This window comes from Citrobacter sp. wls706, from assembly GCF_005281305.1.
GTDB classification, from domain to species: Bacteria; Pseudomonadota; Gammaproteobacteria; order Enterobacterales; family Enterobacteriaceae; genus Citrobacter; species Citrobacter werkmanii.
Map to the genome: position 1 here is coordinate 172128 of NZ_SZXG01000034.1, position 57671 is coordinate 229798.

Consider the following 57671-nt stretch of genomic DNA (forward strand, 5'->3'; position numbering starts at 1 on the left):
AGTTCGGAGAAGCTCAGCATCTCCATACGCATGGTTTCGAAGTTGAAATCCGCGGCGATTGGGTTTTGCATCCAGCCGTTCGCAACCAGAATCCACAGTGCGGACAGGTTAGAACCCAGTGCCACCAGCCAGGTGACGCACATATGCTGGACTTTACCCAAACGATCCCAACCGAAGAAGAACAGACCTACAAAGGTGGATTCGAGGAAGAAGGCCATCAAACCTTCGATAGCCAGCGGCGCACCGAAAATATCCCCTACATAATGGGAATAGTAAGACCAGTTAGTCCCGAACTGGAACTCCATGGTCAGACCGGTAGCCACACCCAGAGCGAAGTTGATACCAAACAACTTGCCCCAGAACTTGGTCATATCTTTATAAATCTGTTTGCCGGAAAGGACGTAGACCGTTTCCATAATGGCCAGCAAGAACGCCATACCGAGCGTCAGTGGCACAAACAGGAAGTGGTACATCGCGGTCAAGGCAAACTGTAAGCGCGACAGTTCGACTATATCTAACATCATGACTCCTTGCTCATCGCATGAAGACTCCGAGAGTGAACCCCGTTAGAAAGGGTCACACGCATGCCCCAATACAAATTTATCTGCTTCCTTCCGCCGCTGTTCATTCTTCTCATTTGAAGAAACGACAATGATGAAAGGTTACAAACATGTTAATAAAACACTCAAATTGATCCCGCAATTATATTACGCCGTAAAATCCTTACAATAAACAGGTTTTTATCGAGGCAAATTTGCATTTTTCGATAGTGATCAATTTATAGCTAATTTATCACTCTCAGACCAATTTGATCTGCGGCAATTTAACCTCTTTTTGTGTTGTTTTCCAAGTTTTAAACTTTGATTTAAATCAATTTTCAAATTTATTGTTAATGGTGTTTAACACTACAGTGACTAGTGAACATCATGTTAACGACATGTTTTTCAATGAGTATTTGTCGTTACTACAAATGATAGAATATTTATTTAAATCTACACGGTCTTTTAACCGCTCAGGCAGACAAAATTGATAGCAGATAAAGAGTCACTATTGCTGGGTAGCTCACAGTTTTTTGTTTGGCAAGGTGTGGAATAGTTATTTCATACAATTTATTCATTTTATTTTTACTTATAATTAACACCAAGATGTAACTATCTCAACTGGAAGCGAAAACGCGCCCCATTGACCAACGCATTGCATTAAACGTTCTGGCGCAGAAAGTCCGCCTGTCACTTTTATCATCACCGTAAGTTATCGTTCACGCTACTTCTTCGTTTCTGTGGCAAAGATTAAATATGACAAAAACAATTCATTATCATTTTTATCCTAAATTTAACAAAGAAATAATTGTGACATATAAGATTAATAAATAAAAAACCGTTAGATGGTTCACAAGTTATTTAGTGAAGAGATTTTTTGAAATTATTAAAAGCGCGACCTGAATGGCGTGCACAACAAAATAAGATTTTGATCACAAACATGGCAAGTCATTTATTACTCGATTTTCTAAAAAATTAAAATCAACACAGAAAACACAACATAAGCACATGATTAAAAACACATTTTTCCAATAAAAAATATAACAATCATTTTTATCAGGATATTTTGAAAATAGATCAATTGCTTCCTTTTTCGCTTCCACAGAAACTCCAACCCTATTAAAAGGTTGTCACAATACAAGCTCTGAATATTAGAAAAGTATTTTCACTTATTGACCATCAGCCCTACAGAGGATTACCCATGAAAAAATCTACACTTGTTATTGGCGTCATCGGTGCTGACTGCCATGCAGTAGGCAATAAAGTTCTGGATCGCGTTTTTACTGCGCATGATTTTCACGTAATCAACCTCGGGGTGATGGTGAGCCAGGATGAATATATTGATGCCGCGATTGAAACAGGCGCCGATGCCATCGTGGTGTCCTCCATCTACGGTCATGGTGACATTGACTGCCTTGGGTTACGTGAACGCTGCATCGAACGCGGACTCGGTGACATTCTGCTGTACGTCGGCGGCAACCTGGTTGTAGGCAAACATGACTTCGCCGATGTGGAAGTGAAGTTTAAAGAGATGGGATTTAACCGCGTCTTCGCCCCCAGCCACGATCTGGAGGATGTCTGCGCGCTTATCGCCAATGATATTCACCAACACAATGGCCTCGAACAGCGCTGCCTGGAAGAGGCTATCTGATGCAAACAGTTTCTGTCGATATCGGCTCGACCTGGACCAAGGCAGCCCTCTTCGCCCATGAAGGCGAGGAGTTAACCCTGGTAAACCATGTCCTGACCCCAACCACCACACATCATCTGGCAGACGGTTTTTTTGCCAGCCTGAATCAGGTGCTGAATGTTGCCGATGCTCGCCCGTTACTGAAAAGTGGTGAAGTGCAGTTGAAATACTCCTCCTCGGCCAAGGGTGGACTCGCCGTTGCAGCGATGGGGCTGGTGCCTTCCATTACGCTGGAATCGGCAAAAGTTACCGCCCATTCGGCAGGAGCGAAAATCGCGCAATATTATTCGTACAAGCTGAACCGTCATGACATACAGGAGCTGGAATCATCACCACCGGACATCCTGTTATTTACCGGCGGTACAGACGGTGGAGAAGAAAGCTATGGTCTGGCGAATGCGCGTGCATTGGCAGACTCGAAGCTGGATTGCGCCATTATCTACGCAGGAAACCGGGACATTCAGGACGAAATACAAACGATTCTCGGGCACAAGGATCTGACCACGGTAGACAACATTCTGCCTGATCTCGATCACCCGAATCCGTTTGCCGCGCGCCAGGCGATTTGTGATGTGTTTTTGTCGCGCATTGTGAAAGGCAAAGGTCTGGACGTCATTGTCGGTGAAACAGGCGAAGAGCCAATGCCGACGCCATGGACGGTATATGAGTTAGTCAAAGCCATTAGCGATTACGACAGCGCATGGAAGGAATTCATGCTGATTGATATGGGCGGAGCCACCACGGATGTCTATTCGGCCAGCGCGAATACCCTCTCCCCCGATACCGTCCTGCATGGTGTTCCAGAGCCTTTCGTCAAACGTACTGTTGAAGGCGACCTGGGGATGCGCGTTTCCGCCGTCGTGGTGGGAGAAAGCACGCAGGATATGGTGAAAGTCATCTTCGCCCAACAGCCGCAGCGCGAGGAAGCATTTTACCGCTACCTGCGTCATTTGGTTGGGCAGCCGGATTACCTGCCACTCAGCGAGGAGGAGAAATATTTCGACACTCTGCTGGCAGGTTTATGCGTGGGCTATGCCGCTGAGCGCCACGCGGGCACTAAAAAGCAGGTTTGCACCTGCGTGGGTAACGTGGATTTACAGATGGGTCGCGATCTCACCACCGTACGCAAAGTCGTCGGTTCAGGTGGATGGCTCTCTCGCGCCAGCCAGTTCGATATCCATAACTGGCTCAAATACCGAGAGCTGGACGACCAGGGTAAAAGAATTCTGTTACCGAATCAGTTTGAGTATTACCGCGATTCAAATGGCCTGCTCCCTCTACTGGCAAACGTCGCCAGGCTGTACCCGCAAGCCGCTGCTCGCACCAGCATTCAGTGTTTAACCCTACAAAACTAAAGGCAGCTACGAATGGAACTTCGAAATAAAAAATTGACCCATGACGAATTCATGACCGAAAGGCATCAGGTGTTGCAAACCTGGGAAACCGGCAAAGACGTTGAGAACTTCGAAGATGGCGTGAAATACCAGCAATCAATTCCAGACAAGAAGCGCTTTTCCCTCGCTCTGCTGAAGGCCGATCAGGAAGGTAAAACCCTGAGTCAGCCGCGCGCAGGCGTGGCATTAATGGACGAGCATATTGCACTGCTCAAAACGTTGCAGGAAGAGTGCGATCTTCTGCCAAGCACTATTGATGCCTATACCCGTCTGAACCGCTATGAAGAAGCCGCTGTCGGGATCCAGAAATCCATCGAAGCGGGGACTTCCAAGCTGAATGGTTTACCGGTCGTCAATCACGGGGTTGCTGCCTGCCGCCGTATGACTGAGTCGCTGGAAAAACCGATCCAGGTTCGCCACGGGACGCCGGATGCGCGTCTGCTGGCAGAAATCGCCATGGCCAGTGGCTTTACCAGCTACGAAGGCGGCGGTATCTCTTACAACATCCCTTACGCCAAACGCGTCACCCTGGAAAAATCCATCCGCGACTGGCAGTACTGCGATCGCCTGATGGGTCTGTACGAAGAGAACGGCATTCGCATCAACCGCGAACCGTTTGGTCCGCTGACCGGCACCCTGATCCCGCCGTTTATGTCCCACTCGGTAGCGATTATTGAAGGTCTGCTGGCGCTGGAACAGGGCGTGAAGTCAATCACCGTCGGCTACGGTCAGGTCGGTAGCCTGACGCAGGATATTGCCGCTATTCAGGCGCTGCGTGAGCTGTCCCACGAATATTTCCATAACCACGGCTTCGACGATTATGAACTGAGCACCGTTTTCCACCAGTGGATGGGCGGATTCCCGGAAGATGAAGCGAAAGCCTTCTCCGTTATCGCCTGGGGCGCAGCGGTTGCCGGTATGTCGGGCGCAACGAAAGTGATCACCAAAAGCCCGCACGAAGCGTTCGGTATCCCAACTGCGGCAGCGAACGCCCAGGGACTTAAAGCCTCACGCCAGATGCTCAACATGGTCAGTGACCAGAAATTCCCGCAGTGTGCTGCCGTGGAACAGGAAGTCGAGCTGATCAAGAGCGAAGTCCGCGCGGTGCTGAAAAAAGTCTTTGAACTCGGCAATGGCGACATTGCGCGCGGTACGGTGCTGGCCTTTGAAGCAGGCGTGCTGGATGTGCCTTTCGCCCCTGCCGCCTGTAACGCCGGGAAGATCCTGCCGGTGCGCGATAACACAGGAGCCATCCGTATTCTCGAAGCCGGTGCCGTTCCGCTGCCGAAAGACGTTCTCGCCCTGCACCACGACTACGTCGCAGAGCGCGCGCATTTCGAAGGCCGTAAACCTTCTTTCCAGATGGTCATTGATGACATCAACGCCGTATCCCACAGTAAATTAATAGGAAGACCATAATGAAAATTAAACAGGCCCTTTTCACCGCTGGCTACTCCTCATTTTATTTTGACGATCAGCAGGCCATCAAAAACGGCGCCGGTCATGATGGGTTTATCTATACCGGCTCCCCGGTAACACCTGGCTTTACCTCTGTTCGCCAGGCGGGTGAATGCGTTTCTGTGCAGTTGGTTCTGGAAAACGGCGCAGTGGCGGTAGGTGATTGTGCTGCGGTGCAATATTCAGGCGCAGGCGGTCGCGACCCGCTGTTCCTGGCTGAAAACTTTATCCCTTTCCTCAACGATCACATCAAGCCGTTGCTGGAAGGCCGTGACGTGGATGCTTTCCTGCCAAACGCCCGCTTCTTTGATCAGTTGCGTATCGATGGTCATCTGCTGCATACCGCGGTCCGTTATGGTCTGTCTCAAGCACTGCTCGACGCGGCCGCACTGGCGACCGGCCGCCTGAAAACTGAAGTGGTGTGCGACGAGTGGCAACTGCCATGCGTCCCGGAAGCCATTCCATTATTTGGTCAGAGCGGTGATGACCGTTATATCGCCGTCGACAAGATGATCCTCAAAGGCGTGGACGTTCTGCCGCACGCGCTGATCAACAACGTGGAAGAGAAGCTGGGCTTTAAAGGTGAAAAACTGCGTGAGTATGTGCGCTGGTTGTCTAATCGCATCTTAAGCCTGCGCACCAGCGAGCGTTATCACCCGACGCTGCACATTGATGTCTATGGCACTATCGGTCTGATCTTCGATATGGATCCGGTGCGCTGCGCTGAATATATCGCCAGCCTGGAAGCGGAAGCCCAGGGCCTGCCGCTGTACATTGAAGGTCCGGTGGATGCCGGTAACAAGCCGGATCAGATCCGCATGTTAACCGCTATTACCAAAGAGCTGACCCGTCTGGGTTCCGGCGTGAAAATCGTTGCGGATGAGTGGTGTAACACCTATCAGGACATCGTGGACTTCACCGACGCGGGCAGTTGCCACATGGTGCAGATCAAAACCCCGGATCTGGGCGGTATTCATAACATCGTTGATGCGGTGCTGTATTGCAACAAACACGCAATGGAAGCCTATCAGGGCGGTACCTGTAACGAAACGGAAATCAGTGCTCGCACCTGCGTACACGTCGCGCTGGCCGCGCGTCCTATGCGCATGCTGGTCAAACCAGGTATGGGTTTCGATGAAGGTCTCAACATCGTGTTTAACGAAATGAACCGCACCATCGCGTTGTTGCAAACTAAGGATTAAGAGATGGCACGCACATTTAAGATCTTATCGCCTACGGCTATCCTGGGTTATGGCTTCCCGGAAGAAAGTTTTCGTAAAGCCATGGAAGAGTCACCGGATCTTATTGCTGTTGACGCAGGTTCCTCCGATCCAGGCCCCCACTACCTGGGGGCAGGTAAACCGTTTACCGACAGGGCCGGTGTGAAACGCGATCTGCGCTATATGATCGTGGCAGGCGTTAAGAACAACATCCCGGTAGTGATTGGCACGGCCGGTGGTTCAGGCGCCGCTCCGCATCTGGAGTGGTGTCGCCAGATAATCCATGAGATTGCTCAGGAAGAAAACCTGTCCTTCTCCATGGCGCTGATCCCGTCTGATGTCGACAAAGAGATCGTTCATCAGGCGCTGGATAACGGCAAAATCACCGCGCTCGATTTTGTGCCTGAACTGACTCACGAGGCAATTGAAGACAGCACCTACATTGTCGCGCAGATGGGCGTCGAGCCTTTCCAGCGTGCGCTGAAAGCCGGTGCGCAGGTGGTACTGGGCGGACGTGCTTACGATCCGGCCTGCTTCGCCGCGCTGCCGATTATGCAGGGCTTTGATGAAGGTCTGGCGCTTCATTGCGGTAAGATCCTTGAGTGTGCCGCCATTGCCGCCACCCCTGGCTCTGGCTCAGATTGTGCGATGGGGATCATTGACGACAACGGCTTTACGCTGAAAGCGTTCAATCCCAAGCGTAAGTTCACTGAAACTTCCGCGGCGGCGCACACCCTGTATGAGAAGTCCGATCCGTACTTCCTGCCGGGGCCCGGCGGCGTACTGAACCTGAAAGCGTGCACCTTCACTCAGGTTAACGAGGGCGAAGTGTATGTCAGCGGTTCACGTCATGAAGAAACGCCGTATGCGTTGAAACTGGAAGGCGCACGTCAGGTTGGCTTCCGCTGCCTGACTATCGCCGGAACGCGTGACCCGATCATGATTGCCGGAATTGACACCATTCTCGAAGAGGTACAGGCCAGCGTTAAGCGTAACCTCTCGCTGACTGACGACAGTATCCGTATGACCTTCCACCTGTACGGTAAGAACGGTGTGATGGGCAACCATGAACCGATGAAAACCGCCGGTCATGAGCTAGGGATTTTACTGGACGTCGTCGCACCGACGCAGGATATCGCCAACAGCGTTTGCTCGCTGGTGCGCTCTACCCTGCTGCACTACGGCTATGAAAATCGCATTGCGACCGCAGGCAACCTCGCCTTCCCGTTCTCGCCATCCGATATTCAGAGTGGACCGGTGTATGAGTTCTCGATCTATCACCTGATTGAAGCGAGCGATGCGCTGCGTTTTGATTTCCACATTGAACAGGTGACGCCAGAAGGAGTTCAGGCATGAAACACTCAATTTGTTCACTGGCGCAGGTCATTCGTTCCAAAAACGCCGGGCCGTACGAACTGGTTTTAGATATTTTATTTAAAACCCGTGAAGATTATCAGCGAGTGAAGCGTTCAGAACAATTAACGCCACAGCTTATTGCTGGTTTATATAATGTCAAACCTGATTTTATTCATAATATTGTCTGGTTTGACCCAGCGAATGCCGTAAAAATTGTCATGCCGCGCGATATTATCTCCGGCAATGTTGGTGACAATGATGTTTATGGTGCGCAGCAACACGCGCCATTATTAAGTATTGAGTTCGACCTGTAGTAAAAAAACACAATAACAACCATTGGAGCACAGAATTCAGCTGTATCACAGTGCTTCGAATTATTCATGCGGTTGGTCACAACAGGCGTGCGTCTGAACTGCTGTCCGGGTTCAGGCGCGCGCCGCCCTACACAATTCCAATTACCAACCTTTATCCGATGGAGTACACATGAAGAAAATAAGTTTAACGAAGATGATCATATTAGGCCTGATACTCGGCATGATTGCCGGGGTGGCCATAAATAATATGGTCGCGGCTGAAACGGCAAAATCTTATGCAGCAGATATTTCCATTTTCACCACCATATTCTTACGCATGGTGAAAATGATTATCGCCCCATTGGTTATTTCAACTTTGGTTGTGGGTATTGCCAAAATGGGCGATGCCAAAACGCTGGGACGTATATTTTCGAAAACCTTCTTCCTGTTTATTTGCGCCTCACTGCTGTCAATCGCGCTGGGACTGGTTATCGTTAATATTTTCCAGCCAGGCGCTGGCATCAACTTTGTTCCACATGACGCCGGAGCCGTTGCCGCCGTTAAGTCTGAGCCATTCACGCTGAAAGTATTCATCTCGCACGCAGTACCAACCAGTATTGTTGATGCGATGGCACGCAACGAAATTCTGCAGATCGTCGTCTTCTCAATTTTCCTCGGTTGCAGCCTTGCCGCAATTGGTGAGAAAGCCGAGCCTATCGTGAAGGTTCTGGATTCACTGGTACACGTAATGCTGAAGCTGACGGGTTACGTCATGCTGTTTGCGCCACTGACCGTTTTTGCCGCTATTTCGGGTCTGATTGCCGAACGTGGTCTGGGTGTGATGGTCAGCGCCGGGATCTTTATGGGTGAATTCTACCTGACGCTGGGTATGCTGTGGGCGATCCTGATTGGCCTGTCCACCATGATCGTAGGGCCTTGCATCGCGCGTTTAACGAAATCAATCCTCGAACCTGCACTGTTGGCCTTCACCACCTCCAGCTCTGAAGCCGCTTTCCCGGGCACGCTGGACAAGCTGGAAAAATTCGGTGTTTCCTCAAAAATCGCCAGCTTCGTTCTGCCTATCGGTTACTCCTTTAACCTGGTCGGCTCGATGGCGTACTGCTCCTTTGCCACCGTATTTATTGCCCAGGCGTGCAACATCGAATTGAGCATGGGTGAGCAAATCACCATGCTGTTGATTCTGATGCTGACCTCAAAAGGGATGGCGGGCGTACCGCGTGCATCAATGGTGGTAATCGCCGCCACCCTGAACCAGTTCAACATTCCGGAAGCCGGTCTGATCCTACTGATGGGTGTGGATCCATTCCTCGATATGGGTCGTTCGGCTACCAACGTCATGAGTAACGCCATGGGCGCTGCCATTGTGGGTCGTTGGGAAGGCGAACACTTCGGCCAGGGTTGTCGCGGAACTGCGCCAGTGAAGACACCGGAACAAGAACGTCCGGTGACCGAACAGTCAGAAGTTGCGATGTCCTGATAGCGCGCTTATCCGGCCTACAAAACGGTCAATTATCCGTAGGCCGGATAAGGTGGAACACCGCCATCCAGCACGATGATGAACACACCAACAGGATTACACCATGAATAAAACTCTTCTCGGCGTGAGTATTTTTTCCTTCAGCGTTTTGTTTAGCGCAACGACTCTCGCGCAAACCACGCCGGATTACGCAAAGATTATCAACCAGGCACATCAGAAATATAAAAGTAACAACGATGGCAAAGTCGCCGACTACATCCCTGCCCTGGCGACCTACAGCCCGAAAAATTTTGCCATCACCATTGCCACGGTGGACGGCAAGATCTATCAGGTGGGCGATGTTAACAAGCCCTTCCCAATGGAATCCCTGAGTAAAGTCTTCACCCTGGCGCTCGCCATGGAACAGCATGGCCCACAGGTAGTCCTGGAGAAACTTGGGGCCAATGCCACCGGCATGCCGTTCAATTCAGGTTTAGCGGTAGAACTGACTAAAGGCGCGCCGGAAAACCCGCTGGTAAACGCCGGGGCGATGAGCACCGTTAGCCTGATCGAAGCCAAAGATAAAACCGATCGCTGGAACAAAATCCTCGACAACCTGAACGTCTGGGCTGATGCCACACTCACCGTGAACGAGCCGGTTTTCAAATCCGAGATGGAAACCAACCAGCACAACCAGGCGCTGGCGAAGCTGATGGAATCCTATAACAGCTTCTATGGCAACACAGACGACGCTGTCGAAATTTATACCCGTCAGTGCTCAGTCGATATCACCGTTGAGCAACTGGCCAAAATGGGCGCGGTACTCGCCAACAAAGGCAAATCACCGTTCAACGGTAAGCAATTGCTGAATGAAAAATATGTCCCGCAGGTACTGGCTGAAATGGCCATTGCCGGATTGTACGACGGTAGTGGTAAGTGGCTGTACACCGTAGGCATCCCGGCGAAAAGCGGAGTCGGCGGTGGGATGGTTGCCGTTGTGCCAGGCGAATATGCGATAGCCGTCTATTCCCCGCCGCTGGATGAAGCCGGTAACAGCGTTCGTGCACAGAAAACGATCGAATATGTCGCCGAAGCGACCGAAGCGAATGTCTTTTTAGCAAAATAACTCTATGCCGGATGGCGCTTCGCTTATCCGGCAAACAACACGAAGAGGTGAGAAGTAAACATGTCTAAACCATTTGTCTGGCAGGAACTCTTTGTTCAGGGTAAAGATAGTACCGAATATGAATTACTGAGTAATCAGCACGTTACAGTTTCTGAGTTAGACGGAGAGGAAGTGATTAAGGTTGCGCCAGAAGCGTTAACCTTATTAGCACAGCAGGCATTTTATGAGGCTTCATTCTTCCTGCGCGCCGGACATTTGAAACAGATCGCCAGCATTCTGCACGATCCACAGGCCAGCGGTAACGATAAGTATGTTGCATTGCAGCTACTGCGCAACGCTGAAGTTTCGGCCAAAGGCGTGCTGCCTAACTGTCAGGATACCGGAACGGCAACGATTGTGGCCTGCAAAGGTCAGCATGTCTGGACCGGCGGCGATGACGCAGAAGCGTTAAGCAAAGGCGTGTATACCACTTTCACCGAAAACAACCTGCGTTATTCGCAAAATGCCCCGCTGGATATGTACACCGAGGTCAATACTCAGACTAACCTGCCGGCACAAATCGATATCAGCGCCACGCCGGGTAATGAATACCGCTTCCTGTTCGTCAACAAAGGCGGCGGCTCGGCCAACAAAGCGGCGCTGTTCCAGGAAACAAAATCCATTCTGCAGCCGGAAAAGCTCACCGCCTTTCTGATCGAAAAAATGAAATCACTGGGCACAGCCGCCTGCCCGCCTTATCACATCGCTTTCGTCGTTGGAGGCTTGTCTGCCGACCAGGCGCTTAAAGTCGCCAAGCTGGCTTCAACCAAGTATTACGATAACCTGCCCACCAGCGGGAACGAACTGGGTCAGGCGTTCCGCGATACGGCCCTGGAAGCCGAGTTACTCAATGCCAGCCGCGAGTTTGGTATCGGCGCGCAGTTTGGCGGCAAGTACTTTGCCCACGATATCCGCGTGATTCGCCTGCCGCGTCACGGGGGGTCTTGTCCTATCGCCATGGCCCTCTCCTGCTCAGCCGACCGCAACATTAAGGCTAAAATTAACAAACACGGTATCTGGCTGGAGAAACTGGAGCATAACCCGGGCAAGTTCATACCTGATTCCCAACGGGTAGAAAATGGCGCCCAAACCGTACAGTTGGATCTCAACCGCCCGCTACGCGAGATTCTGCACGACCTGTCCGCTCTGCCTATCGGTACTCGTTTGTCGTTAAGTGGCCCAATTGTTGTCGCCCGTGATATTGCCCACGCTAACATCAAAGCGCGCCTGGATAACGGCGAACCGATGCCGGAATACATGAAAAAGCATATCGTTTATTACGCTGGTCCCGCCAAAACGCCGGACAATCAGGCCTGTGGTTCAATGGGTCCCACCACCGGCGGGCGCATGGATGGGTATGTCGATGCTTTCCAGGCACAAGGCGGCAGTCTCATTATGCTTACCAAGGGTAACCGCAGCCAGCAGGTCACTGATGCCTGCCATAAACACGGTGGGTTTAGCCTCGGCAGCATCGGCGGCGCCGCGGCCCTGCTTGCACAACAGTACGTGAAAAGCCTGCACTGCCTGGAATATCCCGAACTGGGAATGGAAGCGGTCTGGATGATGGAAGTTAAAAATATGCCGGCCTTCGTGTTAGTCGACGACAAAGGTAATAACTTCTTTAGTCAGTTTGAGCAGCAGCATCGCTGCGCAACCTGTCCGGCAGGACATTAAGGAGCATCAATGGAAGCGCGAGCCAATAATGACAGACACCGCCAGCGTCAGCAGAAACTGAAAGAACAGGTTGATACCCGCGTGGCGGCGGCAACGGAGAAGAAAGGGATCCTGATTGTCTTCACCGGCAACGGTAAAGGGAAATCCACCGCAGCCTTTGGCACGGCAACGCGCGCGGTTGGTCACGGAAAAACCGTTGGCATCGCGCAGTTTATCAAAGGTCAGTGGGATAATGGCGAGTACAACACCCTGCAACCGCTCGGCGTTGAATTCCATATTATGGGCACCGGGTTTACCTGGGAAACCCAAAACCGGCAAGCGGATATCGAGGCGGCAACGGTAGTCTGGCAAGAAAGTAAGCGCATGCTGGCTGATGCGCATTACGATCTGGTGGTACTGGATGAACTGACTTACATGTTGGCTTACCACTATCTGGATACCCAGGAGGTTCTCAGCGCCATCGAAAATCGCCCTGTCGGACAAAGTGTTATCGTCACCGGACGCGGATGCCACGCACTGTTGCTGGAACTGGCCGATACGGTCAGCGAAATTCGCCCGGTCAAGCACGCGTTTGACAGCGGTATTCAGGCGCAGGTGGGAATCGACTGGTAACTATTCTTTTGCCGGATAACGACGCGCTGGCGTCTTATCCGGCCTACCGTTCTTTGCAGGCCTGACAAGGCACACGGTACTATCAGGCAGGCGATACCACAGATTTATTCAACAGCCAGTCCCGGAAGATCTGTAAATGCACAGATTCCGCTTTCTCTTCACGCCACGTCATGATGAAACGGTTCCCGGTGCGCATCGGGACATCGCAAGGAATGACCATATCACCGCTGTCCAGATCGTGCTGAATGGCAAAACGAGGAAGCAACGCCACGCCAAGATTAGAGCGAACCGCCGCAATCAGCATCGACAACAGATCAAACCTTGGACCTTTATTGACCAGTGGACTGCTGACATCGGACAGCGCAAACCATTCCTGCCAACCCTTGATACGCGTGCTTTGGTGCAAAAGCGGGAATTCGTTCAGTAACTCCTCGACTGCCAGTTTCCGATCCGGTTCGGCCAGCAAGCAGCGGCTACATACCGGCAGGATTTCCTCTTCAAACAGGTACTCAACGCCCGACCATGGCGAGTAGAAATCTTCACGCATGATTGCCGCGTCATACTCCCGATTGAGAAAATCACCAATATTCGCCAGCGAATGGATATTGACGATAATATCAGGATTGAGTTTATTGAACTCGCGCAGGTTCGGAATCAGCCAATGCGTGCTGAAGGTCGGATTCACTGCCAGCTCAATAACCTGCACCGTCGGCTGCCAGGTCATTATCGTCGTCGTATCTCGCTCGAGTTTATTTAACGTTTCTTTAACGATGCTTAAATAATGTTTGCCCGCCGCATTTAAAAAAATGCGTTTCTTGGCATGATTAAATAGCGAGGTATTCAGAAAATCCTCCAGCGCATTCACCTGGCGGAAAACAGCACTTTGTGTTAAAGCCAGCTCTTCAGCAGCCCGGGTATAACTTTCGTGACGCGCAACAACTTCAAAAGTTACCAGCAACTCCGTCTTCGGTATTTTTCCTCTCATAACCTCTTCCATATGCAGCGTACAAAAATAGTTTAATTTATAAAAAATAATTCAAGACACCCAGATAAGCATCGAGAGTTATATTTTATTTCATCCATTGATGTCATTGATCCAATCCATGATTTACTCATACTGATGGCGGATAAATATTAACCAATAATACTCAAGCACAACAATAAACACAATTTAAATAAGGTTAAACCTATGCAAATAGTGCCAATAAGTTCTTAATAATTTTTCAAGTTAACTTGTTTATTGCAGAAAAAACTTTGCGAGATTAATCAATATTATCCATGCCATAATTTTAGATAATTTCACGTTATAACTTACGGGCAAACGACTGCTTTTAATCATTCCTTGATGTAGTTTCTGCCTTTTTTTGTTAGACGTGATAAAGGACACAATGTGAAAACTTTCGGAAAGGTCTGGCTCGTTGGAGCAGGTCCCGGTGATATTTCATTGCTCACCCTCAAAGCGATGATGTGCATTAAACAGGCTGATGTCATTATTTACGATCGGCTGGTCAATCCTAAAATTTTGGAATGGGCATTACCTGATTGCCTGCTTATCAATGTCGGCAAAAATCCAGGCTATCATTGTGTTCCTCAGGATGAAATTAACGCATTACTGGTCCAGTATGCCCAAACACATAGCAACATCGTACGCCTGAAAGGGGGCGATCCTTATGTGTTTGGTCGTGGGGCCGAAGAAGTTGAGGATCTTGTTGAAACGGGTATCCCATTTGAAGTTGTGCCGGGTATCAGTTCTACCATCGGCGGCCTGACCTATGCCGGAATTCCGGTGACGCATCGCGATTTCGCCTCCGGTTTTCACGTGGTGACAGGCCATACGCGGGAAGGCAACCAGCAGCAGGACTGGCGTCAACTGGCGAAGCTAAATGGCACGCTGGTTATCGTCATGGGTATCGCCAATCTGGCGTTTATCTGCGAAGAGCTGTTGATGGGCGGTAAATCAGCAGATACACCCGCTGCGCTAATTATGTCCGCCACCCGGGAGAATCAACGCCGACTAACCTGTACGCTCGGTTCATTACTGAGCAAAGCGCAGGAGGCTAACATTGCTCCACCTGCGCTGATTGTTATTGGTGAGGTGGTGACCCTGAGCGATCGGCTCTCTTTTATACCCGACGCCATCACCTTGCCAGAAGATCTTTACTGCGAAAGCCTGGCATGACGAAAAGACTGGGGCGACGTTTGATGCGCCGCCCTGAAAACGCGGCAAAAGTAGCTGGTTTGCGCGTATTGAAGTTTCCTGGCAATACTGTCTATTGAATGCTCAGGGTCGTGCAACAACTCCCCCGCTTTCTGCATTTTTTTCTGACTCACCCAGGTTTTAAAATTAACGCCCAGCCGTTTCTTAAAAAATCGGCTGAAATAATTCGCGCTTAAGCACACATGCGCCGCGACGGATTCCAGGGATAATTCACCATATAAATTCTCATCAATATAACGCAGCGCCGCCAGAAGTTTTTTCTCATGACGGGAAGGTTCAGTAACATAATGACGAATGTAACGGATCGGTGAAACTGAAACTTGAGCGGATTGTTGTTCTTCCGCATAATTATCAACAATAAAACTTAACAAATTAGCCGACGCTACCAGCGTATTATTATCCACTACCGCAACCTGACCCCATTCAGCTTTTATTTTGGGGTCCTCCATCCATGAAAATTTATTACCAATAACAATAGTTTTATATTCCTGATACTTTGGCCGGACCTGTCCGCAGACAATAAAACCATAAAGATGCCCTTCATCAATTAATGGCATCGAGAACAGACTTAACCCGGCATGACAGGTGAGTATTCTGGGCTTAAGCTGTTTTAACCCCTCAAAAGCACACTGCTTATCGCATTTTTGGCAGTCCACACGATAGCGCTCATCCGCCCGCATTAATCTGCAGAAAGAATTAAAATTATGACAATCTGAGAGTGGCTTACCATTAATATCAATCACAACCGTGGCTAACCCGGTCGCACGGGAGAATATTTCGGCTATCGAGAAAAAACCGTGTAAATAATCATTCTGAATTTTCAGCAGCACGCTCTCCTCCAGCACTCATAATATTAAAACCGATAATATGCAGAATTTAACCAAGAGAAAGAATGATGTTGACCGCAAAAAATAATCTCATTTGTGCAGATGATTATGATCAATTGGCAAGAAAAATATTTAAGGACAAAAAAAGGCCATCATCAGATGGCCAACCATGTCGAAACGGGACCAGCCCTTGACCATGCAGATAGTCAGGGCTATTTTTTTACTTCTTACTTAATAACGGTTTTCAGCGCTTCGCCGATATCGGCCAGGCTGCGAACGGTTTTCACGCCAGCAGCTTCCAGAGCCGCGAATTTCTCGTCAGCGGTACCCTTACCACCGGCGATGATCGCACCGGCGTGGCCCATACGTTTGCCTTTCGGCGCGGTGACGCCCGCGATGTAACCGACAACCGGCTTGGTGACGTGATCTTTAATGTACGCCGCCGCTTCTTCTTCCGCGCTACCGCCGATCTCGCCGATCATCACGATCGCTTCAGTCTGCGGATCTTCCTGGAACAGCTTCAGAATGTCGATGAAGTTAGAGCCTGGAATCGGGTCGCCGCCGATACCGACACAGGTGGACTGGCCGAAACCGTAGTCGGTGGTCTGCTTAACCGCTTCATAGGTCAGCGTACCGGAACGGGAAACGATACCCACTTTACCCGGCTTGTGAATGTGACCCGGCATGATGCCGATTTTGCATTCGCCCGGGGTGATCACGCCTGGGCAGTTCGGGCCGATCATGCGTACGCCAGCTTCATCCAGCTTCACCTTCACGGTCAGCATATCCAGCGTCGGGATACCTTCGGTGATGGTGATAATCAGTTTGATGCCTGCATCGATCGCTTCCAGGATGGAGTCTTTGCAGAACGGCGCCGGAACGTAGATAACGGTGGCGGTTGCGCCGGTTGCTTCTACCGCTTCACGCACGGTGTTGAACACCGGCAGACCAAGGTGAGTGGTGCCGCCTTTGCCTGGCGTTACGCCGCCAACCATCTGCGTACCGTAAGCAATCGCCTGTTCGGAGTGGAATGTCCCCTGGCTACCGGTGAAGCCCTGGCAGATAACCTTGGTATCTTTATTAATTAAAACTGACATTATTTCCCCTCCACTGCGGCAACAACCTGCTGAGCTGCATCCGTCAGACTTTTCGCTGCAATAATATTCAGGCCGCTATCAGCCAGTTTTTTCGCGCCGAGTTCGGCGTTGTTGCCTTCCAGACGAACGACAACCGGAACGTTAACGCCCACTTCCGCTACCGCGCCGATGATACCGTCAGCGATCAAGTCGCAACGTACGATACCGCCGAAGATGTTAACCAGTACGGCTTTTACATTGTCATCGGAGAGGATGATTTTGAACGCTTCGGTTACACGCTCTTTGGTCGCACCGCCGCCCACGTCGAGGAAGTTAGCCGGTTCGCCGCCGTGCAGCTTAACGATGTCCATGGTGCCCATTGCCAGGCCCGCACCGTTAACCATACAACCGATGTTACCGTCCAGTGCGACGTAGTTCAGTTCCCACTGTGCAGCCTGCGCTTCACGCGGATCTTCCTGAGACTGGTCGCGCATTTCGCGCAGGTCAGCCTGCCGGAACAGTGCGTTGCCGTCAGCGCCCAGTTTGCCATCGAGGCAGATCAGATCGCCCTGTTTAGTTACTACCAGCGGGTTGATTTCGATCAGCGCCAGGTCGCGCTCCAGGAAAATAGTCGCCAGCCCCATGAAGATTTTGGTGAATTGCTGAACCTGTTTACCTTCCAGACCCAGTTTGAACGCCAGCTCACGCCCCTGGTAAGGCATCGGTCCTGCCAGCGGATCCAGCGCCACTTTATGGATCAGGTGCGGGGTTTCTTCCGCTACTTTTTCGATTTCCACGCCGCCTTCAGTCGAGGCCATAAAGACCACGCGACGGGAACTACGGTCAACCACTGCGCCGAGGTAAAGTTCTTTACCGATATCGGTCGCCGCTTCAACCAGAATCTGATTTACCGGTTGGCCATTAGCGTCTGTCTGGTAAGTCACCAGACGTTTCCCCAGCCAGTGCTCAGCAAAAGCGCGAATGTCTTCTTTGCTGTTAACAACCTTCACACCGCCCGCTTTACCACGGCCACCAGCGTGAACCTGACATTTCACTACCCACGGGCCTGCGCCGATTTTAGATGCGGCTTCTTCAGCTTCACGCGGAGTATTACAGGCATAACCCACCGGTGCCGGTAAGCCATAGCGGGCAAAAAGTTGTTTTGCCTGATATTCATGTAAGTTCATGTGTTCTGTCCATCCTTCAGGTAATCGTTATCTTTTACCCGTAGGCCTGATAAGGCGTCCAGACCTACGGGGCAGGTGATACTCTTTTTCGTTACACGTCCAGCAGCAGACGCGTTGGATCTTCCAGCAACTCTTTAATGGTTACCAGGAAGCCTACTGACTCACGACCATCGATCAGACGGTGATCGTAAGACAGCGCCAGATACATCATCGGCAGGATTTCAACCTTGCCGTCTACCGCCATCGGACGATCTTTGATGGCATGCATACCCAGGATGGCGCTCTGCGGTGGGTTGATGATCGGCGTAGACATCAGGGAACCGAACACACCGCCGTTAGTGATGGTGAAATTACCGCCCGTCAGATCTTCAACCGTCAACTTGCCGTCGCGACCTTTTACTGCCAGTTCTTTAATGTTCTTCTCAATGTCAGCCATACCCAGCAGATCCACATCACGCAGGACCGGCGTTACCAGGCCGCGCGGCGTGGAGACCGCCATGCTGACATCAAAGTAGTTGTGGTACACCACGTCATCGCCATCGATGGACGCGTTGACTTCCGGATAGCGTTTCAGCGCTTCAACCACCGCTTTCACGTAGAAAGACATAAAGCCCAGACGGATACCGTGGCGTTTTTCGAACGCATCACCGTACTGCTTGCGCAGGTCCATAATCGGCTTCATATTGACTTCGTTGAACGTGGTCAGCATGGCGGTGGAGTTTTTCGCTTCCAGCAGACGTTCGGCTACGCGTTTGCGCAGACGGGTCATCGGTACACGTTTTTCGCCACGCGCACCCAGTTGAGGCTGTGGCGCTGGCGCGGCTGCTGGCGCTTTGGCTTCGGCTTTTGCTGCCGGCGCTTTGGCCAGATGCTTTTCCACATCTTCACGGGTGATACGGCCACCGACGCCAGTGCCTTTGATGGCGCTGGCTTCGAGGTTATGTTCACCGAGCAGGCGACGGATCGCCGGGCTCAGGGCATCGTTGTTCTGCTCTGCAAGCGACGCCTGCTGGCGCTGTGCCGGAGTAGAATCTTTCTCTTCAGACTTGGCGCTGGTTTCTTTACCAGTGCTGTTGCCTTCACGCAAGCGACCGAGGATCTGGCGGGAGGTGACGGTTGTCCCTTCATCTTCCAGAACCGCATCAAGGATACCGTCCGCTGATGCCGGTACTTCCAGTACCACTTTGTCAGTTTCGATTTCTACCAGTACTTCATCACGACGTACTGCATCGCCCGGTTTTTTGTGCCAGGTTGCAACCGTTGCATCCGCTACGGATTCAGGCAGGTCGGGAACAAGAATATCTACGCTACTCATTATTTATCCTTTATTTAATCGACGTTCAGCGCGTCATTAACCAGATCTTGTTGCTGTTTCTGGTGAACGGACATATACCCTACTGCCGGAGAGGCAGAGGCCGGGCGACCTGCATAACGCAGAGCGGACCCAAATGGAATCACTTCACGGAAATGATGCTGACTGCAGTACCATGCGCCCTGGTTGAGCGGCTCTTCCTGGCACCAGACAAAATCATGTACGTGAGCAAACGGTTTCAGCGCTTCCTGCACCGCTTTATGCGGGAACGGATAGAGCTGTTCGATGCGCACAATGGCAACATCTTTTTGGTCATTCTTGCGGCGTTGCTCCAGCAGGTCGTAATAAACCTTACCAGAACACATCACAACACGCTTCACGCCTTTCGGATCAAGTTCATCGACTTCGCCAATAGCCGGCAGGAAGGTGCCATTTGCCAGTTCGTCCAGCGTAGACACCGCCAGCGGGTGACGCAGCAGCGACTTCGGTGACATCACCACCAGCGGACGACGCATACCGCGCAGCGCCTGACGACGCAGCATGTGGTACACCTGTGCCGGGGTGGACGGGACGCAAACCTGCATGTTTTGCTCAGCGCAAAGTTGCAGATAACGTTCCAGACGCGCGGAGGAGTGCTCCGGGCCCTGACCTTCGTAGCCGTGCGGCAGCAGCATAACCAGACCGCACATACGACCCCATTTTTGTTCGCCGGAAGAGATGAACTGGTCGATAACGACCTGAGCACCGTTGGCGAAGTCACCGAACTGGGCTTCCCAGATAGTCAGAGTGCGCGGTTCTGCCGTGGCGTAACCGTATTCAAACGCCAGCACCGCTTCTTCAGACAGTACGGAGTCCCATACGCGGAACGTGCCCTGGCCGTTATGCACATGCTGCAGCGGCGTGTAGGTTGAACCGTTCGCCTGGTTATGAATAACCGCGTGGCGGTGGAAGAAGGTTCCGCGACCGGAATCTTCACCCGACAGACGAACCGGAATGCCTTCGTCAACCAGTGTGGCGTAAGCCAGATTCTCTGCGCCCCCCCAGTCGAACAGCTTCTCGCCTGCGGCCATGGCCTGACGATCGCCGTAAATTTTGGCAACGCGCGACTGCATTTCAACCGCTTCAGGTACAGTGCTGATGCGTTTAGCCAGCTCCTGCAAACGCTTCATCTCAACTTTGTTCGGGTAGCTTTCGTCCCATTCGTGGTTGAGATATGGCGACCAGGTGAAGGAGTGCATGTTCATCGGACGCCACTCTTTCACTACGCACTCGCCAGCATCCAGCGCATCGCGATACAGGTTGACCATTTCGGTCGCATCTTCCAGCGTGGCGACTTTGTCCGCTTCCAGCTTGTCGGCGTAGATTTTGCGCGGGGTCGGATGCTTTTTGATTTTCTGATACATCAGCGGCTGGGTTGCGCTCGGCTCATCGGCTTCGTTATGGCCGTGACGGCGGTAGCACACCAGATCGATGAAGACATCGCGTTTGAAGGTATTACGGAAGTCCAGCGCCAGACGCGTGACGAAAGCGACTGCTTCCGGGTCATCCGCATTGACGTGGAAAATCGGCGCCTGAACCATCTTACCGATGTCGGTGCAATATGGGGTAGAACGCGCATCCAACGGGTTAGAGGTAGTGAAGCCCACCTGGTTGTTGATAACGATGCGAACGGTACCGCCCACTTCGTAACCACGCGCTTTCGACATGTTCAGGGTTTCCTGCACCACGCCCTGCCCGGTCACCGCCGCATCACCATGAATGGTGATAGGCAGGACTTTATTGCTGCTCGGCTCATCCAGACGATCCAGACGCGCACGGACGGAACCGATTACCACCGGGCTAACAATTTCCAGGTGTGACGGGTTAAACGCCAGCGCCAGGTGTACCAGACCGCCTTCGGTTTCGATATCTGACGAGAAGCCCATGTGGTACTTCACGTCGCCAGTGCCGAGATGTTCTTTATGTTTGCCCGCGAATTCGTCGAACAGATCCTGCGGCTTTTTACCCAGCACGTTGACCAGTACGTTCAGACGACCACGGTGCGCCATGCCCAGCACCACTTCACGCGTACCACTGTTACCCGCGTGGCGGATCATCTCTTTCAGCATCGGAATTAACGCATCACCGCCTTCCAGCGAGAAGCGTTTTGCCCCCGGGAACTTCGCGCCCAGGTAACGTTCCAGACCTTCCGCTGCGGTCAGTTCGCTGAGGAAGCGTTTTTTCTCTTCACTACTAAACGCGGCGCGGCCAGACTCGATGCGCTGCTGAAGCCAGCGTTTTTCTTCGGTGCTGGTGATGTGCATATACTCGGCGCCAATCGGGCCGCAGTAGGTTTGTTTCAGCGCAACAACCAGGTCGCTCAGCTTCATGGTGTCTTTGCCGCCGGCAAAAGAACCTACGTTAAAGCTTTCCTGGAAATCCGCATCGGTCAGATCGTGGAAAGACGGATCCAGATCGGCCACTTTCTCTTGTTGCCACAGTCCCAGCGGATCAAGATTCGCATGTTGATGGCCGCGGAAACGGTAGGCGTTAATGAGCTGCAGGACTTTAACCTGCTTCACATTGGCATCAGGGTCGGAAATAGAAGAAGAGTAACGTGGGGTAATCAACGCCTGCCGACGGAAATAATCACGTGTTTTTGAGTGGAGTTGATCCGGTTTGACTCCGGTGCCAGGTAACTGCTGGAACGTCGAACGCCAGTTAGCATCTACCGAGTCAGGGTCGGTTAAGAAGTCTTCATAGAGCTGTTCTATCCAGCTCTGGTTCGAGCCAGAGAGGTAAGAAGAGTCCAACCAGGCTTTCAAAGCGCTGTTCTGCATCGTGATCCCTTAAGCATTTGTATGCTTACTTCGCCGTGGATACTACCACGCACACCGATGTGCGTGCCGGGGTTCACTTGCGAGCTCTTTTTGTTTGGCTCGCGAAGGAACCTTTAAAAACTGTCTAATCATGTGGCAGTTTTTAGAGGTTTCCTACATTAACAATTTGCCTGATGGCGCTTCACTTATCAGGCCTACGGGATTGTACCTGTAGGCCGGATAAGACGTTTACGTCGCCATCCGGCAACCACTACAACAACTTACGCACTACGCTTGAGCAGCATCGACTTAATATGGCCGATCGCACGCGTCGGGTTCAGCCCCTTAGGACATACGCTGACGCAGTTCATGATGCTGTGACAGCGGAATACGCTGAAAGCGTCACTTAAACCTTCCAGGCGGCTGTCGGTCTCGGTATCGCGGCTGTCGATCAGGAAGCGATACGCGGCCAGCAGACCAGCCGGACCGATGAACTTGTCCGGGTTCCACCAGAATGATGGGCAGGACGTTGAGCAGCATGCACACAAAATACATTCATACAGCCCATCGAGCTTCTCACGCTGCTCTGGCATTTGTAAATGCTCGCGAGCCGGTGGATTTTTCCCATTATTCAATAAGTAAGGCTTAATCTTCTCATACTGTGCGTAGAATTGTCCCATGTCTACCACCAAATCGCGCACAACCGGTAAACCCGGCAGCGGGCGAATGACAATTTTCTTGCCCGGCTGATTCAGCGCAGAAACAGGTGTGATACAGGCCAGTCCATTTTTGCCGTTCATGTTCAGACCGTCAGAGCCGCAGACCCCTTCACGGCAGGAGCGACGAAACGATAGCGACGGATCTTTTTCTTTCAGCTGCATCAATGCATCCAGCAGCATCATGTCGCGCCCTTCTTCCGCTTCCAGGGTGTAATCCTGCATGCGCGGAGCATCGTCAACGTCCGGGTTATAGCGATAAACTGAAAACTCGAGTTTCATTGTCCTGTCTCCGCATTAATAAGTACGAATCTTCGGCGGGAATGCCGGGCGCAGCTTCGGTTCCATATTGACTTGACGTCGCGTCATGGTTTCCGACTCTGGCAGGTACAGGGAATGGCACAGCCAGTTTTCATCATCACGTTCCGGGAAGTCGAAGCGGCTATGCGCGCCACGGCTTTCGGTACGGAAGTTTGCAGAGACTGCGGTGGCGTAAGCGGTTTCCATCAGGTTATCCAGCTCAAGACACTCAACGCGCTGGGTGTTAAATTCACTGGAGGTATCATCCAGACGGGCGTTTTTCAGACGCTCGCGAATCGCTTTCAGCTCTTCCAGTCCTTTCGCCATCGCATCGCCTTCGCGGAATACCGAGAAGTTATGCTGCATACATTCCTGCAGCGCTTTGCGAATGGCTACCGGATCTTCGCCGTTACGGTTGCCGTTCCAGCGATTCAGACGAGCCAGAGAAGCATCGATCTCGTCTTCCGTCGCATCCAGCAGGTCGCCCTGTTCCGCGATAGATTCCTGCAGATGCAGACCCACCGCACGACCAAAGACCACCAGATCCAGCAGCGAGTTGCCGCCCAGACGGTTGGCGCCGTGAACCGATACGCAGGCGATTTCGCCTACCGCAAACAGCCCCGGAATCACCACATCTTCGCCCTGCTCGTTCACGGTCAACGCCTGGCCGGTTACTTTGGTCGGGATACCGCCCATCATATAGTGACAGGTAGGAATTACCGGGATCGGCTCTTTCACCGGGTCAACGTGGGCAAAGGTACGAGACAGTTCGAGAATACCCGGCAGCCGGGACTCCAGCACTTCTTTACCCAGATGATCGAGTTTCAGCTTGGCGTGCGGACCCCATGGGCCGTCGCAGCCGCGGCCTTCACGGATTTCGATCATGATGGAACGCGCCACCACGTCACGACCCGCCAGGTCTTTCGCATTCGGGGCATAACGCTCCATGAAGCGTTCGCCGTGTTTGTTCAGCAGGTAGCCGCCTTCACCACGACAACCTTCTGTGACCAGCACGCCCGCGCCAGCGATACCGGTCGGGTGGAACTGCCACATTTCCATATCCTGCACCGGCACGCCAGCGCGGATAGCCATACCTACACCGTCACCGGTGTTGATGTGGGCGTTAGTGGTTGATTGATAAATACGACCTGCGCCACCCGTCGCCAGTACGGTGGCTCGAGCTTTAAAGTAAACGACTTCGCCGGTTTCAATACATAGTGCGGTACAACCGACAATCGCGCCATCAGCATTCTTCACCAGGTCCAGTGCATACCACTCAGAGAAGATGGTGGTGTGGTTTTTCAGGTTCTGCTGATACAGGGTGTGCAGTAGCGCGTGGCCGGTACGGTCTGCCGCTGCTGCGGTACGTGCCGCCTGCTCGCCGCCGAAGTTCTTCGACTGACCGCCAAACGGACGTTGATAAATGGTGCCATTATCTAGACGAGAGAACGGCAGGCCCATATGGTCCAGCTCCAGAATCGCTTCCGGGCCAGTTTTACACATATATTCAATTGCGTCCTGGTCACCAATGTAGTCCGACCCTTTGACGGTGTCGTACATGTGCCATTCCCAGTTATCTTCATGGGTATTACCGAGCGCCACGGTGATGCCACCCTGCGCAGATACGGTATGGGAACGGGTTGGAAACACTTTGGAGAGCAGCGCACAGGTCTGTCCGCTCTGGGAAATTTGCAGCGCCGCGCGCATACCTGCGCCACCGGCACCAATCACAACAGCATCAAATTCTCTGACTGGCAGTTTCATTACACACCCCACACCACAACAAATCCATAAATGACGTAAACCACCAGCGCAACGACGATAGCCAGTTGCAGAATCAGGCGTACAGCCAGAGGTTTAACGTAGTCGGTCAACACCTGCCACATGCCAATCCAGGCATGAATCAAGATGGAAAAAAGTGCCAGCAGAGTGAAGACTTTGGTGAATGCCGATGAGAAAAAACCGGTCCAGACTTCAAAGGTCAACTCGCCGCTGGTGGCGAAGAAGCCGACCATATAGATGATGTATAACGTCAGAACGATAGCGGTAGCACGGACCAGAATGAAGTCATGTACGCCGTTGCGTCCTAATGCGGAGGCGTTGCTTACCATACGAGGACTCCTGCGAGAAGTGAAAGCACGACAATGATAACGAAACAAATTTTGGCGGAGCGTGTCCCTGCTTCGAGGGTTTCTTCGATATAGCCAAAATCCATCAACAGATGGCGAATGCCCATTACGGCGTGATAGGCCAGCGCAATCAGGATCCCCCACATGATTAACTCTACGAAGAAGTTATTCATAATGGATGACGCCGTGAGGAAACCTTCAGGGGAGGAAAGGCTGGTACCCAATAACCACAACAGAATCCCGACCGCCACGAAGGTGATCACTCCGGATACGCGATGGAGAATGGACGCTATCGCCGTGATTGGGAACCGGATCGTTTGCAGATCCAGATTGACAGGTCTTTGTTTTTTCACATTTCTTATCATGAATAACGCCCACATGCTGTTCTTATTATTCCCTTTGGACTTCGGGCACAGAAGATGAAGACTTCTGTAGTCTGAAAGACGCCGGGATTTCCTTCCTCCGGTCTGCTTGCGGGTCAGACAGCGTCCTTACTATAACTACGCGTCATATAAAACACTGCTTCCAGTTGCTAAAACGACACGTTACAACGCTGGTTGGCTCGGGATTGCAGGGTATTCCGGAGACCTGGCGGCAGTATAGGACGTTCACAAAATCATTACAATTAACCTACATATAGTTTGTCGGGTTTTATCCCGAACAGTGACATAGGTCACGATAACAACATTATTTTAATTTTTAATCATCTGATTTGACAATCATTAAACAAAGTTGTTACAAACGACACCAGAAAAAGCATATAATGCGTAAAAGTTATGGGGTCACTCTTTCACCGGAGATTTAGTTATGTAACAGTGTGGAAGTATTGACCAATACCTTCAGGACAGTTATTAGTGATAGACAGGTTAAATAATTCGGATTGCTAAGTTGTTGATTTGTTACTATTTCACCATGAGTTAACTGATTTACCTGCAAGCGCCCATTGCTCTGTACCCTGGTTTTCGCCTCTATCGCAGAGCGGCGAGCCGAATAAAAAACTGGTAACGGTTGATTGATGTATCGAAAACAAGTCTGACTTCCGCAGTCTTAAGTAATAAGGCGCTAAGGAGACCGTAAATGGCTGATACTAAAGCAAAAATCACTCTAAATGGTGACGCTGCTATTGAACTGGATGTGCTGAAAGGTACGCTCGGTCAAGATGTTATTGATATTCGTAGCCTTGGCTCAAAGGGGATGTTTACTTTTGACCCAGGTTTCACCTCTACCGCATCCTGCGAATCCAAAATTACGTTCATCGATGGTGATGAAGGCATTTTGCTGCATCGCGGCTTCCCGATTGACCAGTTGGCGACCGAGTCCAACTATCTGGAAGTGTGTTATATCCTGCTGTACGGCGAAAAACCGACGCAGGAGGAGTACGACGAGTTCAAAACCACGGTCACTCGCCATACCATGATTCACGAGCAGATCACGCGTCTGTTCCACGGTTTCCGCCGCGACTCTCACCCGATGGCCGTTATGTGCGGTGTCACCGGGGCGCTGGCTGCGTTCTATCACGATTCTCTGGACGTAAATAATGCGCGTCACCGTGAAATCGCCGCCTTCCGCCTGCTGTCCAAAATGCCGACCATGGCAGCGATGTGCTACAAATACTCCATCGGCCAGCCGTTCGTTTACCCGCGCAATGATCTCTCCTACGCCGGTAACTTCCTGAACATGATGTTCTCCACGCCGTGCGAAAAATACGAAGTCAATCCAATCCTGGAACGCGCCATGGACCGTATCCTGATCCTGCACGCTGACCACGAACAGAACGCCTCAACTTCTACCGTGCGTACCGCAGGCTCTTCAGGTGCTAACCCGTTTGCCTGCATCGCGGCTGGTATTGCTTCCCTGTGGGGACCGGCACACGGCGGTGCCAACGAAGCTGCGCTGAAAATGCTGGAAGAAATCAGCTCGGTTAAACACATTCCGGAATTTGTTCGCCGCGCGAAAGACAAGAATGATTCTTTCCGCCTGATGGGCTTTGGTCACCGTGTTTACAAAAACTATGACCCGCGCGCCACCGTGATGCGTGAAACCTGCCATGAAGTGCTGAAAGAGCTGGGCACCAAAGATGATCTGCTGGAAGTGGCAATGGAGCTTGAGCACATTGCGCTCAACGACCCGTACTTCATCGAGAAGAAACTCTACCCGAACGTAGACTTCTACTCTGGCATCATTCTGAAAGCGATGGGCATTCCGTCCTCCATGTTCACCGTGATCTTCGCCATGGCGCGTACCGTTGGCTGGATTGCACACTGGAATGAAATGCACACTGACGGCATGAAAATCGCCCGTCCTCGTCAGCTGTATACCGGCTACGACAAGCGCGATTTTAAGTCTGATATTAAGCGTTAATTGTCTGCCGGATAGCGCTCTCGCCTGTCCGGCCTACTCCCTTGAATCTTCCAGGCCGGACAGGGTGTTAATGCCTCTGTCCGGCCTGTTTATTCCTGACCCACATTATTTTATTCTCATCACGTTTTCTCTATGATTTACTGAGATCTTCCTCATTTCACTCAGGAGCATGGGATGCCTGTTTTGCAGTGGAGCCTGCTATTTCTGCTATCACTCCTTCTTTCCCTGTTCTTTCTGTTGATCCATCTTCCAGGCGCATTGCTGCTTGGCTCGATGATTGTCGGTATCATTTTCAGTATGCGCGGGATCTCTCTGCACCCTCCCCGCTGCACATTTCTTGCCGCTCAGGCCATTCTCGGCTGCATGATTGCACAAAACCTCACAGGATCCATTTTAACGACACTTGCGGCACACTGGCCGATGGTGATTGTCATCCTGCTGACAACCCTTATTAGCAGCGCGGTAATCGGCTGGTTGCTGGTTCGCTACAGCAATCTACCGGGTAACACAGGCGCGTGGGGCTCATCACCGGGAGGGGCAGCCGCGATGGTTGCTATGGCGCAGGATTATGGCGCTGATATCCGCCTGGTAGCGTTTATGCAGTACTTGCGCGTACTGCTGGTAGTTGGCGCTGCCGCGTTAGTGACCCGACTTGTAATGGGCGATCAGGCGCAAACGGTCAATCAGCAAATCGTCTGGTTTCCGCCGCTGAGTGTTAATCTGTTGAGCACCATACTGCTGGCCGCTGTTGCCGGTACAGCCGGGCGCTTACTGCGTATCCCCTCTGGCGTGATGTTGCTGCCCATGCTGGCGGGTGCATTGCTGAACGCGGGCGGCATGATGGTCATTGAACTACCGGAATGGTTACTGGCGATAGCGTATATGGCGATTGGCTGGCAAATCGGTCTTGGCTTTGACAAACAGATCTTTTTTATGGCACTGCGCCCCCTGCCGCAAATATTGATGTCCATTTTTTCACTGATGGCGATTTGTGCCGCTATGGCCTGGGGTCTGGCGCATTACATGCAAATCGACTTTCTCACCGCCTATCTGGCGACCAGCCCTGGCGGAGTGGATTCCGTCGCGGTAATTGCCGCAGGCAGCCACGCCGATATGGCGCTGATCATGGCGATGCAAACCCTGCGGCTGTTCAGTATTTTATTGACCGGTCCGGCGGTGGCGCGTTTTATTTCAGCGCATGCGCCAAAAAACTCATCATCGTAAGCCGGGATTAGTTTAAATTATATTTAAACCCTACCCTTATTTGATATTCATTTTTTGTATCATCGCCATCTTGATATTTATCAAGATAACCTAATTCAAAAAATGGATAAAACCGCGGCGTAGTATGAAAGTTAAAGACAAAGTTATGCTGCAGGGTATGATTCTTGCCATTGGCATATTCAAACTTGTCGCCATGCGTTTTGCTATAATACGTTGGATTATATTGAACCCAGAAGTTTGGCGTAAAATACTTGGTTAAATAAATATCGACGCGATGTTCTGAAGAGTCATCCCAGTCACCTTGCAGTGTTTCGCTGTCATGATTTTGATGGTTATAACGGTAGCGTAATACGGCGCCCAGCGTTGGGTCAAAATGATAGCCAATGCCTATATAAGGATCGACGCGTGAGCCCGCGGACTCCCAGTGAAAGACTACGCCGGGTTCAAGCCAGAAGTCACTATCGCCCAATACAAAAGGCTTGTTAAATTCAGCTTCCTGATAGCTACTTTTCCACTGATCCATATTTTTACCAAGATCGGCATCAGTTTCAAAACTCCAGTACATACTTTTAAAAATACTGTCTGAATCCTGTACTACACCGGTTAACATCAATCGCTGTAAAAAGCCTTTGCTGGCAGTTCGATACTGCGTACGTGGCGCAAAATATACAGTAGTAAATGGCGTTGATTTTACCAGAGAGACAGGAGTTGCATTATTTTCCGCGGCCATAACGCCAGTTGCAGGCATGACCAGTGTAGCCATTAATATGGCTGTATTAATATTATTACTTTTCATTATATTTTCCTCGCCGTACAGAGATAAAGTCCCCCCTGCTAAATCAATAGCCTGATTATTTAACTGGGGGAGCAGAATATTACCAGTAACTATTCCAGCAGCATATTGCGCGGGTCATCGCCTCCATCAGGAAATAATCCCCCCACGAGCAGCATTCATCCACGCCGACATTACCTTTGTAATAATAAACAGAGTGTTTTAATAATCCTTCGCCAGCTTTATGCGACGTATTCAGATAATCATCAAGCATTCGCGCAATCATCCGTAATGCCAGCGCTTCATAGCTTTCACGATCCGGGTGGGTTGCCGGTAACTGTTTTACCAGCTCCAGCAACGCGCAGGAGAGAATCGCGCTGGCGGAACTATCCCTTTTACTATTCGGATCGGTAAGCGCAAGATCCCAATAGCAGACAAGATCCTCTGGAAGACGATTAATAAAGTAGTTTGCCAGCGTCTGGCTCAGTTCCAGTAGTCGCTCATCTCCGGTATAGAGATAATTCAGCAAAAAGCCATAAACACCCCATGCCTGCCCTCGTGACCAGCAGGAGTCATCGGAAAAACCCTGATGCGTATTGCCAAACCGCGGTTCACCGGTGTGAACATCCATATAATATGTATGGAACGTCGAACCGTCCTCGCGCACAATATAACGTCGCGCCTGCTCAATATGATTTTTCGCCGCCTCTGCATAACGAGGATCGCCAGTGCTGGCGCTTGCCTGATACAACAACGGCAAATTCATATTGCAGTCTATAATCATCCTGCCCTGCTGCTCCGGATTATCCAGTTCGCCCCACGCCTGAATAATGCCGCATTTCTCGTGATAGCGCTCCATCAGCACTTCTGCCGCCTGCTGCGCGATATAAATCGCCTCGCGATTGCCGGTCAGTTTATTAGCCGCTATACAGGATAGGCTGTACAGAAAACCCAGATCGTGGTGATTGGTATGGTCCCGTCGGGCAATACGTTCGCCAAAAGAACGGACATGTTGTTCGGCCAACGTGCGATACGCGTCATTACGCGTCCATTCCCATGCCAGCCACAGCTGACCAGTCCAGAAACTGGTAGTCCATTCCTGATTATCAATAATTGGGTAGCGACCGTTTTCACATGCCGCATCGGGATAACGCAGGCCAAAATAATCGCGGTTACGATCGACAGCAGATAAAATTACCGGTAAAGCGCGGCAAATCTTCTGCGCAATAGCAGCGCGTTCGCCGCTTCGCAGTACAACAGGAACGATCGGTTCTTTACGGATAGTTACAGACATAATTCTCTCGTTTTCTTCATTTTAATGGGTGGCTTCTTGCCCATGGACAGGGGCTGTAATGTTTTTTTTGTGTTGATAGCAAGTAGAAAGCGTGATGGCGGAGATCCCGGTAAATACCAGAGCTATCACGCCCATAATCAGATAGGTATGCTCAAAACCAATTTTTTGGTAGGCGTAGCCGGCAGGTGGTGCCACGACAATAGAACCGACATAAATCATGGCCTGATAGCCCAGCAGGTACATCGTGGCGTTAACGCGTTTGTCGAAATGCTCGGCAATGTATTTGAAGACCGACACCAGAATCAGGGCGATTTCAATCCCATACAACGGCTTCACCAGACAGATAATCAACGGATCGTTAGTTAATCCGGAGATAATCAAACGCAGGCTAATCACAAGACCGGTCAGGATCATCCCCTGCTTAGCGCCAATGCGGTTAATAATGGCGGGTACCAGCATCATGCCGAAAAACTCTGCGGCTGACTGCGCGGTACTCATGTAGCCAAACATGGCGTTGCCTTCTTCTTTCGTGCTAAAGAAGGTGACGAAATAGCGAGAGAACTGCTGTTCGGCAATAAACATCATCCATGCCACTCCGGCGATATACAGCGCAAAGGTCCAGAATTTTTTATTGCGCAGCAGCTCGAAAACATCGCCAATGACAATCTTCTCTTTCGACAGAACGTCATTCTCTTCCTGGCCAAAGTGATCAACTTTCAGCGTCAGCAGAACCGCAAACATGCACAGCGCGGAAACGCTACTGATAACAAAGTTGATTTTGGGCGAGATATTGTAGAGATACCCAGAGAATGAAGACGCCGTTGCCCACCCCAGCGCCGCCCACATGCGGATCCGGCCAAATTCCATCGCGTACAGACGACTGAAACGGTCAACATAGGACTCTTCCGCCGCCACGCCCGCATACCAGCCGAGGCTGAAAAATAGCGCACCGACGATCATCCCGCTGATAAAATGCGTTTGTAATAGCGGCAAATAACACCAGATAAAAAATGGCGCCATCAGGGCCGAAACAAGACAGACAAAATAGAGCAAATGTTTTTTCATGCCCATTTTATCCATGATGTAACCGTAAACAGGTTTGATAACTACCGCAAAAACACCGTTTACGGCAAACACAGTGCCGATCTCCACACCATCCAACCCGGCTTTATCTCCCAGCCAGATAGCGTACAGGCCAAAACTGGCCGCCCAGGTAAAAGTAAACAGGAATACGAACAGGCTCAGTTTGATGTAAGCCGAGCGCGTCGACTGAACAGGGTTAGTCATTATTTTTCTCCGCACATGCGTCAGTTATATGATTTCCAGCGTTTTCACACCCAGCGTCAGCACCTGATTTTCACGGTCGAACGCCATTGCCGCCGCAAACGGCAGCGATAAAAGCGATGTGGCGTTGACAGCACAGGCCAGCCAGTGTGTACCCGGCGTAAGCGTGCTACGAAGACAGGGGATCTCCCCCGGTGAGGCATACAGAATGTTGCTGTTGGGTGGCGTTGTGACAACCTCCGGTTGACGCTCAGCCAACAGATCGGTTATCTGGCATATGCCGGAGTTGGCACGAAGCGTGACCCCATGCGATGCAGTTTGGGTATCGATGAGTTGATGGCGGTTAAGCGCGAATCCCCCCTCGACACAGTCAAGCAGGCGCGTGGTTTCAACGCGATGGATGCGAATATGTCCCTGTTGAAACGGGACGAGCCAGGTCGTGACGACGACGTTTGACCACGGGAGCCATCGGCTTCGGATCAACGCATCCGTCATTTCAACAGAATCGCACTCACGGCGTCCACGCCAGTAGTTATCCTGTTCGCTGAACATCAGCATCGAATCACAGGCAGCATGGTTCAGACCATAATGACCGCGCTCCAGGGTAAAACCAAAGTGGCTGGAGTAAGCAAATTTGCCGTATTTGGCATCGAAATTGACAAAGTTATTGCGGTCATACTGGCCCGACATCAGCATCCAGGCGTGTCGGTTTTCATCATCATGAACGATAAATTGTCCCGCTTCCTTTATCGGATGAATCGGCTCAAGTTCAGGCAACGGGGCCGACTCGGCCTGCCAGAACGCGCTCTGTTCCGGCAGTGCTAAAATCAGCAACGCCTTACATGCCCACCATGGCGAACATGGACTATTGTAATCTTCGGTCATCACCAGGTTCGGGTAGGTATATCCCAGTGTAAATAAACCATCCGGGCCAATGAAAGGCTGCGCGAACCACCAGTCGAGATGGCGCAAAATCACGCCTTTGACGATAGGGATTGTAAAAACATCCAGTTCCGTCCAGACGACGGCGCTCCAGAACGCAACCTGAACAAAGCGATAGGTCAGACTGCGGCCAAACGGAATTGCATCGCCCTCACAGGTAAAGTAGTAGATGTAATCTTTGGCAAACTGACGCGCCCGCTGACGGTAGCGCAGGCACCGTTCAGGGTCGGCGTCCTGCATAAGATGGCTATACAGCAAACTATAAAAATGAAACCCGCTGGAGATATAGTAATCGCGCGGTTTGCCTGCACCATCTGAGTACCAGCCATTACCCAACCAGAAAGGTTCAATCGCATTCAGATGCTTATCAATAACCATCATGTCGTAGTGGCGTCCGACACATTTAAGACCGACCTGCACCAATACCGGGAAGAAGTGCCAGTTATTGTCCGGGATTTGGATATCAGCACTTTGCCGTAACCAGCGCTCCAGATTGTCCTGCTCATCGGTTGTTAAGGCGTCCCATAACCCGGTATTCGGCAGAGCCAATGCAACGCCGAAGGCGGCCATTTCCACGCAGCGCTGATCGTTATCAACCAGATTGCCCCAATAATTTGGATGTTCGGGGTCACAGCCATGACGAATACCGCAAATAAAAGCCTCACGATACTCACTCGCATCTCCCCCACTTAACAACGGTGAAAGGATCCACAATAGACGCGCAAACCCCTCCATGCCGGCAATATCCATTGGATATTGTGCAGACGTTTCGCCCACGTCCAAACGCGTGTTATCACGGTAGAGATGAGGAATGGCTGATGCCAACCATTGCCGCGCCTTTTCTGCATACTCTTGCCTTGCTCGCATAATGAAACCTCGTTTCATTTGATGAAGTATTGGGCGCATAATAAGGATTTGGGCTGACATACAAATGTGATAATTGTCGTATTTCCACACAACGCTAGTGATGAAGAACAACATTCACCTGCATTTTGCGGAGAAAATTCGATTACAGTGATAAAAACTTAAGTTTATTCACATTACCAGGCGAGATATAAATGCAGCGGACTGAAGACAGTAGCTATCTTGAGCACATAAGCCTCAACGACAAGTCGATTTACTTTAATCGGATGAAGGATATGCCAGCGAACTACTATCACTGGCACCAGTGCGTGGAGATATTATCGGTTTCTCAGGGAGTAGGCATCGCGCTTATGGAGCACCAACAATACACCGTCAAACCCGGGCGTATTTTTATTTTCCCGCCGGGTAAGCTGCATAAAGTGTTTGTCGAACAGGATGATCGTAATATTTATCATCGTACTACGCTGCACTTTAACGGCCCACAGATTGAGCAGTACCTGCGGGATTTTCCTCGCCAGCAGATGCTGCTGCGCCAACTGTGCGGCAGGGGAGAGAAAGCGCGAGTATTTGACGTAGGCGATGTTCAGCCAGTCATTGAAACCTTGCTGAGCCGTTTTGAAGAGCAAATCAAAGACCAGACTTTTAGCATCAGTGACAGCGCATTTCTGGTGATGCAGCTCATTAGCCTGCTGCCACATCAGGCGCAGGCCACGGGACAAAATACATTTTCGGTCAGCATTATCCGCTGGATTGAAACTCACTTTCACCAGCGCTGCTCGCTGGAAGATATCGCCAGCGAGATGGGTTGCTCGCGGGGCCATGCCTCCCGCCGTTTTCACGAAGAGACCGGCGGTACCATTCAGGAATACCTGATGATGCGCCGTATCCGTCAGGCCTGCGAACTGCTGTTACATACCAACGGCTCGGTACGCGAAATTGCCGCACAGGTTGGTTTCTCCGAATATGCCTGGTTTATTACCTGCTTTCGCAAAAACATGGGCAAAACGCCGCTGCAATATCGTAAAACATATGCTTCGGTATAGATCTACGTCTGACATCCGGGACACCAGTAAAAGGGTCTCGAGGAAAGTGTCGTTTTCTCGATGATGCCGCCACAGCGCTCACAGGCTTCGCCGTCCCGGTGAAAGACCTTAAAGCGAAACAGCGCGCCGTGGTGCTTATTGTCATCGACCTGGCCGCGAGTGTTATACGACAGACGTGGAATATCAAGCAGCGCTTGCGCCAGCGCATCCAACTGCTCATCGCTAAGCTGTGACGCTTTATGCTGCCCGGTCAACCCCACCTGCCAGAGAATTTCTACCCGCAGATAGTTACCCAATCCCGCCAGAAATGCCTGATCCAACAGCAGACCGGAAAACTGGCGATTGCGAAAACGGGATGACAGCAGACGCGTTTTTACCTCTGCGGGCGTTAAACGCAAATCCAGCACGTCCGGTCCAACCCGTTGCAGAAATGGATGGGTGGTGAGCTGCTCTGGTGTAAGCATTTCGATGTCAGACGCGCTATACAGCAGGATAGTTTTATCCTCGGTTTGCAGCCTGACGCGCAGCACCCGCGTGGTTTGCGGCATGTTGCCGGTATCGACCACTCGCCATACGCCGTAAAGCTGATTGTGGCTATACAGCGTCAGGCCATTGGTAAAATGGGTCAGCAAGGCTTTACCCCGCGTTTCAAGCTGGGTAACACTCTGCCCGATGAGTTGGGATTGATACGGTTTTAACTGCTCAAAGGCAAACCAGACATCCGTCAGGGGTTTACCTTTGACTGCCGCCTCCAGGGTATCCGCCGCACGGCGGATCTCCGGGCCTTCAGGCATAATACTGTCCTTTGTTAATGTGTTGCACCGCCCGTCATGGCGATATCGCTATCCACCTGCAATGCGGTGGCAATCGCGACCTCCAGCGCCCGACGAACGGTTTCAGCCGCCATACTTGGCGCTCCGGGGTGCTGCGCGGCCTGTTGTGGCAGATAAGGAATATGAATAAAACCGCCCTTCACTGCCGGCACGTCGCGTAATTTATGCAGCAGGCCATACATCACGTGGTTACACACGAAGGTGCCCGCCGTCTGAGAAACCGAGGCCGGAATTCCCGCGTTGCGCATGGAGACAACCATCGCTTTGATCGGCAATGTGCTAAACCACGCCGCAGGGCCATCGGCCACAATCGGTACATCAATCGGCTGTTGCCCCTGATTATCCGCAATACGCGCATCGTCAACGTTGATCGCCACGCGTTCCACGGTGATATCCGATCGACCACCCGCTTGCCCTACTGCCAGCACCAGCGATGGCGACAATGCGTCAATTGCAGCATTGAGTACGGCGAGAGACTCGCCAAAGACGCACGGCAACTGGCGGGCAACGACGCGGCATCCATCGATGATAGCATTGTCGAGGCCCGAGACCACTTCCCAGGAAGGGTTAACTGACTCGCCGCCAAAGGGTTCAAATCCCGTGATGAGTACTGTTTTCATCCTTCCTCCTTACAGGAACATCAGGAAATACATCAGAAAAACGTTAACCAACAGCAGCAGTATGCCGGTTGGCACCTGTGCTTTAATCACCGCGTTTTTGTCTGGTAGCTCCAGCAGCGCCGCAGGCACAATATTGAAGTTCGCCGCCATTGGCGTCATCAACGTTCCGCAATACCCCGAGAACATACCAATCGCCGCCATCACCGCTGGGTTACCACCGTGTTGCAATACGAGGATCGGAATACCAATCCCAGCGGTCACGATCGGGAAAGCGGCAAACGCATTGCCCATCACCATCGTCAACAAGGCCATACCAATGGTGTACACCGCCACCGCGATAAAACGGCTATCCACCGCCAGGTATTCTTGCGTCAGCCAGGATATACCGCTGCCGACACCCGCCGCAGTGAACAACAGTCCAAGAGTAGCCAGAATCTGCGGCAGGATGAATGCCCACCCGATGGAGTCCAGCAGTCGGCGTGCTTCCTGAATCGGCTGATGCACCCGCTCATGGGTCATTTTTATCGCCATCGCCAGACCAATCAACGAGCCTGCGGTCATAGAGAAAAGCGTCACCAACGTGGCGTGATTACCCGGTCCAAACAGCGCATCCTGTAAGCCCGGAATATGGTTGAACATGAGAACACCGATAACTGTCACCACCGGGATCGCCAGCGCCGGGAAAAACAAGCGGTTACCCAACCTACTGGCGCTTTCTTCACGCTGTTGCGGCGTTCGTTGATGGTAGCTTCCCAGCTTGACGCCGCCGAAACCGGCGATCAGAGCCAATATGACCACCGCGACGCCGACGGCAATATGCACCGCGCGTTTATCGCCAAACAGCGAGTATGTCCAGTCGCCAAGCAGAAAGAGAACGCCGTACAGGCCCCAAAACAGACCGGTGGTTAAGCGACGCGGGTTAGCTTTATCCCGCCAGGACATCAGCGCCACAATCAGTAAAACTGCACCTGCCAGCCAGTAGAGATAGCTTTGCTGAAAATTCATTTTGCTTCCCCCTGTGCTGCGGCATTCGCTTTCGCCACTTCACGCTGCAAATAGCTGTCCAGCCGCCACAGACGCGTGCCGTGGATCAGGAAGGCGCATATTGCCGTCGGGATCCCCCACAGGGCGATATGCAGCGGTTCGGTCTGGATCCCGCCCGATTCCAGCATAAAGTTGTGCATGAATATGATCGCACCGAAGGCAACAAAGATATCTTCACCGAAAAACAGCCCAACGTTATCGGTCGCGGCAGACATGGCGCGCAGACGATAACGAACCGCCCCCGGTATCTCACCGTGGTTTTTCTCGGCGGCCCCTTCTGCCATTGGCGCCAGCAGCGGACGCACCATCTGCGGATGTCCCCCCAGGCTGGTCAGCCCTAAGGCCGCGGTAGCCTCACGAATAAACAGATAGACAATAAGCAGACGGCCGCTGGTGGCACTGCGGATTTTGGCAATCCACGCCTGAGCGCGCTCTTTGAGTCCGTGACGCTCCAGCAGGCCAATAACCGCCAGTGGGATCAGCAGGATAAACGGCAGGTTGCGGGTGTTGAGAAATCCCTCCCCCAGCTTTTCCAGAATGGTAGCGATTGGCATATGCGCCGCCAGTCCGGTGACGATCCCGGCCATAATGACCACCAATACCGGGTTAAAACGTAAAAGAAATCCGACCACAATGACGGCGATCCCCGTCAATGGCCAGAGAGAAACAGCCTCTCCCATAATTCAGTCCCTTATGTTGTTGTGTGATATATTATTGTTTTGTATGAAAAATTTATGCGCTAATTTGAATATTGCATGCTTCGAATGCGCTGCGCAAGCGACGGGCAAAAGCGAGTGCGTGCTCGCCATCCCCATGAATGCATACCGTCTGGGCCGTCACGTTCGCCCATGTTCCGCTCTGACTTTTTACTCTACCGGATTGCACCATTTCTAGCGTTTGCGCCAGCGCCTGCTCTTCATCCTCTATCAATGCGCCAGGCTGGCTACGCGGAACCAGACTGCCGTCAGCCTGATAACCCCGATCGGCAAAAACCTCCTGACGCGTCACCAGGCCATAATGTTCCCCGGCGCGAATCAGTTCGCTTCCCGCCAGCCCCACCAGAACCAGCGAGGGATCGCAGGCATGCACCGCTTTCGCAATCGCATCCGCCAACTGTGGATCTTTTGCCGCCTGGTTATAAAGCATGCCGTGGGGTTTCACATGGCGCATCACGCCACCCTGCGCATGCGTAATGGCTGCCAGCGCGCCAATTTGATACAGCGTTTGCGCATACACCGTTTCCACTGGCAGAGTCATGGCGCTACGGCCAAAATTCTCCCGATCCGGAAAGCTCGGATGTGCACCTACCGCCACACCATTTTTTAGCGCTTCACGCACGCTTGAAAGCATGGTTTGCGCATCACCAGCATGAAACCCACAGGCGATATTCGCTGACGAAACCAGTTGCAGCAGCGCTGCATCGTTAGCACAGCCCTCGCCGAGGTCTGCGTTGAGATCAATTTTCATTGTTAAGTCGCCATGTTAACTGTTGCAGATAACGCTGCTGATCATGGCGCGCCTTAAGCGCTTCCTCCAGCGAACACTGCACAAAATGAATCGGCTGGCCGAGCGGGATCTGCGCCAGATGATACATATCCGCCTCGATGATGCAGGCGATGCGCGGATAGCCGCCCGTCGTCTGGGCATCATTCATCAGCACGATCGGTTGACCATTATGCGGAACCTGCACCACGCCGGGGAGTAAGCCATGCGACAGCAACTCGCGATCGGTCATACGCGTCAACGGCTGCCCCTGCAGGCGATACCCCATCCGGTTACTTTGCGGACTAAGTTGCCACGGCGAACGCCAGAAAGACGCCTGCGAGACCTCGTCAAATTCCTGATACTCAGGCCCGGGCAGCGCACGAATGTGGTTTCCCCACATCAGCTGTTTTACCCCCTGCGGCCCACTAAATTGCCGGGTAGATGCTCCAATCGCCAGCCGATCGCCATCGCGCAGCAGACGCCCTTCCAGCCCGCCAATGCCAACTTTAAGATCGGTGCTACGCGACCCCATCACTTCAGGTACATCAAATCCGCCCGCTACAGCCAGATAACTCCGCATACCATGATGTGGACGTTTTAGCGTCAAGCGCTGTCCCGCTTTCACCGGCAGCCGCCACCCGCTCCACACGGGAGCACGATCCAGATGCGCTTCGCATCCAGCGCCGGTCAGCGCAAACCAACCATCGGCTTCAAATTCCACGACCAGTTGCCCCAGCGTGATTTCCAGCGCAGCGGCATTCGCATCATTTCCCACCAGCAGGTTAGCAACGTTCAGCGCTGGTTTATCCAGCGCACCGCAGTGGCTGATGCCGGATTGACGAAAATTGTGGCGTCCGCCGTCCTGGACCGAGGTATACATGCCCGCGCGAATGATGTTTAACATACCCCCTCCTTCTGCGGAACAAAACGCACGGTATCCCCAGCGCGTAACAGGATCGGCTCTTCTCGTTTTGGATCAAATAGCGACACAGAGGTACGCCCAATCAATTGCCATCCGCCTGGCGTGGCAAGCGGATAGACCCCCGTTTGCGATCCACCAATACCTACAGAACCCGCCGGAACAAGCAGACGCGGCTCTGCCCGTCTTGGGGTATGCAGTAGTTCAGGTAAGCTCCCGAGATAAGGGAACCCTGGCTGAAAACCAATAAACCACACCACATAGTCGACTGACGCATGAAGTTCGACGACCTGCTTGTCGCTTAATCCACTGTGCCGGGCGACCGCTGCCAGATCCGGACCAAACTCACCGCCATAAGTGACGGGGATTTCAATAAAACGCGAATCCGGTTCCAGCGCTTCGCTCTCTTCCCACCAGCGCTGCAGGCGTTCAATCGCATCCAGCGCCAGCGTTTGCGGGTCGCGCAAGATCACCGTGATATTGTTCATTCCCGGAATAGCTTCACGCACATTCGGGGCATCAGCCAAACGCTGGGCCAGACGCCAGATACGTTTCTGAGACGCCAGCGTAATGGGCGGCTCCAGTTCAAGCACTACCGCAGTCTCACCTAACAGATAACAACGCGCTCGCTGCACTTTCGTCCCTCTTTATTAATTACGCTGGGTTAGGAATATCGATAAACGTGACATCCAGATCGGTGTTTTCATTCAGCCATTCACTTAATGCGCGAATCCCGCCGCGTTCGGTTGCATGGTGACCGGCAGCATAAAAATGCAGCCCTTGTTCGCGGGCTGAGTGAATGGTTTGCTCTGAGACTTCCCCGGTAATAAAGGCATCGACGCCAAACCGGGCTGCGCTATCAATGAAGCTTTGACCGCCCCCCGTACACCACGCGACGCGTTGCACCTTTTCCGGCCCGGTATCACCGCACCATAAAGGTTTACGGCCCAGACGCGCCTCAATCCACGACGCCAGCTCCAGCCCCGGAACCGGCATAGAGAGTTCACCCCACGGCACCAGCGGCTCAATTTCCCCCATCACGGTAATACCCAACAGCGCGGCAAGCTGCGCGTTATTACCTAGTTCCGGGTGGGCATCCAGCGGCAGATGCCAGCCATACAGGTTGATATCATTTTCCAACAGCGTTTTCAGACGATGGCGCTTCATGCCGCGAATCACCGGAGATTCGCCTTTCCAGAAATAACCGTGATGAACGATGACCGCATCCGCCTGCAGGCGCACCGCCTCGTCCAGCAGCGCCTGGCTTGCGGTCACGCCTGTCACGATTTTATGCACCGTCTCTTTGCCCTCAACCTGCAAACCGTTCGGCGCATAGTCGCTAATGGCGGCGCTGTTCAGTTTGTCATTGATCAGTTGTTCCAGTTCGGTGTTTTTCATCATCGTCCTCGTTGTCATAAATTCTGCCTGCCCAATCAGCAACACAGCTTAGGTTAAAATAGCGTCCTCGCCTGCGTTCGTCGATAGTCATTTCACTGACACATTAAGAAACAATCACACCGCTGTAGAACGCAATTTGCATACCACCACGCGATCTAATTCATGTATATTTATGCAATCAGACAGCATATTGCAAAAATAATCAGATCTGTATCAAAGTTACAACTTTAAGGAAACACGCTCGCACAGCACATCCAGCCTGTTGTGAGACATTTACTTCGAGAAAACAATGAATAAACAAGCATCTCAACCGCGGGCGATTTATTACGTTGTCGCGCTACAAATTTGGGAATATTTCAGTTTTTACGGTATGCGTGCGCTGCTGATTCTGTATCTCACGAACCAGCTTAAGTACGACGATAATCACGCCTATGAACTGTTCAGCGCCTACTGCTCGCTGGTCTATGTCACCCCCATTCTCGGTGGGTATCTGGCGGATAAAGTGCTCGGCAACCGGATGGCGGTGATGATCGGCGCATTTTTGATGGCGGTGGGGCATCTGGTGTTGGGCGCCAGCGAAATGGCCCCGGCATTCCTTTATTTATCGCTGGCGATTATCGTCTGTGGCTACGGTCTGTTTAAATCCAACGTCAGTTGTCTGCTGGGTGAGCTGTACCAGCCTGAAGATCCGCGTCGCGACGGTGGGTTCTCTCTGCTCTACGCTGCCGGAAATATTGGTTCAATCATTGCCCCGATAGCCTGCGGCTATGTGCAGGAAGAGTACAGCTGGGCGATGGGCTTTGCGCTGGCCGCTATCGGCATGCTGGCGGGGCTGGTGATTTTCTTATGTGGCAATCGCCATTTCGCCCATACCACCGGCGTCAACAAGGCCGTCCTGTGTGCGAAAAAATATATGCTGCCAAACTGGGCCTGGCTGTTAGTCCTGCTGGTTGCCGCCCCACTGCTGATTACTGTCTTGTTCTGGAAAGAGTGGTCCGTGTACGCCCTGATCGTTGCCACTGTCATTGGTCTGGCGGTTCTGGCGAAGATTTATCGCCAGGCGCAAACGCAGAAACAGCGCAAAGAACTGGGGCTTATCGTCACGCTGACCTTCTTTAGCATGCTGTTCTGGGCCTTTGCTCAACAGGGCGGCAGCTCAATCAGCCTGTATATCGACCGCTTTGTTAATCGCGACATTCTGGGGTATTCCGTACCCACCGCGATGTTCCAGTCGGTTAACGCCTTTGCGGTTATGCTGTGCGGTATCGTGCTGGCCTGGGTGGTCAAAGAGAGCGTAAGCGGTAATCGCACCGTACGCATCTGGGGTAAATTCGCCCTTGGTCTCGGTTTAATGAGCGCCGGTTTTTGTATTCTGACCTTAAGCGCCCGCTGGTCCGCCGCTTACGGCCACTCTTCCATGCCGCTGATGGTATTGGGGCTGGCGGTCATGGGTTTTGCCGAACTGTTTATCGACCCGGTGGCAATGTCACAAATTACGCGCATCGAGATCCCCGGTGTAACCGGTGTATTAACCGGCATTTATATGCTGCTTTCCGGCGCAATCGCCAACTACCTGGCTGGGGTGATCGCCGACCAGACGTCACAAGGTTCGTTTGACGCTGCCGGAGCCATCAACTATTCCATCAATGCCTACATCGACGTCTTTAGCGAAATTACCTGGGGCGCACTGGCCTGTGTGGTACTGGTGCTGCTGATTTGGCTGTACCAGTCGCTGAAATTCAGAAACCGTGCGTTAGCGGTAGAGTCCTGAGTGTACAGGCCCGATGATGTAATATGATTCGGGCCTGTTTTTTCAGGTAATTATGCATGAATTGCTGCGAGTTCCTCTTCAGTAAGACCTGTAACCAGTAGCACCATTGTGCGATCTATACCTTGTTCCAGCATGGTTTGCGCTATACGTAATGCGGCTTCTTGTTTACCCTGCTGTAATCCCTGCTGTAACCCTTCCTGTAATCCATCTAACCGTAACCGCTCTGCAATAGTCATCAGCCTCTCCTTATGTTGGGGGATCCGTTGCGCTATCTCCTGCATAAATTCATTAAAACGAGATTCGTCGCCAGATTGTAGGATGTAATTAAACATCGCCTGTAATTGCGTGTCATTAGCGCATCCAGTAAGTAGCAGCGTGGCCAGTTGCTCTACCAGCCCCAGCAAATCCCGCTGACGGATATGTTTTTGCATTAATTCCAGCAGCGCCATTCGTCTGTGAGCCATGATCTCATCATCGGGTACCACCGTTATGTCTACCAACGGAAATGCGCTGGAATAAAGCTGTCTTGCCGCCACGGGGTCGGCAAAGGCATCCAGCCAGCACAATGAGTACGGATAGGGGCTTCGGCAGCCATGATAAAAGAGCATCGGTATCACTAGTGGCAGTTCCTTATGCCCTGCGTCCAGATGGCGCTGCATCGCCGCCATCGCATAACGCAACAGACGAAAAGCCATATGCGGCTCGGCTGAACTTTGATGCTCTATCACCACATAGACATAACCGTCACCGTTGCGTGTGTGCAAAGACCAGAGCACGTCGGAGTAGCGCGAACGTAAATCCGCTTCAATAAAGCTTTCTGACTCCAGCTTCAGCGAATTCAAATCGCAAAGCGTCCGCAGTTCAGCTGGCAGGTGAATGTCGAGAAAATCCCGCGCGGTTTCGGGATGATGTAAAAACGTTTTAAACACCGCATCATGCGGTGTGGAGGTTGTTGGCATTGTCATCAAGTTCCATCACCTGAATGAAGATGACGGAACTTTACTGCCAGATAAAAGCATCTGCATCAGGGCATTAACAACCTTGCGCGCACGCTTCAGCGCTAAAAGCCCCAGACCGCAACACTTTCATTCTGCTGGAAGGCATTACGCAAAATCCACCATGCCTTTACTCTTTACGCGCCGCCTCATATGCCGCCAGCGTCGCCAGTCTTGCCTGCTTATGATCGACAATCGGGCGAGGATAGTTGAGCGTCACCTGCGCTTTTTCCGCCCACGACCACGGGTCATGAATCGCTTTACCCGGCACATCGCGCAGTTCCGGCAGCCACTGGCGGATAAACTCACCGTCACGGTCAAATTTTTCGCCCTGCGTCGTGGGGTTAAATATGCGGAAATACGGTGCGGCATCGGTTCCGGTAGACGCGGCCCACTGCCAGCCGCCGTTATTGGCCGCCAGGTCGCCATCGATCAGTTGCGACATGAAATACTGCTCGCCTTTGCGCCAGTCGATCAGCAGGTCTTTCACTAAAAAACTGGCCGTAATCATGCGTAAACGATTATGCATCCAGCCCGTGGCGTTGAGCTGACGCATCGCCGCGTCTACAATCGGGTAACCCGTTTGACCCATTTGCCAGGCCTGCAAATGCGCCGGGTTATTCTGCCATTGCACGCGATCGGTCCAGCGGATAAAGGGGTGATACCGACACAGAGCCGGATGATACGTCATCAGGTGGCGATAAAACTCACGCCAGATAAGCTCGTTCAGCCAGACGCTACCTGACCCGCCCTCAAGCGCCTGCGGCTGCTCCGCGAGCAGTCGATTCAGGCATTGGCGCGGCGATAACCCGCCTGTCGCCAGACTTGCGGATAATCGACTGGTCCCGTCAATCGCTGGAAAATCACGCAGCTGTTCGTATTCTCCCGCAGCCTGCTGGCAAAACTGGCGTAATTGCGCGATGGCCAATTTTTCATCTACCACAAACCTCTGCGCATCAAAATCTTGCTGTGGATAGCTCAGCGTAATTGGTGTTAACGGTGCGTCAAGAGCTCCACTTTCTCTCACTTTCGGCGCGCTCACACATTCTGGAATACCGTCTTTAATCCGCTTCAGCCAGGCATTTTTAAACGGCGTGAACACTTTATACATCTCATGATTGCCGGTCATCACCGCCCCCGGAGGCAGGATCACGCTGTCATCAAACCCTTCGCACACCACCTGGGGTAATGATTTTTCTACGTTTGCATCACGCTGCCGTTCGTTTATTTCATATTGATAGTTATAAAATAATCGACTGACGTCATGCTGCAGACAAACACTTTTGACGATGTCCACGCTGGCCGCAAAATCAGCCACTTCGTGAAACAATAGAGGAATACCTTTTTCTGCCAACGCCGTTTGTAACGCATTCAACTGTGCGCAGGTAAATGCCGCCTGGCGCGGGGCCATATCGTGGGCCTTCCACTGCTCGGGGGTAGCGATATATAACGCCAGTACCTGCGCGGAACGATCCCGACAAGCCGCCGCCAGTGCGAGGTTGTCGTGCAAGCGTAAATCACGCCGAAACCAGACCAAATGGGTGGTCATAACACTCCTGAAGAAAAAACTTAACGCCCGTAGCGCAAACGCAGAGCCTCTGGCCAGGGATTGAAATAGCGCTGCCCGGAGAGATAAGCATCCGGGTATTCCGCCATATAGTGTTTGAGTAATGTTATTGGCGCAAGCAGCGGTTGAGTCGCACGTCGATAACCGTCAATGAGAGAGGCCAGCTCCTGCCGCTGACGAGAATTTAATTGCGTACGGAAATAGCCCTGGACATGCATCAGCACGTTGGTATGGTTGCGACGGGAGGGAAGATGAGCCAGCAAACTCATCAGCCTTAAGCGATACTCGACAAAATAAGCCTGCAGATCTTGCCATTCGCCAATCGCCGCCACAAAACGCCCGAGGTCGCGATAGTCCGGCTGGGAATGGGCCAACAGTAATAGCTTGTAACGACTATGATAATCGATTAATGCGCCGCGCGTTAACCCTTGCTGTCGGATAGTATTGAGCTCGTGCAAAGCATAAATGCGCTCAACAAAATTTTCCCGAATCTGCGGGTCGTGTAAACGCCCGTCCTCTTCCACGGGAAGCCAGGGTAACGTCGACATCAGCACAGACGTAAAGATCCCTCGTCCGGCTTTACGGTTGTTTTTGCCTTCCGCGTCGTAGACTCGCACCCGTTCCATACCGCAACTGGGTGATTTCGCACAGACAATATAGCCGCACAAATGCGCCAGACGCTCGCTTTGTCGCTGACTAAAAGCCGTCATTGCGTCTGTCAAATCCCCCTCGCGCTTATCACTAAAACGCAGGGAGACAGCCTCGCCCTCTTTGACCAGATGCAACGCAGGTCGCGGGACTGGTAACCCGATCCCCATTTCAGGGCAAACAGGTTCGAACGCGACCCACGGCGACAGTTCTTCTAGAGCAAAGGCCAGCCGCTTATGCCCACCATCATAGCGAACCGCCTCCCCCAACAGACAGGCACTGATACCAACAGGGAATTTCTCGCTCATGATCGCTCCTTTTTCATTCCTGAAATAAGTGTAGCTATCATGAGCAAAAAAGCCGCTGATATCAGCGGCTTTTGGGGATTTATTAGCTATCAGTAGAAATCGCAGGTGGCTTTTTCCGCCTGCTCCATCCACACCGGCTTATCACTGGTTTTAGACCAGACGCGATGCAGATAGCTGTAAAAACGGGCGCGGTCTTTCCAGAACAGCATGACCGGCAGAGCCAGTACGCCCGCCACTACGGCAAAGGTACGGCGTAAGAAAACAATGTGTGCTGGATATTCTTTATAAAAGTCCATAATCCTCTCCCATATAACTGTTCGGTGAATCGCACCGGAAAAATAAAGTTGGTTAACTGATGAAAATAATACCGCCTTGTGTGTAATTTTACTACTCATCCGACCACTTATTTTTATCTATTTATGCCCCGTTTAGTTTAAAAACGTAGTTAAGTTACATAAAAGTTAAATTAATACTAATCATTAGTTAAATAATGGTCTTTGCCATTTTTATACTTTTTTTACACCTCGCCCGCCGATTTTTGCGAAATCTTTGCAAGCAAAAACCTACGCTCTGGTTATCACATTTATGCCACTGGAGGTGCACTGTGAGTGCAGGCGTGATAACCGGCATTGGGCTGGTCTTTTTATTATTAGGTTACCTTGTGTATGCCCTGATTAATGCGGAGGCGTTCTGATGGCGGCTCAAGGATTTTTACTTATTGCCAGTTTCTTGCTGGTGCTGTTTGTCATCGCCAGACCGCTGGGGTTTGGGCTGGCCCGACTCATCAATAATACGTCTCTGCCGGGCCTTGCTGGCGTGGAAAGTGTGCTCTGGCGTGGTCTGGGTATTTCGCAGCAGGAGATGAACTGGCGGCAGTATCTGCTGGCAATCCTCGCGCTCAATGTGCTGGGCCTGCTGGTCCTGTTTTCGATGCTGATGGCGCAAAATCTGTTGCCGCTGAATCCTCAGCAGCTACCAGGACTTTCATGGCATCTGGCGCTCAACACGGCGGTGAGTTTTGTCACCAATACCAACTGGCAATCTTATGCCGGTGAAACCACTTTAAGCTACTTCAGCCAGATGGCTGGGTTGACCGTGCAGAACTTCCTGTCCGCGGCGACCGGAATTGCGGTGATTTTTGCCCTGACGCGTGCCTTTACGCGCCAGAGTATGGATACGCTGGGTAATGCCTGGGTCGATCTGGTTCGTATTACGCTGTGGATCCTCGTGCCAATCGCGCTGCTCATCGCCCTGTTTTTTATTCAACAAGGCGTGCTGCAAAACGTATTGCCCTATCAGCCCATCACGACGCTTGAAGGGGTGAAACAGTTGCTGCCGATGGGACCTGTCGCTTCGCAGGAAGCGATTAAGATGCTCGGCACCAACGGAGGCGGTTTCTTTAACGCTAACTCAGCACATCCGTTTGAAAACCCAACCGCGCTGACCAACCTGGTACAGATGCTGGCTATTTTCTTAATTCCTACCGCGCTGTGTTTTGCCTTTGGCGATGTGGTGGGCGATCGTCGTCAGGGACGGACCCTGTTATGGGCCATGTCGCTCATTTTTGTCATTTGCGTAGCCGTCGTGATGTGGGCCGAAGTTCAGGGCAACCCGCATCTGATGCAGTTAGGTGCAAACAGCAATATCAACATGGAGGGCAAAGAGAGCCGCTTTGGTGTACTGGTCAGCAGTCTGTTTGCGGTCGTCACAACGGCGGCATCCTGTGGCGCAGTGATTGCGATGCATGACTCCTTTACCGCACTCGGCGGAATGGTGCCGATGTGGCTGATGCAAATTGGCGAAGTGGTCTTCGGCGGTGTGGGTTCAGGTCTGTACGGCATGCTGCTGTTCGTACTGCTGGCTGTGTTCATCGCCGGGCTGATGATTGGCCGAACACCGGAATACCTGGGTAAGAAAATCGACGTGCGCGAAATGAAAATGACCGCGCTGGCGATTCTGGTCACCCCTGCGCTGGTCCTGCTCGGCACAGCAATAGCAATGATGACCGATGCCGGGCGTAGCGCCATGCTCAACCCGGGTCCACATGGTTTTAGTGAAGTGCTGTATGCCGTGTCATCTGCCGCGAACAACAACGGTAGCGCCTTTGCCGGATTAAGCGCCAATAGCCCGTTCTGGAACTGCCTGCTGGCGCTGTGCATGTTCTTCGGTCGCTTCGGCGTGATCGTACCCGTGATGGCTATTGCCGGGTCGCTGGTCAGTAAAAAGATCCAGCCAGCAAGCCCAGGCACGCTACCTACCCACGGCGCGCTGTTTGTCGGGTTGCTAATCGGTACGGTGTTACTGGTTGGCGCTCTCACCTTTGTTCCTGCCCTGGCCCTTGGCCCGGTCGCAGAATACCTGTCATTACACTGAGTGATGCGGAGCACATTACTATGAGTCGCAAGCAACTGGCGCTGTTCGAACCTTCTCTGGTCGCACAGGCGCTGATGGATGCCGTGAAAAAATTAAGCCCACATACCCAATGGCGTAATCCAGTGATGTTTCTCGTCTGGCTGGGTAGTCTGCTGACCACGTTGTTAACGCTGGCGATGGCAACAGGTTATATGCCAGGCAACCCGTGGTTTACCGGCGCGATAAGTCTATGGCTGTGGATCACCGTCCTGTTCGCCAACTTTGCCGAAGCGCTGGCTGAGGGGCGCAGTAAAGCACAGGCGAACAGCCTGAAAGGGGTGAAAAAAACCGCTTTTGCCCGCAAACTTCGCGAACCAAAATACGGCTCGGCCATGGATCACGTCCCTGCCGATGATTTACGTAAAGGCGATATTGTGCTGGTGGAAGCTGGCGATATTATCCCGTGTGACGGTGAGGTGATCGAAGGTGGCGCATCGGTGGACGAAAGCGCGATTACCGGTGAGTCTGCACCGGTTATTCGTGAATCCGGTGGCGATTTTGCATCGGTCACCGGCGGGACTCGCATCCTCTCCGACTGGCTGGTGATCGAATGCAGCGTAAACCCCGGTGAAACGTTCCTCGACCGGATGATCGCCATGGTCGAAGGCGCGCAGCGGCGTAAAACCCCCAATGAAATCGCCCTGACGATTCTGCTGATTGCCCTGACCATCGTTTTTCTGTTGGCGACCGCCACGCTGTGGCCATTTTCCGCCTGGGGCGGCAGCGCGGTCAGTGTCACGGTACTGGTTGCCCTGCTCGTTTGTCTGATCCCCACCACCATCGGCGGTCTGCTTTCTGCCATTGGCGTGGCCGGGATGAGCCGTATGCTGGGCGCGAACGTCATTGCCACCAGCGGACGTGCGGTCGAAGCCGCGGGTGACGTGGACGTCCTGCTGCTGGATAAAACCGGCACCATTACGCTGGGTAACCGCCAGGCTTCAGATTTTCTGCCCGCCCAGGGTGTGGATGAAAAAACGCTGGCGGACGCCGCACAGCTTTCATCGCTGGCCGATGAAACGCCAGAAGGCCGCAGCATCGTTATTCTGGCAAAACAGCGCTTTAATCTGCGTATTCGCGACGTGCAATCGCTGCACGCTACCTTTGTGCCGTTTACCGCGCAAAGTCGTATGAGCGGTATCAACATCGACAACCGTATGATCCGCAAAGGTTCGGTCGATGCCATTCGTCGTCACGTTGAAGCCAACGGCGGTCACTTCCCCGCCGATGTAGAGCAGAAGGTCGACAACGTCGCTCGCCTTGGCGCTACGCCGCTGGTGGTAGCCGAAGGCTCCCGCGTACTGGGCGTGATTGCCCTGAAAGATATTGTGAAAGGCGGGATCAAAGAACGTTTTGCCCAACTGCGCAAAATGGGCATCAAAACGGTGATGATCACCGGCGATAACCGCCTGACCGCCGCCGCGATCGCCGCTGAAGCCGGGGTGGATGATTTCTTAGCGGAGGCCACGCCGGAAGCCAAGCTGGCGCTGATTCGTCAGTATCAGGCGGAAGGCCGTCTGGTGGCGATGACCGGCGACGGAACCAACGACGCCCCGGCACTGGCGCAGGCGGATGTCGCGGTCGCCATGAACTCAGGGACCCAGGCGGCGAAGGAAGCTGGCAACATGGTGGATCTTGATTCCAACCCCACCAAACTGATTGAAGTGGTGCACATTGGTAAACAGATGCTGATGACGCGCGGCTCGCTGACCACCTTCAGTATCGCCAATGACGTGGCAAAGTATTTCGCCATTATTCCGGCCGCGTTCGCCGCCACCTATCCGCAGCTCAATGCACTTAACGTAATGGGACTGCATTCGCCGGACTCAGCGATCCTCAGCGCGGTTATCTTTAATGCGCTGATAATCATTTTTCTGATCCCACTGGCGCTTAAAGGCGTGAGCTACAAGCCGTTATCCGCATCTGCAATGTTGCGCCGTAATTTGTGGATCTACGGTCTGGGCGGTCTGGTGGTGCCATTTATTGGCATTAAAGCGATTGATGTACTGCTGACCCTGCTGGGTCTGGTGTGAGGTTTCAGATGAGTGGATTACGTCCTGCATTATCAACATTGATTTTCCTGATGCTTATAACCGGCGGGGCTTACCCGCTGCTGACCACCGCGCTGGGGCAGTGGTGGTTTCCCCACCAGGCTAACGGCTCCTTGATCCGCGAAGAACAGGTTGTTCGCGGTTCTGAACTTATTGGGCAACATTTTACCGCCGCCGGTTATTTTCAGGGGCGTCCGTCTGCGACGGCGGAAATGCCCTATAATCCCATGGCTTCTGGCGGCAGTAATCTGGCCGTCAGCAACCCGGAACTGGATAAACAGTTGCAAAGCCGGATTGCCGCGCTGCGTGCTGCCAATCCACAGGCTAGTCCTGCCGTTCCGCTAGAGCTGGTAACCGCGTCGGCCAGCGGGCTGGATAACAACCTGACGCCCGACGCGGTGGCCTGGCAAATTCCCCGCGTGGCGCAGGCCCGCAACCTCAGCGTTGAAGAGGTGTCGCGCCTGGTTGCACAATACACGCAAAAGCCGTTGGTCAGTTTTATCGGTCAGCCGGTGGTGAACCTGGTGGAACTTAATTTAGCGCTGGAGAAGCACTGAGAAAAAGGACATGCATAGCGAACCCTTACGTCCCGACCCCGATCGTCTGCTGGAGCAGACCACTGCCCCGCACCGCGGAAAACTAAAAATATTCTTCGGTGCCTGCGCGGGCGTCGGCAAAACCTGGGCCATGCTAACGGAAGCCCAGCGGCTGCGGGCGCAGGGGTTAGATGTGCTGATTGGCGTGGTGGAAACCCACGGACGCAAAGAGACCGCCGCGCTGCTGGACGGTCTCAGCATCCTGCCGCTAAAGCGACACGCGCGTCATGGTCGTCACATCAGCGAGTTCGATCTCGATGCCGCCCTGGCCCGCCGTCCGGCGCTCATTTTAATGGATGAACTGGCGCACAGTAATGCGCCAGGTTCACGCCATCCTAAGCGCTGGCAAGATATTGAAGAGCTGCTGGAAGCCGGTATCGACGTCTTTACTACCGTTAACGTACAGCATCTGGAAAGTCTCAATGATGTGGTCAGCGGCGTCACCGGTATTCAGGTTCGCGAAACCGTCCCCGATCCTTTTTTCGATGCTGCTGACGATGTGGTGCTGGTCGATCTTCCCCCCGATGATTTGCGGCAGCGCCTGAATGAAGGCAAGGTCTATATCGCCGGTCAGGCGGAAAGAGCCATCGAGCATTTCTTTCGCAAAGGTAATTTGATCGCGCTGCGCGAGCTGGCCCTGCGCCGCACGGCCGATCGGGTGGACGATCAAATGCGCGCCTGGCGCGGACGTCCAGGGGAAGAGAAAGTATGGCATACCCGCGACGCCGTTTTGCTGTGCATTGGGCACAACACTGGCAGCGAAAAACTGGTACGCGCCGCCGCGCGACTGGCGGCGCGTCTCGGCAGCGTCTGGCACGCAGTGTATGTCGAAACTCCAGCGCTGCACCGACTCCCCGAAAAACAGCGCCGCGCGATCTTAAGCGCCCTGCGATTAGCCCAGGAGCTGGGCGCGGAAACCGCCACACTTTCCGATCCCGCTGAAGATAAAGCGGTAATCCGCTATGCCCGCGAGCATAATCTGGGAAAAATTGTGCTCGGGCGTCCGACAACGCGTCGCTGGTGGCGCAGCGATTCCTTTGCCGACAAACTGGCCCATCGCGCACCGGATCTCGATCTGATGATTGTCGCGCTGGACGAACCGCCTTCACGCCCGACGCTACCCACTACGGATAGCCGCACCTTTAAAGATAAATGGCGGGTACAAATTCAGGGTTGTGTGGTTGCCGTCGCGCTGTGTGCCATCATTACGCTGATCGCGATGCAGTGGCTGATGGCCTTTGATGCCGCTAACCTGGTAATGCTCTATTTGCTGGGTGTGGTGGTTATCGCCCTGTTCTACGGACGCTGGCCATCCGTGCTGGCAACCTTTATTAACGTCGCCAGCTTCGATCTCTTCTTTATTGCCCCGCGTGGGACGCTGGCCGTTTCCGACGTCCAGTACCTACTCACTTTTACCGTGATGCTAACGGTAGGGCTGGTTATCGGTAATCTCACCGCCGGAGTCCGGTATCAGGCGCGGGTGGCGCGCTATCGGGAACAACGTACGCGCCATCTGTATGAGATGTCGAAAGCGTTAGCCGTTGGACGGAGTCAGCAGGATATCGCCGCTACCAGCGAACAGTTTATCGCCTCAACGTTTCAGGCCCGTAGTCAGGTTTTATTACCTGATGAACACGGTAAGCTGGCGCCCCTCACCCATCAACAGGGCATGACGCCATGGGACGATGCCATTGCCCAATGGAGTTTTGACAAAGGGCAGCCAGCTGGCGCGGGCACGGATACCTTACCGGGGGTACCGTACCAAATCTTACCGCTAAAAAGCGCCGATAAAACGCATGGGCTACTGGTAGTGGAACCGGGAAATCTGCGTCAGTTGATGATCCCTGAGCAGCAGCGCCTGCTGGAAACCTTTACCCTGTTGGTCGCCAGTGCGCTGGAACGTCTGACGCTGACCGCCAGCGAAGAGCAGGCCCGGTTTGCCAGTGAGCGTGAAAGTATTCGCAATGCGCTGCTTGCCGCCCTGTCCCACGATTTGCGCACGCCGCTGACGGTACTGTTCGGTCAGGCTGAAATTTTAACGCTGGATCTGGCCAGTGAAGGTTCGCCGCATGCGCGCCAGGCCAGTGAGATTCGCCAGCACGTGCTGAATACCACCCGACTGGTTAATAATCTGTTGGATATGGCGCGAATTCAGTCTGGCGGCTTTAATCTTAAGAAGGAGTGGTTAACGCTGGAAGAGGTGGTGGGCAGCGCCCTGCAGATGCTGGAGCCGGGACTCTCAGCCCCGATTAATCTGTCGTTACCCGAACCGTTGACGCTGATCCATGTCGATGGCCCGCTTTTTGAACGGGTGTTGATTAATCTGCTGGAGAACGCCGTAAAATACGCGGGTCCGCAGGCGCAAATCGGCATTGATGCCAGCGTCAACGGTGAGCACCTGCAACTGGACGTCTGGGATAATGGGCCGGGTATTCCATCGGGTATGGAACAGCGTGTTTTTGACAAGTTTTCCAGAGGAAACAAAGAGTCATCGGTACCGGGCGTTGGACTGGGACTGGCAATTTGCCAGGCGATTGTGGACGTGCACGGCGGTACCATTTCCGCCCATAATCGTGCCCAGGGAGGAGCCTGTTTCCGTGTTACACTGCCCCAGGAAATCCCCCCTGAACTTGAAGATTTTCATGAGGATATGTGACAAACGTTCTGATTGTTGAAGATGAACAGGCCATTCGCCGCTTTCTGCGCACCGCGCTGGAAGCCGATGGCCTGCGTGTATATGAAGCGGAAACGCTGCAACGTGGTCTGCTGGAAGCCGCCACGCGAAAACCCGATCTCATCATTCTCGATCTCGGCCTGCCAGACGGCGACGGCATTGATTTTATTCGCGACCTGCGACAGTGGAGCGCAATTCCAGTAATCGTGCTTTCAGCCCGTAGCGAAGAGAGCGATAAAATCGCCGCGCTGGATGCCGGTGCCGATGACTATCTCAGTAAACCCTTTGGTATTGGCGAGCTACAGGCGCGATTGCGCGTGGCATTGCGGCGCCACGCCAGCGGCGCGTCCCCCGAACCGGTGGTGCATTTTTCCAACGTAAAAGTGGATCTCGCCGCCCGCCTCGTACACCGTGACGACGAGGAAATCCATCTGACGCCAATTGAGTTTCGCCTGCTAGCGGTACTGCTGAATAATGCCGGGAAGGTACTGACGCAACGCCAGTTGTTAAATCAGGTTTGGGGGCCAAACGCCGTTGAGCACAGCCATTATCTGCGAATTTATATGGGACACCTGCGCCAGAAACTGGAGCTGGACCCGGCTCGTCCACGTCATTTTCTGACCGAAACCGGGATTGGCTATCGGTTTATGCCGTGAATTCAGAATTAACGAGTCCTGATATAAGTTGAAAGTTATCCGTCTATCGAATGCTTGCTGAATATGATCGGTCGTTTTGTATTTCTGGGCCAGATGTGGACGCTCATAGTTATATGATTGTCACGGATTCTGTTAGCAGCCATAACCATCGCTCATTGGGGACCTAAAAAGCCATCCCGGTTACATCAGGGGGTGTTGACCGCTGTTCCGCCACATCCATGATTTCTGGCTTTCCGTATTGATAATTTTCAGGTGGTGATATGAACCGGTACTGGCATACAGCGCAAAAAACTGTGACAGCGCGGCCCCCAGCAGATATATCTCCCCCTCACTGACAAACGGAGCCGGGTTGATCCACAGTGTGGTGGCAAGCCCTCTCCTCGGAACGCCCTTAAACAACCAGTCTATCGGTTTCGTTTCCATTCGTTCTATCGCATCCAGTTTCTCACGTGAAAGCCGGGCCAGTTGGGGATGATGAATACCGGGCAGGTCAAAAGTGCACAGGATCTCAATCAGCGCCTCCCGCTCCAGCAGGGAAAGATAATTCAGGTTCATACAGGAAATCAGCAACCAGAGCCTGTCATCGTCGGTCACCGGATTGAGTGAACATGTCGGACATGTAACGTTACTGAAAGAGGCCACTGCCGGATTTTTGCCCACGGCGACGCAGACATCGCCGGGATGCAGTTGTTCAGGTAACATCCGGTTGGTACAGACCAGCTCAGCCGTAACGACTTCATTTTCCGTCAGGGAAGGGTCCGGCTGGCTGCCATCGGCATGTATGAAAGCGACGGTGTGCTCAGTGCCGCGATGGAGTAGCGAGGTTTTTGTCCGGTGCTGCCAGTACACCACTTTCCTCTGGCCGCTGAATTCTGTCTGATGGTCAAAACTTTCAAACTCAGGCCATGTCTGTCTGTTTTTACCTTTCCCGGCCCCCCCCTCCGGTGCCTGAGTGTGACAGCTCACCGACGCCACCCGGAAAATATCATACGCGTCCGGGCGTCGGCGGCTGGCAAGCAACGGATATTGCAACGCACGGCCATCGGGTCGGATCGGTTCAGCAGAGTGCATAAACAGGTTAACAGCAGGCGTGCAGTAAAGCCGCAGCGAACGGTTGTCCAGTTTGACATCACCCGGCAGCGGATCGCAAAAATGCAGCCTCAGCGTAAAATGACTGAGCGGAAAATCATCCGGCAATGACACCGCCCCACGAAGGTGGAAGAAGAAAAAACTTTCCGGAAAGCAAAAATATTCATGGAGAACCCGGTAGCCATTGTGGACCCTTTCAGGCCAGGGCAGCAGTGCGTCCTCACGCTCAAACCCGGCCGGATCCAGCCATACATCCGGCAGCGGTACCTGGCACTCCCCGGCAACCAGCTCGGCGTCCATCAGGCACTCACTGAACCACAGATACAACTGATACCGGGTATAGTCGTCGTCATTACCCAGCCAGAAGCTGAGTTTATTCAGATCCAGAGCATTCGGGGACACTCCGCTGTCCGCAAAAAAATCAATCTCAATACAGCCCTTTTTAAGGGTACTGTTGTTGCGTATATCCCGAATATGCAGGGGCTGTAACCAGAGATCCCTGGCCAGCGTAAAATGGCAGACCGGAGGGCGCGTTGACTGGCTGTCAGACAGCGGTCCCCGGTTCAGGGATAATGACCCCGTTGTTGTACGGGATCTGATTAACGCATCGCGGCAAACCTGTACCGGCTTTTTCAGCCGGTTTTTAGGCCGGTATTCAATGACCGTCATGGCAGGAACCGGACGCAGATAATTAGGCCACAGCATCCTGATAATCCCGTGAGTGAATTCAGGAAACCCGTCTTCCAGTTTTTGCCGCAGTCCACCGGAAAGAAGTGCAAAAGCCTCCATCAGGCGCTCAACATCCGGATCGCCATCCTTCTCCGCCAGGAAACGGGCCAGCCAGGGCTTTTCCTTTGCCATTAATTTCCCCATCTGACGAAGATAGTCCAGCTCTTCCAGGTAATAACGCTCTTCAAAAGCCATGGTATTAACTCCCGCAATGATTAAGAGATCCAGGATGAATACTGCCGTCTTTGTTATTACCGGCAATAACATTTCCTCAGGTTATATTTGCAAGCAATAACAGAACATATCCGGAATGGACACCGCAGCAACCATTCACTGGAATGGAAATAATACAGATTCAGTTATGACAACAATAATACGTCCGCAGGAGCATTTTTAAATCGATTTTTTAAAATAATGTATGAATTCTCTGTGCTGTGATATACAACACAAAATAGCGAAAAATGACATGGTAATAATGTTTGCATTACACAGATAACAAGGCAACCATTCATTTCAGCAATATATAATGATAATTAACTTCCGAATGGTAAAGATTAAATAACATCGCAAGGATCATACAAATATAATATATTTGTATGATTTTTAATTATTACAGCAAGAGGAAACCGATATTCGCAGACATGGAATATACTG

The 57671-nt window shown here is 52.4% G+C and carries 49 protein-coding genes and 1 pseudogene (1 of these 50 only partly in view); 22 read left to right on the plus strand and 28 right to left on the minus strand.

Translation table 11 applies throughout. The annotated features are described in order from the left end of the window. Positions 1-521 carry the 5' end (the start) of a cytochrome ubiquinol oxidase subunit I gene (gene cydA, locus FDW92_RS16225; protein WP_038638936.1) on the minus strand. The gene continues 1048 nt to the left of window position 1, outside the view, so only the first 521 of its 1569 coding nucleotides appear in the window; its start codon is at positions 519-521; its stop codon lies beyond the left edge, outside the window. Positions 522-1740: 1219 nt separating this feature from the next. Between cydA and glmS the strand changes: the two genes are divergently transcribed. From glmS to cobO, 10 genes are all read left to right on the plus strand, one after another. Further along, entirely contained in the window at positions 1741-2190 is a 450-nt protein-coding gene (glmS, locus tag FDW92_RS16230; protein ID WP_038638933.1) for a methylaspartate mutase subunit S, read from the plus strand. After that, complete coding sequence (gene glmL / locus FDW92_RS16235; RefSeq protein ID WP_042309686.1) at positions 2190-3584, plus strand: methylaspartate mutase accessory protein GlmL; 1395 nt, start codon at positions 2190-2192, stop codon at positions 3582-3584. The genes glmS and glmL overlap by 1 nt, the downstream gene beginning before the upstream one ends. 12 nt (positions 3585-3596) lie before the next feature. Beyond that, the gene (locus FDW92_RS16240) at positions 3597-5042 is read left to right on the plus strand and encodes a methylaspartate mutase subunit E (RefSeq protein ID WP_042309688.1); all 1446 of its coding nucleotides are present in this window, start codon (positions 3597-3599) and stop codon (positions 5040-5042) included. Then, positions 5042-6283, plus strand: a complete 1242-nt coding sequence (locus tag FDW92_RS16245) for a methylaspartate ammonia-lyase (protein WP_042309690.1) — start codon at positions 5042-5044, stop codon at positions 6281-6283. Before FDW92_RS16240 ends, FDW92_RS16245 begins: the two co-directional genes overlap by 1 nt. A 3-nt stretch (positions 6284-6286) precedes the next feature. Beyond that, positions 6287-7657: an acyclic terpene utilization AtuA family protein gene (locus tag FDW92_RS16250; protein ID WP_042309692.1), complete on the plus strand. Its 1371-nt coding sequence runs from the start codon at positions 6287-6289 to the stop codon at positions 7655-7657. After that, complete coding sequence (locus tag FDW92_RS16255; RefSeq protein WP_008320068.1) at positions 7654-7971, plus strand: DUF4387 domain-containing protein; 318 nt, start codon at positions 7654-7656, stop codon at positions 7969-7971. Before FDW92_RS16250 ends, FDW92_RS16255 begins: the two co-directional genes overlap by 4 nt. Before the next feature lie 169 nt (positions 7972-8140). After that, a complete protein-coding gene (locus tag FDW92_RS16260; protein ID WP_061381690.1) occupies positions 8141-9448 on the plus strand; it encodes a dicarboxylate/amino acid:cation symporter in 1308 nt (435 codons plus the stop codon). A 103-nt stretch (positions 9449-9551) separates the two neighbouring features. Next, positions 9552-10553, plus strand: a complete 1002-nt coding sequence (glsA, locus tag FDW92_RS16265; RefSeq protein ID WP_042309697.1) for a glutaminase A — start codon at positions 9552-9554, stop codon at positions 10551-10553. Between the two features lie 60 nt (positions 10554-10613). Next, positions 10614-12266: a class I fumarate hydratase gene (locus FDW92_RS16270; protein ID WP_042309698.1), complete on the plus strand. Its 1653-nt coding sequence runs from the start codon at positions 10614-10616 to the stop codon at positions 12264-12266. 9 nt (positions 12267-12275) lie between these two features. Next, positions 12276-12878 carry a cob(I)yrinic acid a,c-diamide adenosyltransferase gene (gene cobO, locus FDW92_RS16275; RefSeq protein ID WP_042309700.1) on the plus strand — a complete coding sequence of 201 codons (603 nt, stop codon included), beginning with the start codon at positions 12276-12278 and terminating at the stop codon, positions 12876-12878. A gap of 82 nt (positions 12879-12960) precedes the next feature. Here cobO and FDW92_RS16280 read toward each other — a convergent pair whose 3' ends face one another. Further along, positions 12961-13863 (minus strand): LysR family transcriptional regulator, encoded by a 903-nt coding sequence (locus FDW92_RS16280; protein ID WP_042309703.1) that lies wholly within the window; start codon positions 13861-13863, stop codon positions 12961-12963. A 405-nt stretch (positions 13864-14268) separates the two neighbouring features. Between FDW92_RS16280 and cobA the strand changes: the two genes are divergently transcribed. After that, positions 14269-15057, plus strand: coding sequence for a uroporphyrinogen-III C-methyltransferase (gene cobA / locus FDW92_RS16285; RefSeq protein ID WP_042309705.1), 789 nt, complete (start codon positions 14269-14271; stop codon positions 15055-15057). Here the strand turns inward: cobA and FDW92_RS16290 are convergent. From FDW92_RS16290 to sdhC, 9 genes are all read right to left on the minus strand, one after another. Then, on the minus strand, positions 15036-15926 hold the full coding sequence (locus FDW92_RS16290; RefSeq protein WP_042309708.1) for a PocR ligand-binding domain-containing protein: 891 nt from the start codon (positions 15924-15926) through the stop codon (positions 15036-15038). The two genes, cobA and FDW92_RS16290, sit on opposite strands and share 22 nt — an antisense overlap. 224 nt (positions 15927-16150) lie before the next feature. Further along, the gene (sucD, locus tag FDW92_RS16295; RefSeq protein ID WP_003022929.1) at positions 16151-17020 is read right to left on the minus strand and encodes a succinate--CoA ligase subunit alpha; all 870 of its coding nucleotides are present in this window, start codon (positions 17018-17020) and stop codon (positions 16151-16153) included. After that, positions 17020-18186, minus strand: a complete 1167-nt coding sequence (gene sucC / locus FDW92_RS16300) for an ADP-forming succinate--CoA ligase subunit beta (RefSeq protein WP_038638897.1) — start codon at positions 18184-18186, stop codon at positions 17020-17022. Before sucC ends, sucD begins: the two co-directional genes overlap by 1 nt. Positions 18187-18277: 91 nt before the next feature. Continuing rightward, on the minus strand, positions 18278-19501 hold the full coding sequence (odhB, locus tag FDW92_RS16305; protein ID WP_042309710.1) for a 2-oxoglutarate dehydrogenase complex dihydrolipoyllysine-residue succinyltransferase: 1224 nt from the start codon (positions 19499-19501) through the stop codon (positions 18278-18280). Positions 19502-19515: 14 nt separating this feature from the next. Then, positions 19516-22317 (minus strand): 2-oxoglutarate dehydrogenase E1 component, encoded by a 2802-nt coding sequence (gene sucA / locus FDW92_RS16310; protein WP_038638891.1) that lies wholly within the window; start codon positions 22315-22317, stop codon positions 19516-19518. A 260-nt stretch (positions 22318-22577) separates the two neighbouring features. Continuing rightward, a complete protein-coding gene (gene sdhB / locus FDW92_RS16315) occupies positions 22578-23294 on the minus strand; it encodes a succinate dehydrogenase iron-sulfur subunit SdhB (RefSeq protein WP_038638888.1) in 717 nt (238 codons plus the stop codon). A gap of 15 nt (positions 23295-23309) precedes the next feature. Then, complete coding sequence (sdhA, locus tag FDW92_RS16320; RefSeq protein WP_038638885.1) at positions 23310-25076, minus strand: succinate dehydrogenase flavoprotein subunit; 1767 nt, start codon at positions 25074-25076, stop codon at positions 23310-23312. Further along, entirely contained in the window at positions 25076-25423 is a 348-nt protein-coding gene (gene sdhD, locus FDW92_RS16325) for a succinate dehydrogenase membrane anchor subunit (protein ID WP_005122550.1), read from the minus strand. Before sdhD ends, sdhA begins: the two co-directional genes overlap by 1 nt. Then, complete coding sequence (sdhC, locus tag FDW92_RS16330) at positions 25417-25821, minus strand: succinate dehydrogenase cytochrome b556 subunit (protein ID WP_042309715.1); 405 nt, start codon at positions 25819-25821, stop codon at positions 25417-25419. Before sdhC ends, sdhD begins: the two co-directional genes overlap by 7 nt. Before the next feature lie 383 nt (positions 25822-26204). On the opposite strand from sdhC, the pseudogene FDW92_RS23135 reads away from it, so the two are divergent. The 3 genes and pseudogenes from FDW92_RS23135 to FDW92_RS16340 all read left to right on the plus strand — a co-directional run bounded on the left by FDW92_RS23135 (position 26205) and on the right by FDW92_RS16340 (position 29026). Beyond that, positions 26205-26315: pseudogene (locus tag FDW92_RS23135) on the plus strand (hypothetical protein). A gap of 203 nt (positions 26316-26518) precedes the next feature. Beyond that, positions 26519-27802, plus strand: a complete 1284-nt coding sequence (locus FDW92_RS16335) for a citrate synthase (protein ID WP_006685463.1) — start codon at positions 26519-26521, stop codon at positions 27800-27802. A gap of 174 nt (positions 27803-27976) precedes the next feature. Continuing rightward, entirely contained in the window at positions 27977-29026 is a 1050-nt protein-coding gene (locus FDW92_RS16340; protein ID WP_042309717.1) for an AbrB family transcriptional regulator, read from the plus strand. A 7-nt stretch (positions 29027-29033) separates the two neighbouring features. Here FDW92_RS16340 and FDW92_RS16345 read toward each other — a convergent pair whose 3' ends face one another. From FDW92_RS16345 to FDW92_RS16360, 4 genes are all read right to left on the minus strand, one after another. After that, positions 29034-29822, minus strand: a complete 789-nt coding sequence (locus tag FDW92_RS16345; protein WP_042309719.1) for an oligogalacturonate-specific porin KdgM family protein — start codon at positions 29820-29822, stop codon at positions 29034-29036. Between the two features lie 79 nt (positions 29823-29901). Beyond that, positions 29902-31092, minus strand: a complete 1191-nt coding sequence (locus tag FDW92_RS16350) for a glycoside hydrolase family 88 protein (RefSeq protein ID WP_042309720.1) — start codon at positions 31090-31092, stop codon at positions 29902-29904. Positions 31093-31113: 21 nt separating this feature from the next. Further along, complete coding sequence (locus tag FDW92_RS16355; protein WP_042309723.1) at positions 31114-32379, minus strand: oligosaccharide MFS transporter; 1266 nt, start codon at positions 32377-32379, stop codon at positions 31114-31116. A gap of 24 nt (positions 32380-32403) precedes the next feature. Beyond that, the gene (locus tag FDW92_RS16360; RefSeq protein ID WP_072014766.1) at positions 32404-34185 is read right to left on the minus strand and encodes a DUF2264 domain-containing protein; all 1782 of its coding nucleotides are present in this window, start codon (positions 34183-34185) and stop codon (positions 32404-32406) included. A gap of 191 nt (positions 34186-34376) precedes the next feature. On the opposite strand from FDW92_RS16360, the gene FDW92_RS16365 reads away from it, so the two are divergent. Then, positions 34377-35225, plus strand: a complete 849-nt coding sequence (locus tag FDW92_RS16365) for an AraC family transcriptional regulator (RefSeq protein ID WP_042309725.1) — start codon at positions 34377-34379, stop codon at positions 35223-35225. Between the two features lie 2 nt (positions 35226-35227). Here the strand turns inward: FDW92_RS16365 and nei are convergent, their stop codons facing one another. The 8 genes from nei to ybgI are packed head-to-tail and all read right to left on the minus strand — an operon-like array spanning position 35228 to position 41524. Further along, positions 35228-36019 carry an endonuclease VIII gene (gene nei, locus FDW92_RS16370; protein ID WP_042309728.1) on the minus strand — a complete coding sequence of 264 codons (792 nt, stop codon included), beginning with the start codon at positions 36017-36019 and terminating at the stop codon, positions 35228-35230. Between the two features lie 14 nt (positions 36020-36033). After that, positions 36034-36678, minus strand: a complete 645-nt coding sequence (gene pcp, locus FDW92_RS16375; RefSeq protein ID WP_042309730.1) for a pyroglutamyl-peptidase I — start codon at positions 36676-36678, stop codon at positions 36034-36036. A 9-nt stretch (positions 36679-36687) separates the two neighbouring features. Further along, positions 36688-37683 carry a DUF979 domain-containing protein gene (locus tag FDW92_RS16380; RefSeq protein ID WP_042309733.1) on the minus strand — a complete coding sequence of 332 codons (996 nt, stop codon included), beginning with the start codon at positions 37681-37683 and terminating at the stop codon, positions 36688-36690. Beyond that, a complete protein-coding gene (locus FDW92_RS16385; protein ID WP_042309734.1) occupies positions 37680-38402 on the minus strand; it encodes a DUF969 domain-containing protein in 723 nt (240 codons plus the stop codon). Before FDW92_RS16385 ends, FDW92_RS16380 begins: the two co-directional genes overlap by 4 nt. Positions 38403-38454: 52 nt before the next feature. Continuing rightward, entirely contained in the window at positions 38455-39189 is a 735-nt protein-coding gene (gene pxpA / locus FDW92_RS16390; RefSeq protein ID WP_042309735.1) for a 5-oxoprolinase subunit PxpA, read from the minus strand. After that, positions 39179-40111, minus strand: a complete 933-nt coding sequence (pxpC, locus tag FDW92_RS16395) for a 5-oxoprolinase subunit PxpC (RefSeq protein WP_038638865.1) — start codon at positions 40109-40111, stop codon at positions 39179-39181. Before pxpC ends, pxpA begins: the two co-directional genes overlap by 11 nt. Beyond that, complete coding sequence (pxpB, locus tag FDW92_RS16400) at positions 40105-40761, minus strand: 5-oxoprolinase subunit PxpB (RefSeq protein ID WP_042309737.1); 657 nt, start codon at positions 40759-40761, stop codon at positions 40105-40107. Before pxpB ends, pxpC begins: the two co-directional genes overlap by 7 nt. 19 nt (positions 40762-40780) lie before the next feature. Continuing rightward, positions 40781-41524, minus strand: a complete 744-nt coding sequence (ybgI, locus tag FDW92_RS16405; RefSeq protein ID WP_016152273.1) for a radiation resistance protein YbgI — start codon at positions 41522-41524, stop codon at positions 40781-40783. Between the two features lie 289 nt (positions 41525-41813). On the opposite strand from ybgI, the gene dtpD reads away from it, so the two are divergent. Then, positions 41814-43295, plus strand: a complete 1482-nt coding sequence (gene dtpD, locus FDW92_RS16410; protein WP_042309740.1) for a dipeptide permease DtpD — start codon at positions 41814-41816, stop codon at positions 43293-43295. A gap of 50 nt (positions 43296-43345) precedes the next feature. On the opposite strand, the gene FDW92_RS16415 is transcribed toward dtpD, so the two are convergent. The 4 genes from FDW92_RS16415 to FDW92_RS16430 form a co-directional block, all read right to left on the minus strand. Continuing rightward, on the minus strand, positions 43346-44260 hold the full coding sequence (locus FDW92_RS16415; RefSeq protein ID WP_042309742.1) for an Rpn family recombination-promoting nuclease/putative transposase: 915 nt from the start codon (positions 44258-44260) through the stop codon (positions 43346-43348). 160 nt (positions 44261-44420) lie between these two features. Then, positions 44421-45839 carry a deoxyribodipyrimidine photo-lyase gene (gene phrB / locus FDW92_RS16420; RefSeq protein ID WP_042309744.1) on the minus strand — a complete coding sequence of 473 codons (1419 nt, stop codon included), beginning with the start codon at positions 45837-45839 and terminating at the stop codon, positions 44421-44423. Between the two features lie 20 nt (positions 45840-45859). Next, entirely contained in the window at positions 45860-46813 is a 954-nt protein-coding gene (locus tag FDW92_RS16425; protein ID WP_042309746.1) for a 2-thiouracil desulfurase family protein, read from the minus strand. Positions 46814-46902: 89 nt separating this feature from the next. Continuing rightward, on the minus strand, positions 46903-47109 hold the full coding sequence (locus FDW92_RS16430) for a YbfA family protein (protein WP_003022870.1): 207 nt from the start codon (positions 47107-47109) through the stop codon (positions 46903-46905). 308 nt (positions 47110-47417) lie between these two features. On the opposite strand from FDW92_RS16430, the gene kdpF reads away from it, so the two are divergent. Genes kdpF through kdpE form a run of 6 tightly spaced genes read left to right on the plus strand, consistent with a single transcriptional unit; the run spans position 47418 to position 55199 of the window. Beyond that, entirely contained in the window at positions 47418-47507 is a 90-nt protein-coding gene (gene kdpF / locus FDW92_RS16435) for a K(+)-transporting ATPase subunit F (protein WP_077949339.1), read from the plus strand. After that, positions 47507-49186, plus strand: a complete 1680-nt coding sequence (gene kdpA, locus FDW92_RS16440; protein ID WP_042309750.1) for a potassium-transporting ATPase subunit KdpA — start codon at positions 47507-47509, stop codon at positions 49184-49186. The genes kdpF and kdpA overlap by 1 nt, the downstream gene beginning before the upstream one ends. 20 nt (positions 49187-49206) lie before the next feature. Then, entirely contained in the window at positions 49207-51255 is a 2049-nt protein-coding gene (kdpB, locus tag FDW92_RS16445; protein ID WP_042309752.1) for a potassium-transporting ATPase subunit KdpB, read from the plus strand. Between the two features lie 8 nt (positions 51256-51263). Beyond that, entirely contained in the window at positions 51264-51830 is a 567-nt protein-coding gene (gene kdpC / locus FDW92_RS16450) for a potassium-transporting ATPase subunit KdpC (RefSeq protein ID WP_042309753.1), read from the plus strand. A 10-nt stretch (positions 51831-51840) separates the two neighbouring features. Beyond that, complete coding sequence (gene kdpD, locus FDW92_RS16455) at positions 51841-54525, plus strand: two-component system sensor histidine kinase KdpD (RefSeq protein ID WP_042309756.1); 2685 nt, start codon at positions 51841-51843, stop codon at positions 54523-54525. Next, entirely contained in the window at positions 54522-55199 is a 678-nt protein-coding gene (kdpE, locus tag FDW92_RS16460; RefSeq protein ID WP_042309758.1) for a two-component system response regulator KdpE, read from the plus strand. Before kdpD ends, kdpE begins: the two co-directional genes overlap by 4 nt. A gap of 180 nt (positions 55200-55379) precedes the next feature. On the opposite strand, the gene tssF is transcribed toward kdpE, so the two are convergent. Further along, positions 55380-57212, minus strand: coding sequence for a type VI secretion system baseplate subunit TssF (tssF, locus tag FDW92_RS16465; protein ID WP_042310157.1), 1833 nt, complete (start codon positions 57210-57212; stop codon positions 55380-55382). Positions 57213-57671: the final 459 nt, after the last annotated feature.

Coding starts and splice junctions, on each gene's coding strand:
- cobO (WP_042309700.1), top strand. CDS start 12,276: ATGGAAGCGCGAGCCAATAATGACAGACACCGCCAGCGTCAGCAGAAA.
- FDW92_RS16430 (WP_003022870.1), bottom strand. CDS start 47,109: ATGGACTTTTATAAAGAATATCCAGCACACATTGTTTTCTTACGCCGT.
- FDW92_RS16415 (WP_042309742.1), bottom strand. CDS start 44,260: ATGACAATGCCAACAACCTCCACACCGCATGATGCGGTGTTTAAAACG.
- pcp (WP_042309730.1), bottom strand. CDS start 36,678: ATGAAAACAGTACTCATCACGGGATTTGAACCCTTTGGCGGCGAGTCA.
- kdpB (WP_042309752.1), top strand. CDS start 49,207: ATGAGTCGCAAGCAACTGGCGCTGTTCGAACCTTCTCTGGTCGCACAG.
- FDW92_RS16345 (WP_042309719.1), bottom strand. CDS start 29,822: ATGAAAAGTAATAATATTAATACAGCCATATTAATGGCTACACTGGTC.
- FDW92_RS16255 (WP_008320068.1), top strand. CDS start 7,654: ATGAAACACTCAATTTGTTCACTGGCGCAGGTCATTCGTTCCAAAAAC.
- FDW92_RS16280 (WP_042309703.1), bottom strand. CDS start 13,863: ATGAGAGGAAAAATACCGAAGACGGAGTTGCTGGTAACTTTTGAAGTT.
- tssF (WP_042310157.1), bottom strand. CDS start 57,212: ATGGCTTTTGAAGAGCGTTATTACCTGGAAGAGCTGGACTATCTTCGT.
- FDW92_RS16350 (WP_042309720.1), bottom strand. CDS start 31,092: ATGTCTGTAACTATCCGTAAAGAACCGATCGTTCCTGTTGTACTGCGA.
- sdhB (WP_038638888.1), bottom strand. CDS start 23,294: ATGAAACTCGAGTTTTCAGTTTATCGCTATAACCCGGACGTTGACGAT.
- FDW92_RS16245 (WP_042309690.1), top strand. CDS start 5,042: ATGAAAATTAAACAGGCCCTTTTCACCGCTGGCTACTCCTCATTTTAT.
- glsA (WP_042309697.1), top strand. CDS start 9,552: ATGAATAAAACTCTTCTCGGCGTGAGTATTTTTTCCTTCAGCGTTTTG.
- kdpC (WP_042309753.1), top strand. CDS start 51,264: ATGAGTGGATTACGTCCTGCATTATCAACATTGATTTTCCTGATGCTT.
- kdpA (WP_042309750.1), top strand. CDS start 47,507: ATGGCGGCTCAAGGATTTTTACTTATTGCCAGTTTCTTGCTGGTGCTG.
- kdpD (WP_042309756.1), top strand. CDS start 51,841: ATGCATAGCGAACCCTTACGTCCCGACCCCGATCGTCTGCTGGAGCAG.
- FDW92_RS16385 (WP_042309734.1), bottom strand. CDS start 38,402: ATGGGAGAGGCTGTTTCTCTCTGGCCATTGACGGGGATCGCCGTCATT.
- FDW92_RS16365 (WP_042309725.1), top strand. CDS start 34,377: ATGCAGCGGACTGAAGACAGTAGCTATCTTGAGCACATAAGCCTCAAC.
- pxpC (WP_038638865.1), bottom strand. CDS start 40,111: ATGTTAAACATCATTCGCGCGGGCATGTATACCTCGGTCCAGGACGGC.
- phrB (WP_042309744.1), bottom strand. CDS start 45,839: ATGACCACCCATTTGGTCTGGTTTCGGCGTGATTTACGCTTGCACGAC.
- ybgI (WP_016152273.1), bottom strand. CDS start 41,524: ATGAAAAACACCGAACTGGAACAACTGATCAATGACAAACTGAACAGC.
- sdhD (WP_005122550.1), bottom strand. CDS start 25,423: ATGGTAAGCAACGCCTCCGCATTAGGACGCAACGGCGTACATGACTTC.
- sucC (WP_038638897.1), bottom strand. CDS start 18,186: ATGAACTTACATGAATATCAGGCAAAACAACTTTTTGCCCGCTATGGC.
- FDW92_RS16380 (WP_042309733.1), bottom strand. CDS start 37,683: ATGAATTTTCAGCAAAGCTATCTCTACTGGCTGGCAGGTGCAGTTTTA.
- FDW92_RS16335 (WP_006685463.1), top strand. CDS start 26,519: ATGGCTGATACTAAAGCAAAAATCACTCTAAATGGTGACGCTGCTATT.
- FDW92_RS16355 (WP_042309723.1), bottom strand. CDS start 32,379: ATGACTAACCCTGTTCAGTCGACGCGCTCGGCTTACATCAAACTGAGC.
- pxpA (WP_042309735.1), bottom strand. CDS start 39,189: ATGAAAATTGATCTCAACGCAGACCTCGGCGAGGGCTGTGCTAACGAT.
- dtpD (WP_042309740.1), top strand. CDS start 41,814: ATGAATAAACAAGCATCTCAACCGCGGGCGATTTATTACGTTGTCGCG.
- sdhC (WP_042309715.1), bottom strand. CDS start 25,821: ATGTGGGCGTTATTCATGATAAGAAATGTGAAAAAACAAAGACCTGTC.
- FDW92_RS16250 (WP_042309692.1), top strand. CDS start 6,287: ATGGCACGCACATTTAAGATCTTATCGCCTACGGCTATCCTGGGTTAT.
- sdhA (WP_038638885.1), bottom strand. CDS start 25,076: ATGAAACTGCCAGTCAGAGAATTTGATGCTGTTGTGATTGGTGCCGGT.
- glmL (WP_042309686.1), top strand. CDS start 2,190: ATGCAAACAGTTTCTGTCGATATCGGCTCGACCTGGACCAAGGCAGCC.
- FDW92_RS16240 (WP_042309688.1), top strand. CDS start 3,597: ATGGAACTTCGAAATAAAAAATTGACCCATGACGAATTCATGACCGAA.
- FDW92_RS16425 (WP_042309746.1), bottom strand. CDS start 46,813: ATGAGCGAGAAATTCCCTGTTGGTATCAGTGCCTGTCTGTTGGGGGAG.
- sucA (WP_038638891.1), bottom strand. CDS start 22,317: ATGCAGAACAGCGCTTTGAAAGCCTGGTTGGACTCTTCTTACCTCTCT.
- FDW92_RS16340 (WP_042309717.1), top strand. CDS start 27,977: ATGCCTGTTTTGCAGTGGAGCCTGCTATTTCTGCTATCACTCCTTCTT.
- odhB (WP_042309710.1), bottom strand. CDS start 19,501: ATGAGTAGCGTAGATATTCTTGTTCCCGACCTGCCTGAATCCGTAGCG.
- FDW92_RS16260 (WP_061381690.1), top strand. CDS start 8,141: ATGAAGAAAATAAGTTTAACGAAGATGATCATATTAGGCCTGATACTC.
- nei (WP_042309728.1), bottom strand. CDS start 36,019: ATGCCTGAAGGCCCGGAGATCCGCCGTGCGGCGGATACCCTGGAGGCG.
- sucD (WP_003022929.1), bottom strand. CDS start 17,020: ATGTCAGTTTTAATTAATAAAGATACCAAGGTTATCTGCCAGGGCTTC.
- glmS (WP_038638933.1), top strand. CDS start 1,741: ATGAAAAAATCTACACTTGTTATTGGCGTCATCGGTGCTGACTGCCAT.
- FDW92_RS16270 (WP_042309698.1), top strand. CDS start 10,614: ATGTCTAAACCATTTGTCTGGCAGGAACTCTTTGTTCAGGGTAAAGAT.
- FDW92_RS16360 (WP_072014766.1), bottom strand. CDS start 34,185: ATGCGAGCAAGGCAAGAGTATGCAGAAAAGGCGCGGCAATGGTTGGCA.